The sequence below is a fragment of the Pseudomonas sp. AD21 genome (assembly GCF_002878485.1).
Lineage (GTDB): Bacteria > Pseudomonadota > Gammaproteobacteria > Pseudomonadales > Pseudomonadaceae > Aquipseudomonas.
Genome location: NZ_NQYG01000042.1, coordinates 1 through 51350, shown reverse-complemented (window position 1 = coordinate 51350; position 51350 = coordinate 1). Strand labels below are relative to the sequence as shown.

Genomic DNA, 51350 nt, shown 5'->3' with positions numbered 1-51350 from the left:
AACCGCGCATCCTCGGCAGCCAGAGCGCCGTGGTCACCGGCCCCAAAGGCGAAGAGATTCACTGCGACCAGTACGGCCGCGTCTGGTGGCGAGTGTGCTTCCAGATGTTGCTCACTGTTCTGCCCAGACACTGACGGCAGCCCTTCGTGAAAATAGATATACACTCAGGCCAATCGATAAAAACAGCCCACCGGGTACCCTCTCATGATGACCCTGCGTCAGATCCGTCACTTCATCGCGGTGGCCGAGACCGGCTCGATTTCCGCCGCCGCACAAACCGCGTTCATTTCCCAATCGACCCTGACTCTGGCGATCCAGCAACTGGAAGAGGAAATCGGCGTCAGCCTGTTCAGCCGCCACGCCAAGGGCATGACCCTGACCCACCAAGGGCATCAATTCCTGCGTCAGGCGCACTTGATTCTGGCCACCGTGGATAACGCCAAGCGCAGCCTGCAACAAAGCACTGATCAGGTAGCCGGGCAGTTGATCGTCGGGGTGACCAGTCTGGTGGCCGGTTATTACCTCGCCGATCTGCTCACCCGATTCCAGCGCGCCTACCCCAACGTGGAAATCCGGGTGATGGAAGACGAACGGCCCTACATCGAGCATCTGTTGGTCAGCGGCGAGATCGATGTCGGCGTGTTGATCCTCTCCAACCTCGAAGACCGTCACGCCTTGCAGACCGAAGTGCTGACCCACTCGCCGCACCGCTTGTGGCTGCCGGCCCAGCATCCGCTGCTGGAACACGACAGCATCAACCTCGCCGATGTCGCTCGCGAACCGCTGATTCAATTGAACGTCGACGAGATGGATCGCAACGCCCAACGCCTGTGGCGCGGCGCCGGGCTGCAACCGAAGATCACTTTGCGCACGGCCTCGACCGAAGCGGTACGTAGCCTGGTCGCGGCGGGGCTGGGCGTGTCGATCCAGCCGGACATGACTTATCGCCCGTGGTCACTGGAGGGCGACATCATCGAAGCGCGGCCAATCGCCGACCTCAACCAGACCCTCGACGTCGGCCTGGCCTGGCGCCGTGGCACTGCGCGGCCCGCTCTGGTCGATCCATTCCTGACCGTGGCCCGCGAGCAGCCTCACGGCGGACGCAAGCCATCTATTTAATCGAATGCCACCTTCAGTATTTAGAATTTGTCGACCCCGGAGCCGCGCACTAGTCTTGCTGCATCTATAAGACGGTCGGCTCCCAGGCACGGGAGCAACAATGACCACACAAGAAAAGAGATCACGGAAAATGGCTGGCGTGCAGACCCCGATGTGTACCGCGTTGCTGATCGACGGCGAACTGGTCGCCGGGCAAGGTTTTGTCGAACCGATCCTCAACCCGGCCACCGGTGAAATCCTCACGCACATCGCCGAGGCCAGCACCGAGCAGGTCGAAACCGCGATCCTCGCCGCCCACCGCGCCTTTGCCGACTGGTCGCGCACCACGCCGCAACAACGCTCCAATCTGCTGCTGGAGATCGCCAATGCTGTCGAAAAACACGCCGACCATCTTGCCCGCCTCGAAGCGCTGAATTGCGGCAAGCCGCTGCACCTCGCGCGGCAGGACGATCTGACCGCCACCGTTGACGTGTTCCGCTTCTTTGCCGGTGCCGTACGCTGCCAGACCGGCCAGCTCAGCGGCGAATACCTGCCGGGTTACACCAGCATGGTGCGTCGTGACCCAATTGGCGTGGTGGCCTCGATTGCGCCGTGGAACTACCCAATCATGATGGCCGCGTGGAAAATCGCCCCGGCCCTCGCCGCCGGCAACACCCTGGTGTTCAAGCCTTCGGAACACACGCCGCTGTCGATCCTCGCACTGGCGCCAGCGCTCGCCGAGATCCTGCCACGCGGGGTGATCAACATCATTTGCGGTGGCGGTGAAGGCGTCGGCAGCCATCTGGTCGGCCACGCAAAAGTGCGCATGGTTTCGCTGACCGGCGATATCGTCACCGGGCAGAAAATCCTTCAAGCCGCGGCGAAAACCCTCAAACGCACACACCTGGAACTCGGCGGCAAAGCCCCGGTAATCGTCTGCAACGATGCCGACATCCAAGTGGTGGTCGACGGTGTGCGCACCTACGGTTACTACAACGCCGGACAGGACTGCACCGCTGCGTGCCGGATCTACGCGCAAGCAGGCATTCACGACAAACTGGTCGCCGAGCTCGGCGCAGCGGTCAGCAGCCTGCGCTTCGCCGGCAAGCGCGACGCCGACAACGAGATCGGCCCGCTGATCAGCACCCGCCAACGCGACCGCGTCGCCAGTTTCGTCGAGCGCGCCCTCGGCCAGCCGCACATCGAGCGGGTGACAGGCGCGGCGGTGCATTCCGGCGCCGGGTTCTTCTACCAGCCGACGTTGCTGGCCGGTTGCAAACAGACTGATGAGATCGTCCAGCGCGAAGTATTCGGCCCGGTGGTTACCGTGACCCGTTTCGACGAACTCGCGCAAGCCGTGGACTGGGCCAACGACTCCGAATACGGCCTGGCCTCCTCGGTGTGGACGCAGAATCTGGACAAGGCAATGCAGGTCGCCGCGCGCTTGCAGTACGGCTGCACCTGGATCAACAGCCATTTCATGCTGGTCAGCGAAATGCCTCACGGTGGCCTGAAACGTTCGGGTTACGGCAAAGACTTATCCAGTGATTCGCTGCAGGACTACAGCGTGGTGCGGCACATCATGGCCCGCCACGGCCAGCATCTCTGACTACGCTAATAACAAGCCGCCAACGGCATGCTTCACCGCGTTCACAACTGCCCCGACCATAATTTAAAGAAGAGGGTTCAACCATGTTCGTGCACAAGACCGCACTGTTCAGTGCAATCACCACGGCCCTGCTGGCCAGCGCCAGCCTGCAAGCAGCCGAGCCGCTGAAGGCTGTCGGCGCCGGCGAAGGTCAGCTGGATATCGTGGCCTGGCCGGGTTACATCGAACGTGGCGAGAGCGACAAGGCTTACGACTGGGTGACCGGTTTCGAGCAGGAAACCGGCTGCAAGGTCAACGTGAAGACAGCCGCCACCTCGGACGAAATGGTCAGCCTGATGGCCAAGGGCGGTTACGACCTGGTCACCGCTTCGGGCGATGCGTCGTTGCGGTTGATCGTCGGCAAGCGCGTGCAACCGATCAACACCGCGTTGATCCCGAACTGGAACACCCTCGACCCGCGCCTGAAAGACGCGCCGTGGTACGTGGTCAACAAGCAGACCTACGGCACCCCGTACCAGTGGGGCCCGAACGTGTTGATGTACAACACCAACGTGTTCAAGACGCCGCCGACCAGCTGGAACGTGCTGTTCGACGCGCAGAACTTCCCCGACGGCAAGCCGAACAAGGGCCGCGTGCAGGCCTATGACGGGCCGATCTACATCGCCGATGCGGCGCTGTACCTGAAGACTGCCAAGCCTGAACTGGGGATCAAGGATCCGTATCAACTGACTGAAGCCCAGTACAACGCCGTGCTTGATCTGTTGCGCGCGCAGCAGCCGCTGATCCACCGCTACTGGCACGACACCACGGTACAGATGAGCGACTTCAAGAACGAAGGCGTGGTCGCCTCCAGCGCCTGGCCGTATCAGGTCAACGGTTTGATCAACGAGAAGCAGCCGATTGCCTCGACCATTCCGAAAGAAGGCGCCACTGGCTGGGCCGACACCACCATGCTGCACGCCGAGGCCAAGCACCCGAACTGCGCCTACAAGTGGATGGACTGGTCGCTGAAACCGAAAGTCCAGGGCGATGTGGCGGCGTGGTTTGGTTCGTTGCCAGCAGTGCCGGCAGCGTGCAAGGCGAGCGAACTGCTCGGCGCCGAGGGCTGCAAGACCAACGGTTTCGACCAGTTCGACAAGATCGCCTTCTGGAAAACCCCGCAGGCTGAAGGCGGCAAGTTCGTGCCGTACAGCCGCTGGACCCAGGATTACATCGCGATCATGGGCGGCCGTTAAGCCCGGGAGCAACTCGGTCGAGCTCCCTTTCCCCCTCGCCCCCCTGGGGGAGAGGGAGCTAAAAGCGGATCGCATTCACCGTTAGATGCCGATCGTTCCCACGCTCCGTGTGGGAATGCATCACCGGACGCTCCGCGTCCATTTGCACGAGGTGACGCAGAGCGTCACAGGCTGCATTCCCACGCAGAGCGTGGGAACGATCATTCGAAAGAAGTCCAGGCAGGGCCGCTGCGACGGCCCGCGCCTTTTTGGAGCACCGCACCATGACGCTTGCAGTCCAGTTCACCAACGTTTCCCGGCAGTTCGGCGAGGTGAAGGCCGTTGACCGGGTTTCCATCGATATCCAGGACGGCGAGTTCTTTTCCATGCTCGGCCCTTCCGGCTCGGGCAAAACCACCTGCCTGCGTCTGATTGCCGGTTTCGAACAACCGAGCGCCGGCTCGATCCGAATTCACGGCGCCGAAGCGGCCGGTTTGCCGCCGTATCAACGTGACGTCAACACGGTGTTTCAGGACTACGCGCTATTCCCGCACATGAACGTCCTCGACAACGTCGCCTACGGTTTGAAGGTCAAGGGCATCGGCAAAACCGAGCGTCACAAGCGTGCCGAAGAGGCGTTGGACATGGTCGCCCTCGGCGGCTACGGCGCCCGCAAACCGGTGCAGTTGTCCGGCGGTCAGCGCCAGCGTGTCGCCCTCGCCCGTGCGCTGGTCAATCGCCCACGGGTGCTGCTGCTCGACGAGCCGCTCGGCGCCCTCGACCTGAAACTGCGCGAGCAAATGCAAAGCGAACTGAAGAAGCTGCAACGCCAGCTCGGCATCACCTTCATCTTCGTCACCCACGATCAGACCGAAGCGCTGTCGATGTCGGATCGCGTGGCGGTGTTCAACAAGGGCCGTATCGAACAGGTCGACACCCCGCGCAATCTGTACATGAAACCGACCACCACGTTCGTCGCTGAATTCGTCGGCACCTCGAACGTAATTCGCGGCGATCTGGCCCGCCAAATCAGCGGTCACCCGCAGCCATTTTCGATCCGCCCGGAACACGTGCGTTTCGCCGAAGGCCCGCTGGCCAGCCACGAAATCGAAGTCAGCGGCCTGCTCCACGACATTCAATATCAGGGCAGCGCCACGCGCTATGAATTGAAGCTGGAAAACGGCCAGACCCTGAGCATCAGCCACGCCAACAGTCAGTGGATCGACAGCAGCGCACAGCACCAGACCGGCCAGCGTCTGAGCGCGCGTTGGGCACGGGAAGCGATGATCCCGCTGCACGACACTGTGGCGAGCGGGGTGTGACATGAACACGCTCGCGATGACGCCTTCGCCGCCCTTGCGCCGGTTTTCCAACCTGCTCTATCGCAAGCCGAACCTTTATCTATCGATGCTGCTGGTGCCGCCACTGCTGTGGTTCGGCGCGATCTATCTCGGCTCGCTGCTGGTGCTGTTGTGGCAGGGCTTCTACACCTTTGACGACTTCACCATGGCGGTCACCCCGGACCTGACCCTGGCGAATTTTGCCGCGCTGTTTCAGCCGTCGAACTTCGACATCATCCTGCGCACGCTGAGCATGGCCATCGTCGTGTCGCTCGCCAGCGCCATCGTCGCCTTCCCGATCGCCTACTACATGGCGCGCTACACCACCGGCAAAACCAAGGCGTTTTTCTACATCGCAGTGATGATGCCGATGTGGGCCAGTTACATCGTCAAGGCGTATGCGTGGACGTTGCTGTTGGCCAAGGGCGGCGTGGCGCAATGGTTTGTGCAGCATCTGGGGCTGGAGCCGGTGCTGCAGTTCATTCTGGGGATTCCCGGCGTGGGTGGCAGCACCTTGTCGACCTCGCACTTGGGGCGCTTCATGGTGTTTGTCTACATCTGGCTGCCGTTCATGATCCTGCCGATTCAGGCGTCGCTGGAACGTCTGCCGCCATCGCTGTTGCAGGCCTCTGCCGACCTCGGCGCCAAGCCGCGCCAGACCTTCATGCAGGTGATTCTGCCGCTGTCGATTCCCGGGATTGCGGCAGGGTCGATTTTCACTTTTTCGCTGACCCTGGGCGACTTCATCGTGCCGCAACTGGTCGGGCCGCCGGGCTACTTCGTCGGCAGCATGGTTTATGCGCAGCAAGGGGCGATTGGCAACATGCCGATGGCGGCGGCGTTCACGCTGGTGCCGATTGTGCTGATCGCGGTTTACCTGTCCATCGTCAAACGTCTGGGGGCTTTCGATGCGCTCTGACTCTTCATCACAAGGGCAGGCCTCACTGGGCTTAAAAATCGCAGCCTGGGGCGGGTTGGTATTTTTGCACTTCCCGATCCTGATCATCTTCCTTTACGCCTTCAACACTGAAGAAGCCGCGTTCAGCTTTCCGCCGAAGGGCTTCACGTTGCACTGGTTCAGCGTGGCGTTTTCGCGGCCGGATGTGCTGGAGGCGATCAAGCTGTCACTGCAGATCGCAGCCATCGCTACATTGATTGCGATGGTGCTCGGCACGCTGGCTTCGGCAGCGCTGTACCGCCGGGATTTCTTCGGTAAACAGGGCATTTCGCTGATGCTGATCTTGCCGATTGCGTTGCCGGGGATCATCACCGGGATCGCCCTGCTGGCGACGTTCAAGACGCTGGGGATCGAGCCGGGGATGTTCACCATCATCGTCGGCCACGCGACCTTCTGCGTGGTGATCGTCTACAACAACGTCATCGCCCGCCTGCGCCGCACTTCGCACAGTTTGATCGAGGCCTCGATGGACCTCGGCGCCGATGGCTGGCAGACCTTCCGCTACATCATCTTGCCGAACCTCGGCTCGGCGTTGCTGGCCGGCGGCATGTTGGCGTTTGCGCTGTCGTTCGACGAAATCATCGTCACCACGTTTACCGCCGGCCACGAACGCACGTTGCCGCTGTGGCTGCTAAACCAGCTCAGCCGCCCACGGGATGTGCCGGTGACTAACGTCGTCGCCATGCTGGTGATGATGGTGACGATGCTGCCGATCCTTGGCGCGTATTACCTGACGCGCGGCGGCGAGAGCGTCGCCGGCAGTGGCGGTAAATAGATTACGGGAGGAACCGGATCGAAATGTGGGAGCGGGCTTGTTCGCGAAGAGGCCATGACATTCGACGTTGATGTCGGCTGACCCACCGCTTTCGCGAGCAAGCCCGCTCCCACAGTTTCAATCCGGTTTCGGCAGAACAATAAAAGTGTTAGTGAGGACAAAACCATGCAAACCAGACTCTTGATCAACGGCCACCTGGTCAACGGCGAAGGCCCCGCCCAACCGGTGCTCAACCCTTCGCTCGGTGAAGTGTTGGTGGAAATCAACGAAGCCAGCGAAGCCCAGGTCGATGCCGCCGTGCGTGCCGCCGACAATGCTTTTGCCGAGTGGTCGCAAACCACACCGAAAGACCGCTCGCTGCTGCTGCTCAAACTCGCCGACGCCATCGAAGCTCATGGCGAGGAACTGGCGAAACTCGAATCCGCCAACTGCGGCAAACCCTACAGCGCCGCGTTGAATGACGAGATCCCGGCGATTGCCGACGTGTTCCGTTTCTTCGCCGGCGCCAGCCGTTGCATGAGCGGTTCGGCCGCTGGCGAATACCTGCCCGGCCACACCTCGATGATCCGTCGCGACCCGGTGGGCGTGATCGCCTCCATCGCGCCGTGGAACTACCCACTGATGATGGTCGCCTGGAAAATCGCCCCGGCGCTGGCTGCCGGTAATACCGTGGTGCTCAAGCCGTCGGAACAAACCCCGCTGACCGCGTTGCGTCTGGCCGAACTGGCGTCGGAAATTTTCCCGGCAGGTGTGCTCAATCTGGTGTTCGGTCGGGGTCTTACCGTTGGCAGCCCATTGGTGACCCACCCGAAAGTGCGCATGGTTTCACTGACCGGCTCGATTGCCACCGGTTCGAACATCATTTCCAGCACTGCCGACAGCGTCAAACGCATGCACATGGAACTGGGCGGCAAGGCGCCGGTGATCATCTTCGATGACGCCGATATCGACGCGGCGGTTGAAGGCATTCGCACCTTTGGTTTCTACAACGCCGGCCAGGACTGCACCGCTGCCTGCCGGATCTATGCGCAGCAAGGCATCTACGACACGTTCGTCGAGAAGCTCGGCGCGGCGGTCAGCAGCATCAAGTACGGCTTGCAGGATGATCCGTCCACCGAGTTGGGGCCACTGATCACCGCGCAGCATCGCGACCGTGTTGCCGGGTTTGTCGAGCGCGCCGTGGCGCAGCCGCATATTCGTTTGATCACCGGTGGCAAGGCTGTTGACGGTAACGGCTTCTTCTTTGAACCGACCGTGCTGGCCGATGCCCAGCAGGACGACGAGATCGTTCGTCGCGAAGTGTTTGGGCCGGTGGTTTCGGTGACCAGGTTCACCGATGAAGCGCAGGCGCTGGAATGGGCCAACGATTCGGACTACGGCCTCGCGTCCTCTGTGTGGACGGCAGATGTAGGACGCGCGCATCGCATGTCGGCACGTCTGCAGTACGGCTGCACATGGGTGAATACGCACTTCATGCTTGTCAGCGAAATGCCCCATGGCGGTCAGAAATTGTCCGGTTACGGGAAGGACATGTCCATGTATGGGCTGGAGGACTACACCACGGTTCGGCATGTGATGTTCAAGCATTAAAAAGCATCGCGAGCAGGCTCACTCCTACAAGGGATCGCATTTCAACCTGTAGGAGTGAGCCTGCTCGCGATGGCGTCAACTCCGGCTTCAAGGCAGAAACCGGCATTACGCACCACCAGGATCCCAAAACAATAACCACCGAACCGGGCGGCGCCCGCAAAGCCCCGCCACGGCCTCGGCCATCCGAAATCTGCCGATTTCACGGAGCAAACACACATGAGTTCCTCACCCGATCTCGCCGCAGCCGTTGCCGACAGCGATGCCGAACAACTGCGCAAACTGGGCTACACCTCCAACTTCAACCGCAGCATGAGCCTGTGGGAAAACTTCGCCCTCGGCTTCACTTATCTGTCACCGGTCGTAGGGGTTTATACCCTGTTCGGCCTGTGCCTGGCTGCCGGCGGGCCACCGATGTTCTGGGCGTACTTGCTGGTCGGTTGCGGCCAATTGCTGGTGTGCCTGATCTTCGGTGAAGTGGTCTCGCAGTTTCCGATTTCCGGCGGCGTTTATCCGTGGGCGCGGCGTCTGGTGGGCAAGAAATGGGCGTGGATGGTCGGCTGGATCTACTCCATCGCCCTGTGCGTGACCATCGCTGCTGTCGCAGTGGGCGCCGGCCCGTATCTGGCCGCCATGATGGGCTTTGAGCCGAGCAACAACACCAACATCGTCATCGCCCTGGTGCTGACGCTGTTCGCCACGCTGGTCAATCTGAGCGGCACCAAAGTGCTGGCGCGCATTGCCATGTTCGGTTTTCTCTGCGAGTTGGTCGGCGCGGTGATCGTCGGTGTGTACCTGCTGATCTTCGAACGTCACCAGCCACTGAGCGTGCTGTTCAACACCTTCGACATCAGCGTTGACGGCTCGTACCTGCCGGCCTTCCTCACCGCCTCGCTGGCGGGGATGTTCCTCTACTACGGCTTCGAGGCCTGCGGCGACGTCGCCGAAGAAACCCCGAACCCCAGCGCAAAAATCCCGGTGGCCATGCGCATGACCATCTACATCGGCGGCATCGCGGCAATGTTCGCCTGCCTGGCACTGATCCTCGCCGTGCCGGACATGCAAGCCGTAATCAACGGCACCGACAAAGACCCGGTCACCACCATCCTCAACAACGCCTTCGGCCCGGTCGGTTCGAAAATGGTGATGGGCGTGGTGATGATTTCCTTCATCTCCTGCGTCATCAGCCTGCAGGCCGCAGCGAGCCGTCTGCTGTATTCCTACGCTCGCGACGAAATGGTCATCGGCAGCCGACTGCTGAAAAAGATTTCTCCTACAACCCAAGTGCCGGTTGCTGCGCTGTTCGTCTCCGGCGTCCTGCCTGCGCTGATCATCGCCCTTGGCTTCTTCCTGCAAGACGCGGTGGCGACCATCGTCAGCTTCGCCGCCATCGGCATCTACCTCGCGTTCCAGATGATCGTGCTGGCCGCGCTGTACGCCCGCAGCAAAGGCTGGAAGCCGAGCGGCAAATTCACCCTCGGCGCGTGGGGCTGGCCGGTGAACATCGGCGCGCTGGTGTACGGTGTTGGCGCAATCATCAACATGGCCTGGCCACGCACGCCGGATGCGGCGTGGTATGTGAACTATGCGATGGTGTTGAGCACGGCGATCGTGATTGGCTTGGGGCTGGTTTACATGTGGATTGGCAAGCCGTATGACCATGGCAATGCGCCGGCTGGGGATGCTTGGAAGGTGAGTCGCTAAGAAGAATCACCCCGGAATCGAGATTTGATTCCGGGGTCTCCTCGAAGCACTGCCATCAATTCATCAGTACGCCATTTGATATCGGCTTTACCTCTAACAGCTTCGAAGCGATCCAGATCGATCACCTTTCTCTTTTTACCCTTCGCTTCATCTTTGCTCACAGAATTGCTTCTCCCTTTTCCCGATTGCTAACTCATAAAGGAAAATCTTCGGTGCAGGGATGGTTTAGCAGCGGAAGCTAAAAAAACAGGCATTTCCTACAGACACAGCCTGCCTGAAAAAGCCCAATTTCCTACGATGTGCGGCGAAAGGGTAGACTTGTCGCCGCAAGCGACTGACCGATAGGCTTTATCCCGTCGCTGTTAATTCAGCGATCCGGGGTCGAAGCCGGAAACTGTCAAAACGGTGCTTGCATGCCCTCCATTGAACTGCGGCTTTTTCACAACTTCAGTTCTGCTTTATGGCGGGCCGTGTGGCGCGGGCCTTCCGGCTTTACCGTTTCGACAGGAAGTAACCCGACTTCGAACGCCACTCGGCTCGCCACCCAATTTTTCGAAGAATTGGTGGCGACTTTCCAACTCGAAACGGAAGTCACTACATGTCTACGCAAATCCAGAATCCACCGTCAACGCACTTCACCCCCACCATCTTCACTCGCCACAACCGCTTCCTCCACGCCTTCATGCAAGACCACGAAGCCTGGTTCTGCGTTCAGGATCTCGGTCGCTTGATGGGCTATCCGCTGAACGAACGCCTCACCCTGAAACTCGATCCCGACCAGCGTCGCCAAGTCCTTCTGCGTCGGGACGGCGAAATCATCGATTGCGCGATGGTCAGCGAATCTGGCCTGTTCGCGCTGCTCGTCCATCACGTCGTCCCGGAAAACCGCTACCTGCGCCAATGGCTGAGTCATGAAGTCATCCCGATGCTGCGCGAAACTTATTCAAGCCCAATGGAAAACCACCCGAGCCTGAGTTCGATGCATTGGGCAGGCGTCACCGTGCCGTTGCTGCACTGGCAACAGCAGGCGTGGGTCAAATGGCGGGATGTGCCGGAGTTGATGCACGGCCAGCGGCCGTATCCGGTTCAGGGGACTTGTCGCTAAACCCCAGTGAACAAAAAACCTGTGGCGAGGAAGCTAGCTCCCTCGCCACAGGTTTAGCGTGTCCCCTCTAGCGAGTTGAATTCAGATGAGTAGAACTGTTCTCAAATTTCCTCAGATTGAGGAAGTCATTCCCTGTGATGAAAGCTTTGCGATCTATTACCTGAAACTAAACGACGATACCGAGCTTCAGAAAGCCATTCACGTCGGCATCGCCGATGCCGACGCAGGCAAGTTGATTGATCTGGCTACCGTAAAAGCCAAATGGCTTTCACGGTGCCCACCCCAGCGTTAAAACCGCGAAACACTCCGCATCGCATCCACCAGATACCGCATCGCAATCCGGTCACTCTCAGAAAGCTCCCGATAACGCTCCACCAGTTTCAGTTCGTCGGAGCTGAGCCGGCGCCTTCTACGGCCGCTGCCCAGGCACGGAAAGATGCCCAGCATGTCGGTAATGCCTTGGATTTTTGCCATGGACGATGTCCTTCTCTAATACTGCAAAGAATTGCTTAAACACCACATCGCCCTGCCCCTTACAGCAGCGCCGTGTGCCCTACCGGTCAGATGGGTCGCACCGGTCATGCCCATAGAATAGAAATTAAATCGGCGCTGAAAAGCAGTTTTTAGAGTAATTAGTCGAGAAAAGCAGATATGCCATGTAAATCAGAAGGCCCTGTCAGACTTTTAACCGACATGTCTTGTTTCATTGACACACTGGCGCAGTGAATCAACGAATTTTGCAATGCGAGCGAACGGTTTAAGCTAGCCGGCATCTGTTTATAGTCCGTTGCGTTTGGCCGAAGGCTTGTCCGAACCGTTATTTCTGATCCAGCACGTGCCAGGAAAGGCGCGGGATTGCACACGACAGGTTGTATTTATGCACCGCAGGAATTTGCTCAAAGCGTCCATGGCCATTGCGGCTTACACCGGTCTTTCGGCCACTGGCCTGCTGGCCACCCGCGCGTGGGCGGCCAATGGTGGCGCCGCCGATGGCGAGGCGCAGGCGTTTGACTTCGAAGCGCTGAAGCGCCAGGCCAAGCAACTGGCTGGCTCAGCCTATCAGGATACTAAACAGGTGCTGCCGCCGACGCTGGCGACCATGACCCCGCAAAACTTCAACGCGATCCGCTACGACGGCGAGCATTCGCTGTGGAAGGAAAATAAGGGCCAACTGGACGTGCAGTTTTTCCACGTCGGCATGGGCTTCCGTCAGCCGGTGCGCATGTACAGCGTCGATCCCAAGACCCGCACTGCGCGCGAGGTGCATTTCCGCCCGGCGTTGTTCAACTATGAAAACACCTCGGTCGACACTCAACAGTTGAAAGGCGACCTGGGTTTTGCAGGCTTCAAGCTGTTCAAAGCCCCGGAACTGGATCGCCATGACGTAGTGTCTTTCCTCGGTGCCAGTTATTTCCGTGCAGTGGATGCGACTGGCCAATATGGCCTCTCCGCGCGCGGTCTGGCGATCGACACTTACGCCAGGAAACGCGAAGAATTCCCTGACTTCACCAAGTTCTGGTTCGAGACACCGGACAAGAACGCCACGCGTTTTGTGGTCTACGCCCTGCTCGACTCGCCGAGCGCGACTGGCGCCTACCGTTTCGACATCGACTGCCAGGCCGAGCGCGTGGTGATGGAAGTCGACGCACACATCAACGCGCGCACCGCCATCGAGCAACTGGGCATCTCGCCGATGACCAGCATGTTCAGCTGCGGCACCCACGAACGTCGCATGTGCGACACCATTCACCCGCAAATCCACGATTCCGATCGCCTGGCGATGTGGCGTGGCAACGGCGAGTGGATCTGCCGTCCGCTGAACAACCCGGCGACCCTGCAGTTCAACGCGTTCGCCGACACCGATCCGAAGGGCTTCGGTCTGGTGCAGACCGACCACGAGTTTGCCAACTATCAGGACACCGTCGACTGGTACAGCAAGCGCCCGAGCCTGTGGGTCGAACCGACCACCGCGTGGGGCGAGGGCTCCATCGATCTGCTGGAAATTCCAACCACCGGCGAGACCCTCGACAACATCGTCGCGTTCTGGACGCCGAAAAAACCAGTGGCCGCCGGCGACTCGCTGAACTACGGCTACAAGCTCTACTGGAGTGCCCTGCCGCCGGTCGGCACGCCGCTGGCGCGGGTGCACGCGACTCGTTCGGGCATGGGTGGATTCGTCGAAGGCTGGGCACCGGGCGAACATTACCCGCCGGTCTGGGCCCGTCGCTTCGCCGTGGACTTCACCGGTGGCGGTCTGGATCGCCTGCCGCAGGGCACCGGGATTGAACCGGTGGTGACGTGCTCGAACGGCAAGGTGCAGGATTTCAGCGTGCTGGTGCTGGATGACATCAAGGGTTACCGGATCCTGTTCGACTGGTATCCGACCAATGACAGCGTCGAGCCGGTGGAGCTGCGGTTGTTCATCCGCACCAATGACCGCACGCTGAGCGAGACCTGGTTGTACCAGTACTTCCCGCCGGCGCCGGACAAGCGCAAATACCCTTGAGGGTTATGTAGCGCCTGATTGAGCCTCATTGCGAGCAGGCTCACTCCTACAGTTGATCGGCGTCGAACACTGTTTTTGTGTACGACACATAACCCTGGAGTGAGCCTGCTCGCGATAGCGTCCGCCCAGGCAGCGCAACGACAACCAGATAAAACAAAGCCCCGGCCATCACTGACCGGGGCTTTTTGCTTTACCGCAACCGATTCAATCGCGCAAATCAGACTCATGAATCGGCTGATCCCGATGAGTCGCGCGCTGATACTGCGCCGGCCACACCGCTTTGCGCCCGCCCAGATCATCGTCGGCGTGCAGCGGCCAGTACGGGTCGCGTAGCAGTTCACGGGCGAGGAAGATGATGTCGGCCTGGCAGGTGCGCAGAATGTGCTCGGCCTGCGCCGGCTCGGTAATCATGCCGACGGTGCCGGTGGCGATGCCTGATTCCTTGCGCACCCGTTCGGCGAAGCGCGTCTGATAACCCGGCCCCACAGGAATCTCGGCGTTGGCGGCGGTACCACCGGACGAGACGTCGATCAGATCCACCCCCAACGCCTTCAGGCGGCGCGCCAGCTCCACGGTTTCATCCGGGTTCCAGCCGTCTTCCACCCAGTCGGTGGCCGAAACCCGGACAAACACCGGCAACTCTTGAGGCCAGACCTCGCGCACGGCCTCGGTGACTTGCAAGACCAGCCGAATACGGTTTTCGAACGAACCACCGTATTGATCGCGGCGCTGATTGCTCAATGGCGACAGAAACTGATGCAGCAGATAACCGTGGGCGGCATGCACTTCGACCACGCTGAAACCTGCGGTCAACGCACGTTTGGCCGCAGCAACGAACGCCTGGATGACTTCGGCGATCTGAGCTTCATCGAGCTGCTTGGGTTGCGTGTGTTGCGGGTCGAAAGCAATCGGCGACGGCCCGACCGGGGTCCAGCCACCATCGCCCAACTTGACGCTGCCATGTTTGCCGAGCCAAGGCCGATGGGTGCTGGCCTTGCGCCCGGCGTGGGCCAGTTGAATGCCGGCGACAGCGCCCTGGGCGGTGATGAAACGGGTGATGCGTTGCAGCGGTTCGATCTGTTCGTCATTCCATAAACCGAGGTCTTCGGCGGTGATCCGCCCGTCGGCCGTGACCGCCGTAGCCTCGGTGAAAACCAGGCCGGCGCCGCCCACCGCACGGCTGCCCAGGTGCACCAGATGCCAGTCGTTGGCCAGACCGTCGACGCTGGAGTACTGGCACATCGGCGAGACGGCGATGCGATTGGGCAGGGTCAATTGGCGAAGGGTAAAGGGTTCGAGCAGCAGACTCATGGGGCACCTCTCAAATCAGTGGGCAGGCTCCAGGGTTCTGTTTGAAAAGTCGACGAGTGACAGGAAAAGGCGCAGCACCCGCCCCCGCGGGCAAAACATTCGACAAGACGTCACAAGGCCAATCAAGCAGTGCTTAGAGCCTAGTCGACAACTGGGGATGAGGCAGGGTTCAGAGTAATTCTGTGTGTGAAAGACCGCCTTCGCGAGCAAGCCCCACACAAGGGCAACACCGTACCTGTGGGAGCGGGCTTGCTCGCGAATGGCGTCAACGCGGTTCGATGTGGGCAATCATCAGTTGTACCGTCTCGTTGCCCCGAAACTCGTTGACGTCGAGTTTGTAGGCCAGTTCAACCCATTGAATCGTCGGATTCGGCCAGACATCGCGGTCGATACCGAAGGCAATTCCGTCGAGTTTCACCGAACCGCACTCGCTTTTCAGCACCACTTTCAGGTGCCGCTCGCCGACCACCCGCTGCTCGACCAACTGGAACACGCCATGGAACAGCGGCTCCGGAAAGTGCTGGCCCCAAGGCCCGGCGTGACGCAGGGCGCGGGCCAGTTCGAGGTGGAATTCCTCGACCGCCAAGGTGCCATCCGACAGCATGCGCCCGGTCAGGTCTTCTTCACGAAGCTGGCGACGCACTTCGGCATCAAAAGCCTCGGCGAACAGCGGAAAATTCTCTTGCGCCAAGGTCAGGCCGGCCGCCATGGCGTGACCACCGTATTTGGCAATCAGGTTCGGATGCTGCGCCGCCACCACGCTCAGGGCATCGCGAATGTGGAAACCCTGCACCGAGCGCCCCGAGCCTTTGAGCAGGCCGTCACCGGCATCGGCGAACGCGATGGTCGGGCGGAAATAACGCTCTTTCATCCGTGACGCGAGAATGCCGATGACACCCTGGTGCCACTCGGGATCGAACAGACACAGGCCGAACGGCATCGATTCCACTGGCAAGTCCTTGAGCTGGGCCAACGCTTCGCGCTGCATGCCCTGCTCGATGGATTTGCGATCCTGGTTCATGCCGTCCAGTTGCGCGGCCATTTCCCGCGCCAGATTGGCGTCGGCGGTGAGCAGGCATTCGATCCCCAGGCTCATGTCGTCGAGGCGCCCCGCCGCATTCAGGCGCGGGCCGACGATAAAGCCCAGATCCGTGGAAGTGATACGCGCCGCGTCACGCTTGGCGACTTCGAGAATCGCCTTGATCCCCGGCCGTGCACGCCCGGCGCGGATCCGCTCCAGGCCCTGATGCACCAGGATCCGGTTGTTGGCGTCCAGCGGCACCACGTCAGCGACGCTGCCCAGCGCCACCAGGTCGAGCAGCTCGCCAATGTTCGGTTGCGGTTTGCTCTCGTACCAGCCAAGGCTGCGCAGGCGGGCGCGCAAGGCCATCAGCACGTAGAAAATCACCCCGACCCCGGCCAACGCCTTGCTCGGGAAGTCGCAGCCAGGCTGGTTCGGGTTGACCAGCGCATCGGCCAGCGGCAGCTCATCGCCGGGCAAGTGGTGGTCGGTGATCAACACCTTGAGCCCGGCCTTTTTCGCCGCAGCCACGCCTTCAACGCTGGAGATGCCGTTGTCGACGGTGATCAACAACTGCGGCTCGCGGGTCAGCGCCACCTCGACGATTTCCGGGGTCAGGCCGTAGCCATATTCGAAGCGGTTCGGCACCAGATAGTCGACATGCGCCGCACCGAGCAAACGTAGACCGAGCATACCCACCGTACTGGCCGTCGCGCCGTCCGCATCGAAGTCGCCGACGATCAGAATCCGCTGACGCTGCTCCAGCGCCGTCACCAGCAGATCCACCGCCGCATCGATGCCCTTGAGCTGCTGGAACGGAATCAACCGCGCCAGGCTTTTATCCAGCTCCGCCTCGGACTGCACGCCCCGCGCCGCGTACAAACGGGTCAACAGCGGTGGCAGGTCACCGAGAAACGGCAGAGTGGCAGGCAACGGTCGAGGATCAATACGCATGGGGTAACGGAAACTTCTCTTGAATACGTGGGATTAATCAGTGGCGATGCGGGATCAGCCGCGTTCGCCTTGCAGCCATTGCAACTGGACTTCGTGCTGACCACGGTCGTCGGTCACGAAAATCGTCCCTTCGCTGATCATCACGTCCCACTTGATAACGCGGGGCATGTCCTTGGCCAGGGTCTCCAGCACTTCTTGCGGGACCGCAGCGATGTTGACGTTTTTCAGGTTCTTGATCGCCGGGATCACTTTGGTTTCCCAGACGCGCAGGCTGCCGTAGGCCAGCAGGCTGGTGCGCTCGGTACGGCGCGAGCACCAGGTCAGGCGATCGGCGTCTGGCTGGCCGACTTCGATCCAGTGCAGAACACGGTCATCCAGGCTCTTTTCCCACAGCGCAGGCTCATCCACGTCTGACAGACCACGGCCAAACGACAACTGCTCGTTGTACCAGAGCGCGTAGGCCAGCAGGCGCACGGTCATGCGCTCTTCGGTTTCCGAAGGGTGACGGGCGATGGTCTGCTTGACGCTCTCGTAGACACTGCGGTCGAGGTCGGTGAGGTTCAGTTCAAACTTGTAGGTAGTGGACGGCTGGGCCATGAACGGGCTTCTTGATACGAGGAAAGTCGGCAAGTCTAACCGAAGCGGTAGGCAATCATCGAATTGATGGTGATCAACCTGCGGCGCCTGACAGCCGGCTATGTTAAAACGCTGTATCCGCTCAGCCTTGTCCTACAGGATTCAGTATGCCGTTCGCCAACAAACCGCTCAGCGGTGTGAAAGTCATTGAATTGGGTACGTTGATTGCCGGGCCGTTTGCGTCGCGCATTTGCGGCGAGTTCGGCGCTGAAGTGATCAAGATCGAATCGCCCGACGGCGGCGATCCGCTGCGCAAGTGGCGCAAATTGTATGAAGGCACCTCGCTGTGGTGGTTCGTTCAGGCGCGCAACAAAAAGTCGCTGACGCTGAACCTCAAGCACCCCGATGGTCTGGCGATCCTGAAAAAGCTGCTCGGCGAAGCCGACATCCTGATCGAGAACTTTCGTCCCGGCGTGCTGGAAAAACTCGGGCTGAGCTGGGAAACCCTGCACGCGCTGAACCCGAAACTGGTGATGGTGCGCCTCTCGGGTTTCGGCCAGACCGGGCCGATGAAGGATCAACCGGGCTTCGGCGCGGTTGGCGAGTCCATGGGCGGCTTGCGCTACATCACCGGTTTCGAAGACCGGCCACCGGTACGTACCGGGATTTCCATCGGCGACTCGATAGCAGCGCTTTGGGGTGTGATCGGTGCGCTGATGGCCTTGCGTCATCGCGAGGTGAATGGCGGTCTCGGCCAGGTCGTCGATGTGGCGCTGTACGAGGCGATTTTCGCCATGATGGAAAGCATGGTGCCGGAGTTCGACGTGTTCGGTTTCATCCGCGAGCGCACCGGCAATATCATGCCGGGGATCACGCCGTCATCGATCCACACCAGCGCCGACGGCAAGCATGTGCAGATTGGCGCCAATGGCGACGCGATTTTCAAGCGCTTCATGCTGATCATCGGCCGCGAGGATCTGGCCAACGACCCGGCGCTGGCGAGCAACGACGGGCGCGATACCCGCCGTGACGAGTTGTATGGGGTGATCGACCGCTGGGTCAATTCGCTGCCGCTGCAAAGCGTGCTCGACCTGCTCAATCAGGCTCAGGTGCCGGCCAGCCGGATCTTCAGCGCCGAGGACATGTTCAGCGATCCGCAGTACCTGGCGCGGGAGATGTTCCTGCAGGCCAAACTGCCGGACGGCAAGCCTTTCAAGATGCCGGGCATTGTGCCGAAACTCTCTGATACACCGGGTACTTCCGAATGGGTCGGGCCGCAACTCGGTGAACACAATGCGCAGGTACTCCACGATCTTGGCTATGACGAACAGCAGATCGCCCGCTTGCGCGCAGACGGAGCCATTTAAGCTGAAACATCGGCAGACATCGGACGCCAACCGCGCCCACCACTGGTGGACGTGGCGGCTGTTCGGCTTGTTGTTTCTGCTGGCCCTGCCGGCCTGGGCCCAGGCCAAACCCACGCTGGTCTGGTTAATGCGCGATCTGCCGCCCCTGACCATCTTCGAAGGCCCGAAAAAGGGTCTGGGCGTGATCGATCAACTGTTGCCGATGCTGATCGCCGGCATGCCGCAATACGAACACACGCTGATGCGAGTCAACCGCGCCCGGGGCATGCAGATGATGCATGACACCTCGTTCACCTGCGACCCGTCACTGATCTGGAGCAAAGAGCGCACACAATGGATCGTTTTTTCCATTCCGGCGTTCCGCGCCGTCAGCAATGGACTGGTGGTGCGTCAGAAAGATCGCGCAGTGCTGGAGCCCTACGTGGTCGACGGCGAGGTCGATCTGGCGGCCTTTTTGGCCAACGCCGAGCAAAAGGTCGGGGTCGTGGCCGAGCGCAGTTACGGTGAGTTTGTCGATGGTCTGCTGCAACAGGCACCCGACGGTGCGCTGACGCCGCATTACGGCAACGATGCACTCAGCAGCCTGCTGTCGATGCAGCGCCTGGGCCGTCTTCAGGTGGTTTTGGGGTATTGGCCAGAGATTCGCTACCAGGCCCACCAGGCGCAAATTGCCGAAGATGAATTGGTGTTCTTTCCGATTCAAGGCACGGGCAAATACCTGTCGGGATACATCGGGTGCTCCGATACGCCTCAAGGTAGACAGGCCATCAGCGAGATCAACCAACTGCTGCGCACCCTGCCCCACGAGCACCTGAACGAGCTCTACGCCAACTGGCTGGACCCGGCCAGGCGCAACGATTATCTCGAACAGGCGCGGACATTCTTCGAACAACAGACCGCGCAGTAAAGAACTGCGGGCAAAAAGAAACCCCGAGAAGTGGGGAGACGACTCGGGGTTAAACGCGGTCTACATAAAGACCCGTAGCAGCAAGCGACAAGCACCGGAGCACAATGCTTGATCCTGCTGTTATGGGGTCTGACTGACGGGGATGTAGGAAGGTTCCCACAAAAAATATTTCATCTTTACAGGGCCGCGCGCTTATCCAGCGCCGCATTGCGCAAGGCCGCGATCACACAGGGTTCCAGTCGCCCTTCGGCGATCAGGACGTCGCGGTGCAAACCGTCGACCACATCTGTCAGCAGACGTTTGTCGGTCAACTGCGCTTGATTGAATTCGCGCTCCACCACGATGGCACCGTTGCCGTTTCTCAAGGTCACCAGGCATTCGCCATGGGAGCCACGAGGAGTCAACGTCACCTGATACGGGCTCAGAGCCTCACCGAGCAATAGACTGATACTTTCCATCTCGATCTCCACTCAACAGTCCGAAAACATTGCGCCTGGGGCGTGTCCACAATAAATGACCACCGGCCCGAGAAGAAAGTTCTGAATACCGGGCTCCTCCCTGAGCAGTGACCGGTCTGTCAGAGCATGCACGCTGAAGATGACAGAAAAACATCGGTGCTGTTCAGGCGATGACCGGCGCACGCATCGTAGCCAGATAGGCGTCCAGCAGACCTCTCATCAGTACTGCCGAGACCGGTGTATGCAGGCGTCCCAGCAACATCGGCGCATGTCCCAGCAGCAGATGCTCAAGATCGGTCAGCAGGCCTGCCGCCACCGGTCCCAGCAGAATCAGCCCGCGCGCCTGACGCTGAGCCCTAAGGTGGCGAATCAGTGCCATGCCGTCGCCACCTTTGAGCTGCGGATCGCAGATCGCAATATCCACGGCGCCGCGATGGCCCAGGGAAACCAGCGCCGAGGACAGCGTCGGCGCGGTGAGCACATCGTAGATGCCGATGGCGTTGAGCATCTGATGCAACGCCATCAGCTGGAACGGATTGGGTTCAAGAATCAGGACTTTTAGCGAGCGCATCGGCGACCTCGGAAACTGCAGTGGCGGACTCTTGCCGCAGGGTCCGTTCACTCTAGGGGAGCCGTCCTCAGCCTCCCATCGGAAAAGGCGCCGCGTCCTATAGGAAACTTCCCATCTTCAGTGCAGACATTGGCAGCCGTTTTCCGTGCGGCGCTGGCTGATGTCGGTCCAGCCACCGAGCAGACCGCGCAATTGGCCATCGGCGCTGTAAAACGGCACGGTCCACTGATAGATCGCCTTGGAGCCGCTCTTGAACGCCAGCTGACGATTGCTGAAACGGACCTTGCGCGTATGCATCTGCACCATGAACTCATCGTGCAGCATCCGTGCTGTAGCTTCGGGCAGTGCATCGACTTCGAACAGCATCCTTCCCTTCACCTGCTCGAGTCGGACCGAGAGTGCCTCTTCATAGCTTCGATTGCACATTACCAGGCGACCTTGCAGGTCGCGGACGAAGACCGGATCGGGCATCGCATCGATCAACGCGTGCTGAAAGGCCAATTGGTCACCCAAGTGCTTTTCCGCTTCGCGGCGTTGTCGGATGACCGCCGCCAGCCGCCGATTCCAGACCAGTGACAACAACCCGAAGCCCCCCAGCCCAGCCATGCCCCAGCAGCCCCAATCGACGAACTCGTCCCACAGCGAAAGCCGTGCCGGCGGAGAGACACCGTCCAGCCACTTCACCCGGATGGCGCGCAACTCTGTGGCGGGAAAGGCGCCCAGCGCCTTGTTGAGGATACTCGCCAGTTCGGGCAACCCCTTGCGCACGGCCAGGTGATCGGCCTCCCAGCGCCCTTCCACCAGCCCGCCGACCTTGAGCAACCCTGAAGGGTACAACTGCGCACCGATTTCATTTTCGATGGTGGCGTAGGCCTCACCGCTTTCGACCAGCGCCCGCGCTTCGGCATACGTCTTGACCGAAAGAATCTCGATTGACGGATATTCGCGCCGCACAACCTCCTCCAGCGCATGCCGAGCGGGCAATACCAGCACCCGCTTCACCAGTTGTTCCAGCGACTGGATGGCCGGCTCGTCCTTGTGACCGACGAACACCCAGCCTGCACCGCCAAAGGCGTGACTGAAGTTCAGGAAAGTTTTGCGCTCATCGTTCATGGCCAGGGTGGTACTCAGATCCGCTGTCCCGGTTTGCAGGTGCTCCAGCATCTGATCAGTGGAAAACGATTCCACGTGAACAAACTGCAAACCGGTCATCGCACTGATGCGCTTGAGCACATCGTTGTTCAAGCCAGCCCAGTGCCCGTGTTCGTCCAGAAACAGGTACAAGGGGTATTGCACTGAAGCGACGGTCACGCTGGGGTTGTCTCGTATCCAGCGTCGCTCCCGCTCGTCCAGCTCAATGAGTTCGATCTTCTGCGCCTGCCCCCCTTCGTGCAGCACCATTTGTGCTGCCATCCCCCCGCGGACGAATCCACTCAGGCACAACAACAGTAGCCAGCCCAGGGCCGGTTTAATTGCTCGTTCATACAGCATTGCCACTTCCTTCGTGATCGACTCACCCGTCCTTCATGGGCGAAAACCCGAGCAGTGTGGCAGCAGAAACAAAAAAGCCCGTCAGGAGACGGGCTTCAAAATGTGACAGCTTTTTCGGTTTACAACGGCTTGCCGCGGTTGCCATGCTGGCTGACAAAGGCCTGTACGGCTTTCAGCTCGTTTGGCAAAACGGTGCAACGCTCGTTTCGCTCAAACAAATCAGAAAGATGTGCAGGCAGTTCGAGAGCTTTTCCTACACCGGCTTTCTCCACGGCATCCGGGAATTTCACCGGATGCGCAGTGCCCAGAATCACCATCGGGATGTCCAGGCTGCGACGGCATTCGCGTGCGGCTTTCACGCCGATAGCGGTGTGCGGGTCCAGCACTTCGCCGCACTGCTCGTAGACTTCGGCAATGGTTTCGCAGGTTTGCGCATCGTCAACGGCCAGCGAGTCGAACAGCTTGCGGGCTTCGGTCCAACGCTCTTGCTCGACGCTGAAACCGCCGCCCTGCTTGAACGAGTCCATCAACCCGGCGATCGCCGCACCGTTGCGACCGTGCAGGTCGAACAACAGGCGTTCGAAGTTCGACGAGACCATGATGTCCATCGACGGCGACAGCGTGGCGTGCAGGGTTTCCTTGACGTACTGGTTGCCGCTCATGAAGCGGTGCAGGATGTCGTTGCGGTTGGTGGCGACGATCAACTGATTGATCGGCAGGCCCATGTTGCGCGCCAGGTAACCGGCGAAGATGTCGCCGAAGTTGCCGGTCGGCACCGAGAACGATACCGAACGCGCCGGGCCGCCCAATTGCAGGGCTGCGTGGAAGTAGTAGACGATCTGGGCCATGATCCGCGCCCAGTTGATCGAGTTCACCGCCACCAGACGCGTGCCTTTGAGGAAGCTCTGGTCGGCGAAGCTGTTCTTGACCATTTCCTGGCAGTCATCGAAGTTGCCTTCGATGGCGATGTTGTGGATGTTCTCGCCGAGAATGGTGGTCATCTGCCGACGCTGCACTTCGGACACACGGTTGTGCGGGTGCAGGATGAAGATGTCGACGTTTTCGCAATGCTTGCAGCCTTCGATGGCAGCCGAACCGGTGTCGCCGGAGGTGGCGCCGACGATCACCACGCGCTCGCCGCGCTTTTCCAGCACGTAGTCGAGCAGACGACCGAGCAGTTGCAGGGCGAAGTCCTTGAACGCCAGAGTCGGGCCGTGGAATAGCTCCATGACCCATTCGTTGCCGTTGAGCTGACGCAGCGGGGCAACGGCGCTGTGCGAGAACACACCGTAGGTTTCTTCGAGAATCTTTTTGAAATCGGCGTCAGGAATGCTGCCGGTGACAAACGGGCGCATCACCCGGAAAGCCAGTTCGTGATACGGCAGGCCGGCCCACGAAGCGATTTCTTCCTGGGTGAAACGTGGCAGGTTTTCCGGGACGTACAGACCGCCGTCGGTGGCGAGACCGGCCAGCAGGACGTCTTCGAAATTCAGGGCCGGTGCCTGGCCGCGGGTGCTGATGTAACGCATGACTGACTCCAATGCAGAGTGTTCGCAATGCCGGGCCCGCGCACGGGCCCGGTCAATGATGGCGACTTAGTTCAGGTGCTCGACGCGGATCCGCACAACCGGACCGTTGACGCCGGCCAATGCTTCCAGGGCGGCAATCGCATCGTTCATGTGCTGTTCCAGCACGCGATGGGTCAGCAGGATCATCGGCACCAGACCGTCGTGCTCTTCGACTTCCTTCTGCATGATCGACTCGATGTTGATGCCGCGTTCCGAGAGGATGCTCGCCACCTGAGCCAACACACCCGGATGGTCCTTGGCCTGAATGCGCAGGTAGTAGGCGCTTTCGCAGGCTTCGATCGGCAGGATCGGATGCGCCGACAGCGAGTCCGGCTGGAAGGCCAGGTGCGGTACGCGGTTTTCCGGATCGGAGGTCATCGCGCGAACCACATCGACCAGATCGGCGATCACCGACGAAGCGGTTGGCTCCATGCCAGCGCCAGCGCCGTAGAACAGCGTCGAACCCGCCGCGTCACCATTGACCATCACTGCGTTCATCACGCCGTTGACGTTGGCGATCAGGCGATCGGCCGGGATCAGCGTCGGATGTACGCGCAGCTCGATACCGGCAGCGGTGCTGCGAGCCACACCGAGGTGCTTGATGCGGTAGCCCAGCGCTTCGGCATAGTTCACGTCAGCGGTGGTCAGCTTGGTGATGCCTTCGGTGTAGGCCTTGTCGAATTGCAGCGGAATGCCGAACGCGATCGAAGCCAGAATCGTCAGCTTGTGCGCGGCGTCGATGCCTTCGACGTCGAAGGTCGGATCGGCTTCGGCGTAGCCCAGCGCTTGCGCTTCGGCCAGCACGTCCTCGAAGGTACGACCCTTCTCGCGCATTTCGGTGAGAATGAAGTTACCGGTGCCGTTGATGATCCCGGCGACCCAGTTGATGCGGTTGGCGGACAGGCCTTCACGGATCGCCTTGATCACCGGAATGCCACCGGCCACAGCCGCTTCGAACGCCACGATCACGCCTTTCTCGCGTGCCTTGGCGAAAATCTCATTACCGTGAACGGCGATCAGTGCCTTGTTCGCGGTGACCACATGCTTGCCATTCTCGATGGCCTTGAGTACCAGCTCGCGGGCAACGGTGTAGCCGCCCATCAGCTCTATGACGATGTCGATCTCAGGGTTCGTGGCCACTTCGAAGACATCGTTGGTAATCGCAATACCGGTCGTCTGGAACTGAGGCTTTGGCGTGCGCATGGCAATTTGTGCCACTTCGATCCCACGCCCGGCACGACGAGCAATTTCCTCGGCGTTGCGCTGAAGTACGTTGAAGGTACCGCCACCGACGGTCCCTAACCCACAGATGCCTACTTTGACCGGATTCACTGTGAACTCCCCATGAAACGGCCGACGCAAGGTCGGCCGGAAAACAACCGCGTACTCGCGGCTCTCTATTAATGGCCCGGCGATGTTACCGCCGGACCATGATCGTCACGGCTGACCGTGACGATGCGAATTACTTGGCGCCCAATGCCAGTTTGGCGACTTGTGGCGCCGGCTGGTAGCCCGGAATGACTTGTCCGTCGGCCAAAACGATGGCCGGTGTGCCATTCACACCGATCGACTGACCGAGGGCGAACTGTTTGGAAACCGGGTTCGCGCATTTGGCGGCCTTGATTTCCTTGCCATCGACCATTTTGTCCATGGCGGCTTTCTTGTCGGTCGAGCACCACACGGCTTGCAGTTGCTCGTCACCCGGCGAACCCAGGCCCTGGCGCGGGAACGCAACATAACGCACTTCGATGCCGCGCTTGTTCAGCTCAGGCACTTCGGCGTGCAGCTTGTGGCAGTACGGGCAGGTGGTGTCGGTGAACACGGTGATGTGCGATTTGGTCTCGCCCACGGCCGGATACACCACGGTTTCGGCCACCGGAATGGCGTTGATCAATTTGGAAATGCCCAGGCGTTCGGTCTTCTCGGTCAGGTTGACCGGTTTACCGTCCTTGAGCTGGAACAGGTTGCCCTGAACGATGTACTGGCCATCGGCGCTGGCGTACAGCACGCGGCTGCCCTTGAGCTTGACTTCATACATGCCCGGCAACGGGCTGGCGCTGATGCTTTCTACCGGAACCTCGAGTTCGAGTTTTTCCAGGCTTTGACGAATGGCTTTGTCGGCCGCGTCATCGGCGACGGCAAAGGTGCTGACCAACGCAATGGCTGCGGCGGCGAAAATCTGGGTCAAACGCATGAGAACTCCTGAAGGCGGACAAATGAAACGGTCAGAACGCCCGTGCCGGAACACCGGGTCATAACCGTCCATCGTGCAAACCGGCAAAGCCTAACACATAAGGCTCGCAGGGCCGAATGCGCCTGACACAAGACACTCAAGGCCTAATGACACACAGTATTGTGGCGAGGGGATTTATCCCCGATGGGTTGCGAAGCAGCCCTGAAACCATCCACCGCCATCTATCAGGCAAAACGGAGCACGCCGGGCTTGGGGCTGCTGCGCAGCCATCGGAGATAAATCCCCTCACCACGGGTACACATTCCACCATTGGAGATTTCATCAGCCGCGCGGATGGTGTTTGGCGTGCAGGTCTTGCAGGCGAGCGCGGGCGACGTGGGTGTAAATCTGCGTGGTCGACAAATCGCTGTGCCCAAGCAGCATCTGCACCACGCGCAAATCCGCGCCATGGTTAAGCAGGTGCGTGGCAAACGCATGCCGAAGAGTATGCGGCGACAGCGACTTGCCGATCCCGGCAACCTTGGCCTGATGCTTGATGCGGTGCCAGAAGGTCTGGCGGGTCATCTGCTCGCCGCGCTGACTGGGGAACAACACATCGCTGGGGCGCCCGCCCAGCAGCTCGCTGCGGCCATCGCGCATGTAGCGCTCGATCCAGACAATCGCCTCCTCGCCCATCGGCACCAGCCGCTCCTTGCTGCCCTTGCCCATCACCCGCAATACGCCCTGTCGCAGGTTGACCTGCTCGAGGGTCAGGCTCACCAGCTCGGTCACCCGCAGACCGCAGGCGTACAGCACTTCAAGCATGGCGCGATCGCGCTGGCCGATGGCTTCGCTCAGGTCCGGTGCCTTGAGCAACGCCTCAACGTCGGCCTCCGAAAGAGACTTGGGCAGCGGTCGACCCAATTGCGGCATGTCGACGCGTAAGGTCGGATCGACGCTGATCATTTTTTCCCGCAGCAGATAGCGATAAAAGCCACGCACCCCCGAGAGAAATCGGGCGGTGGAACGCGGTTTGTAATTCTGCTCCAGACGCCAGGCCAGATGATCGAGGATCAACTCGCGACCGGCATTGATCAGCTCCAGGTTCTTCTCCTGCAGCCAGCCATTGAACAGGGCCAGATCGCTACGGTAGGCGCCACGGGTGTTGTCGGACAGGCCTTTTTCCAGCCACAGGGCGTCGAGGAATTGGTCAATCAGTGGATGGTCGATGGCAGGCATGGGCGCTCAAGACACGCAACCTCAGGGACTGCGCGCAAATGTAGAGTGAACTGTAGGAATGGACGCTAGTCTTTCATAGCCCGCAATTTCAAGGAACAGGGAGCATCAATGAACGAGCAGCAAATTCTATTGGCATTTGGCGGGATTGGCGCGGCGGCGCTGGGTTGCCAATGGCTGGCGTGGCGCCTGAAGCTGCCGGCGATTCTGTTTCTGTTACTGACGGGTATTCTGGTTGGCCCGATTCTGGGCTGGCTCGATCCGCAGGAAATGTTCGGGCCGCTGCTGATGCCGTTGGTGTCGCTGGCGGTGGCGCTGATTCTGTTTGAGGGCAGCCTGACGCTGCACCTGTCGGAATGGAAGGAGATCGGCAGCGTCGTCCATCGTCTGGTGACCATTGGCGCGATCTCGACCTGGATCGTCATCGCGGTCGCCACGCATTTCCTGCTCGGTTTCGACTGGATGCTGGCCATCCTGTTCGGCAGCCTGACACTGGTCACCGGCCCGACCGTGATCGTGCCGATGCTGCGCGTGGTGCGACCGAAAGCTTCGATCGCCAACATTCTGCGCTGGGAAGGCATTGTCATCGACCCGATCGGCGCCCTCCTCGCCGTGGTGGTCTACAGCTTCATCATCGCCAGCGCTGAAGGTCATGGCTTCAAGCAGAGTCTGTTCACCTTTGGCGGCGTGATTCTGTGCGGCGCGGTGTTCGGCATTGTCGGTGGCTGGCTGCTCGGTACGGTGATCCGCCGGCAATGGCTGCCGGAATACCTGCACAACCTCGCCTCGCTGGCCGCGGTGCTGGGGATTTTCATTGTCTCCAACGAGGTGATGCACGAGTCCGGCCTGCTGGCGGTGACATTGATGGGCATGTGGCTGGCGAATATGAAGGGCGTGGACGTGCGGCACATTCTGCACTTCAAGGAAAACCTCAGCGTGTTGCTGATTTCCGGGTTGTTCATTCTGCTGGCGGCACGCCTGGACCTGTACGCACTGATTGGACTGGGGCCGCTGGTACTGATTCTGCTGCTGGTTATTCAGTTGATCGCCCGTCCGCTGAACGTACTGCTCAGTACCGCCGGTTCCAGTCTGAGCTGGCGCGAACGCGCATTGCTGTGCTGGATCGCCCCGCGCGGGATAGTGGCGGCGGCGGTGTCGGCGATTTTCGCGATTCGTCTGCATGAAGCCGGACATGAAGGCGCCCTGCTGTTGGTGCCACTGACCTTTGCCGTGATCATCGGCACCGTGGTCCTGCAAAGCGCCACCGCACGACCACTGGCACGACTGCTGAAGGTCGCCGAACCGGCGCCAAGCGGCTTCCTGATCGTGGGTGCGAACGGCCCGGCGCGGGAGCTGGGCAAATCACTGCAGCAACTGGGCAGCCGCGTGCTGCTGACCGATTCGAGCTGGGAGAACATTCGCACGGCGCGTATGGAAGGTTTGCCGACGTATTTTGGCAATCCGGCCTCGCAGCACGCCGATGCGCATCTGGATCTGGTCGGGCTTGGGCATCTGCTGGCGCTGTCGCCGTCGGGTGAACTCAATACCTTGGCGGCGATGCGCTTTCGTCATGACTTCGGTCATCAGCGCTTGTTTGGCCTCGCCAGTGGTCACGAGAGCCGTCGCAGCGACAAACACCGGGCGAGCCTTGAGCATCGCGGCAATCAGCTGGGCAGCGAAGCATTTACCTACGCGAAGCTGGCGAGCCAGATGGGTCAGGGTGCCGAGCTTTACAGCACGACGCTGACCGATGGTTTCGGCTGGGAGGATTACCGCGCACTGCACGGCAATCGCGCGACCTTGCTGTTCATGCGCGATGACAGCGGCTGGGTGCATGTGGTGACGCCGGAGACGGCGGTGAAGCCTGGGGCGGGGTGGACGTTGCTGGCGTTGATTCAGCCGGAGGCCAGCGGCGCCTGATCTGACGCCTTCGCGAGCAAGCCCGCTCCCACAGGTGCTGTGCCGGACACAAATGTTGTGTTCGCCCCGATCACTGTGGGAGCGAGCTTGCTCGCGAAGGCTGCGGCGCGGCTTCAGATCAGGCCGCAAAACCCGGAAGCACCGGTACCGGTCGCTTGTCGTCATCAATGGCGACAAAGCTGAACTGCCCATGAATCGCTTTCTCACGACCATCACAGCTCATGCTTTCGACAAACACTTCCACCTCGACCTTGAGGCTGGTATTGCCAACCTTGATCACCCTTCCGACCAGCTCGACGATGGAGCCAGCCGGGATCGCGTGATTGAAGTCGATACGGTCGGTGGACACGGTTACCAGTGGCAAACGACAGAATCGCGTAGCGGTAATGAACGACACCTCATCCATCCACGCCAGCGCGGTACCACCGAACAGAGTGTTGTGATGGTTAGTGGTCGGAGGAAAGACAGCTTTGGTCACGCGAGTCACCGAGAGCTCGGTGCGGCGTTGAATTTCCTGGTCACGGATAGACATGTGAGATGACTCGTAAAAAGTAGACTGCAAATCGAAAACAAGATCAAAAGATCGACCGAACGCGGCCCGAGCCTTCGGCAGCTCCTAAAGGATGAGGGCAATTTATTGCAGGCAACAAAAAAGCAGCCCGTAGGCTGCTTTTTTCTGCATCGGAAGCTGGACTTAAGCCAGTTTTTCCTTGATGCGAGCTGCTTTACCCGACAGGTCGCGCAGGTAGTACAGCTTGGCTTTACGTACGTCACCGCGACGTTTAACAGCCATGCTGTCGATCTGCGGGGAGTAGGTCTGGAAAGTACGTTCTACGCCAACACCGTTGGAGATTTTACGAACGGTGAACGCACTGTTCACGCCGCGGTTACGCTTGGCGATTACAACGCCTTCGAACGCTTGCAGACGGGAACGATCGCCTTCCTTCACTTTCACCTGAACGACAATGGTGTCGCCCGGGGCAAAGGTAGGGATTTCTTTGGTCATCTGCTCTGCTTCGAGTGCAAGGATGATTTTGTTGGTCATGCTGTGCTCCTAAGGTAAATCAACTGATCTACCATCGATACGTTGTTAACTATCGTCCCGCTCGCGGATGTATTCCTCGAGCAGCTTCTTCTCTTCTCCAGAAAGCGAGCGGCTTTCCAGAAGATCGGCGCGTCGTTCATAAGTCCTGATAAGGGACTGCTGTAAACGCCAACGCCGGATATGCGCGTGATTGCCACTTAGCAACACGTCGGGAACACGCTGATCCGCATACACCTCAGGTCGGGTGTAGTGCGGGCAATCCAGCAGACCATCCGTAAAGGAATCTTCCTCAGCGGAATCCGCATGCCCTAAAGCTCCAGGCAGCAGTCGTGTAACCGCATCGATCATGACCATGGCCGGCAGCTCGCCGCCAGACAGTACATAGTCACCAATCGACCACTCTTCATCGACATGAGCCTCAATAAAGCGCTCGTCAATGCCTTCATAGCGGCCGGCAATCAGGATCAATGCATCCGATTGTGCCAACTCGCGTACCGCCGACTGAGTCAGTTGACGGCCTTGGGGGGACAGGTAAATCACCTTCGCCGCCTCCCCGGCTGCTGCCTTGGCCTGAACCAGAGCATCTTCCAGGGGCTTGATCTTCATCACCATGCCCGGACCACCGCCAAACGGGCGATCGTCCACAGTGTGATGCCGATCCGTCGTGTAATCCCGCGGGTTCCAACAGGTCAGCTGCAACAGCCCCTGTTTCACCGCTCGACTGGTAATGCCGTATTCACTGATGGCCGAGAACATCTCGGGGAACAACGTTATGACGTCTACGCGCAGGCTGGCCATTGCTTAGAAGTCCGCGTCCCATTCCACCCTCATCACGCCTGCATCCAGGTCGATTGTCAGCACGCATTGCTCTGTGTAGGGCAACAACCGCTCACGATCATCCAGGCTGCCCGCGCAGGGCTTGACCACCAATACATCGTTCGCGCCGGTCTCCAACAGGTGATCAACCTTGCCGAACAATTGCTCGTCCTGGTTGATGACGCTCAGACCCTGCAACTGGTACCAGTAGTACTCGTCGCCTGTCAGGTTGGGCAAAAGGCTTCGCGAGATGCAAATCTCATAACCGCTCAGAAGACGGGCTTCATCACGATCGTCGAGGCCTTTGAGCTTGGCAACCAGATCCTTTTGAGTGGATCGGCCGCTGACCAGCTCGACCTGCTTGACCACGCCTTCGCGCCGAAGCGTCCAGTTGCGGTAATCCAACAGGTTTTCAATCGGATCGGTAAAGGAAAAGACCTTCACCTCGCCGCGAACGCCGTGAACCGAAAAAATCTTGCCGACAACGATCAGGTCATCAGCTTTTTCTGGCGTCGCGCTCATACTGCTCAGGCTGCAGCCTTGGCAGATTCCTTCAGCAACTGAGCAACACGCTCAGAAGGCTGTGCACCAACGCTCAGCCAGTAGGCAACGCGCTCCTGGTTCACGGACAGACGGATTTCCTGACCACGGGCAACAGGGTTGAAGAAACCAACCTGTTCTTTGTGGGAGCCGTCACGCGGGTTACGCGAGTCGGTTACGGTCAGGTGGTAAAACGGGCGCTTTTTGGAGCCGCCAAGGGCAAGACGGATTGTTAGCATGTGAACATCGTTCCTGTAGTCGGTGCTGCAAATCTAAATGCACAGCGGGCATGGGTGCCCGAAAGGCCGCATATTCTAAGGAATATCCGGACTTTTGCAAATGACTTTTTCCGGCGCCTATGGCATGCCGTGCGGATTTGCATATAGAGCCGTCGATGAAAACGGCCAGTCAGCTCCCGCCGAGTGCGGGTTTGCTGTTGATCCCGCGTCCTTGCGGGGTCTGCGCCGGTGCGACGACCGGCGCAAATTCTTTACATCTTGGGCATGCCGCCGCCGGGCAACATTCCGCCCATGCCGCGCATCATTTTCGCCATTCCGCCCTTGGCGGAGAATTTCTTCATCATCTTTTGCATCTGCTTGTGCTGCTTGATCAAGCGACCGATGTCCTGCACCTGGGTACCGGAACCCATGGCGATCCGGCGTTTGCGCGAACCGCTGATCAGCTCAGGGTCGCGGCGCTCGGCCGGGGTCATGGAATTGATGATGGCTTCCATCTGTTTGAACTGCTTCTCTGCAGCGTTCTGGGCATTGCCCATCTGCGACAGGTTGACGCCGCCGATGCTCGGCAGCTTGTCCATGAGCCCACCGAGGCCGCCCATGTTCTTCATTTGTTGCAGCTGATCGCGGAAGTCTTCGAGGTCGAAGCCCTTGCCCTTCTTCAGCTTTTTAGCAAGCTTGTCGGCCTTGTCCTTGTCGAGGGTCGCTTCGGCCTGTTCGATCAGGCTGAGCACGTCGCCCATGCCGAGGATTCGCGAAGCGATACGCTCAGGATGGAACGGATCGAGCGCTTCGCTCTTCTCGCCCATACCGATGAACTTGATCGGCTTGCCGGTGATCGCGCGTACCGACAGTGCGGCACCGCCACGGGCGTCGCCGTCGACCTTGGTCAGGATCACACCGGTCAGTGGCAGCGCATCGCCGAAGGCCTTGGCCGTGTTGGCGGCGTCCTGACCGGTCATGGCGTCGACCACGAACAGGGTTTCGACCGGGTTGATCGCAGCGTGCAGCGCCTTGATCTCGCCCATCATCTCTTCGTCGATGTGCAGACGACCGGCGGTGTCGACGATGACCACGTCGATGAATTTCAGTTTTGCTTCTTTAATAGCCGCGTTGGCGATGTCGACCGGCTTCTGGCTCAGATCGGACGGAAAGAACGTCACGCCGATGTCGTTGGCCAGGGTTTCCAGCTGTTTGATCGCAGCCGGACGGTAGATGTCCGCCGACACCACCATCACCGACTTCTTCTTGCGCTCTTTAAGGAAGCGCGCGAGTTTGCCGGCGGTGGTGGTTTTACCGGCACCCTGCAGACCGGCCATCAGAATGACGGCAGGCGGCACGGCGCTCAGGTTCAGGTCTTCGTTGGCCGCGCCCATCAGGCTTTCGAGTTCGGCCTGGACGATCTTCACGAATGCCTGGCCCGGCGTCAGGCTGCGCGACACCTCGGTGCCGACAGCGCGCTCCTTGACCGAATTGACGAAGTCCTTGACCACCGGCAGCGCGACGTCGGCTTCGAGCAACGCCATGCGCACTTCGCGCAGGGTGTCTTTGATATTGTCTTCAGTCAGCTTCGCCTTGCCGGTGACATGGCGCAGCGTCTGCGAGAGACGGTCGGTTAAGTTTTCAAACATTGCGCGATCCTTTCAGGCCCTGTGTAGACCGGGATAATGGCGGCCCAGACCGGATTCAACATGTGCTCGGCGAGCCTGCGGCGTGGGCAGGTCGCGGATTATAGCGAAGACTGCGTCGGGCGGACACCTCGCACTTTCGTGGTGTGGCGGTTCTATGCCAAACTCAGCGCCTTTCGGGCCTGCCTAACAGGATTTATGCTCCCCTTGTCACCCAGTTTGCTGACTACCATCGCCGCCGCGCTTCTTTATGCCGCTGCGACCCTTTATCAGGGCACCCGCCTGGCCTCCGGCGCCAAGGCGAACAAGCGCCTGCTGGTTACGCTCGGCGTCCTTGCCGTGCTGGCCCACAGCGCCAGCCTGCTCACCCACCTGCTGACGCCGATCGGCCTGGGCCTGGATTTCTTCAGCGCCGCCAGCCTGATTGCCGCCGCGGTCATCGCCTTGACGCTGCTGGCCTGCTCGCGGATCCCGGTGGAAAACCTGCTGGTGCTGTTGTTCCCGCTGGGCGCGGCGACGGTGCTGCTGGCGCAGTTCGCGCCTGCCGGCACGGTGCAGATCATCGACGAAGAGCCGGGCATCCTCGCCCACATCCTGCTGTCGATCCTGGCTTACGGAATGTTCACCATCGCGGTATTCCAGGCCTTGCTGCTGCTGGTCCAGGATCACCAACTCAAGCACAAGCACCCGTCGGGCCTGATCAAGAACTTCCCGCCGCTGCAAACCATGGAAAGCCTGCTGTTCGGTTTCCTCTGGGCCGGCTGGACGCTGCTGTCGCTGTCGCTGATCTCCGGCTGGCTGTTCGTCGAAAACCTGTTCGCCCAGCATCTGGTGCACAAGACCCTGCTGGCATGCCTGGCCTGGGTCGTGTTCAGCGTGCTGTTGTGGGGTCGCAACCGCCTCGGCTGGCGCGGCCACAAGGCGATTCGCTGGACCCTCGCCGGTTTCTGCCTGCTGATGTTGGCGTATTTCGGCAGCAAACTGGTTCGTGAATACATCCTGCACATCTGACGGGCGGCATAAATGGACGGTTTGCCCATAGGGCCGATGCTCGCGGTATTTGTCCTGCTGATTTTATGGTCGGGGCTGTTTACCGCCGTCGAAATCGCGCAGCAGCACTTGCTCGCGCAACGCACCGCCTCGCGCGCCAGCGATAAACCGCTGGCGAAGCTGAGCTTCCCGCTCGACAGTCTGATCCTGTGCAACACCCTGTGCCGCGCCCTCGCGGTGGTCATTGCCACACTGCTGGCAATCTTCCTTTGCGAAGAAAACGGCCCGTGGGCCGCCTGCCTCGGCGCCGGTGCCGTGTTGCTGGTGTTTGCCGACTACTTTCCGCGCACCGTGGCCCAGCGCTATCCGGATGCAGTGCTGTCGTTCGGCAATACCCTGCTGGCCGTTCCGCTGAAGATTCTTTATCCGCTGGCCTGGCTGCTGAGCCGCATCAGCGGTTTGCTGCTGCGTCCCTTCGCCCGCAAGCCGCAAGTGGTGCAGCAAAGCGAAGACGAAGAACCTGCCGACCCGAACGACGACCCGGAGCATCCGTCTCGCACCCACCCGGTTTCCGGGATCCACGCGCTGGACAACATCACGGTCAACGACATTCTGGTGCCGCGCAGCGATGTCGACGGCATCAACCTCGACGACTCGATCGAAGAGATCGTCGAACAACTGCGCCACAACAAGCGCACGCGCCTGCCGGTGTTCCACAGCGACATCAACCAGGTCGAAGCGGTACTCAACACCCGGCAGATCCGCCATCTGCTCAACGATGGCCAACTGACCCGCGAAGCGCTGCTGGCCGCCAGCTACGAACCGTACTTCGTCCCGGAAAGCACGCCGCTGCAACTGCAACTGCTGAATTTCCACAAGCAGCAACGCCGCTTGGGCATGGTGGTGGACGAGTACGGCGAAGTGCTGGGCATCGTCACCCTGGAAGACATTCTCGAAGAAATCGTCGGCGAATTCGAAAGCGAGCACAGCCTCGACAACCCGCACATCCATCCGCAGGCCGACGGGCGTATGGTGATCGACGGCACCGCGTCAATTCGCGAACTGAACAAATGCCTGGGCTGGCATTTGCCGAGCGACGGGCCGAAAACCCTCAACGGCCTGGTGACCGAGGCGCTGGAGACCATTCCGGACAGCGCGGTGTGTCTGAAGATCGGGCGTTACCGACTGGAGATTCTCGAGACCGAGGACAACCGGGTGAGCAAGGTGTTGATCTGGCATACGAGCGCGGTGCCCGCCAAGGTTTAAGCGCTTTTGTGGCGAGGGAGCTTGCTCCCGCTGGGTTGCGAAGCAGCCCTGGCTTTTGATTTACCCATAGATTCATGCGGCCGCTGCGCGCCCGAGCGGGAGCAAGCTCCCTCGCCACAGAAAGCCCGACAGCAGCGATCTTTGCTCTTGTTCATTCGTTAGCCCCCTTCCTATAATCCAGACGCTTACCCAAGCGCCGCCGAGCCCTGTGCTTACCCCGCACGCCAACGGTTTCGGTAATTTTCCGCATCACCCCGACGACTGTTCCTACTCGAAACAGCGCTCGCGTCTCATCCCACATCCCTGGGTGCTCGACCATAATAATTCGCTCCAACGGAGCCATGACTGTCAGGGATCACCGCATGACGACCAGTACCGCTTACAGCGCCACCGCGCCTGCCCAGCCGACCAACTCCGCCACCCGCGTGGCAACGGCGAGTTTCATCGGCACCGCCATCGAGTTCTACGACTTCTACGTTTACGCCACGGCCGCCGCACTGGTGATCGGGCCGGTGTTCTTTCCGCAGACCTCTGGCACGGCGCAGATGCTCTCGGCATTTCTCACCTTCGGCATCGCCTTCCTCGCCCGACCGCTGGGGTCGGCATTGTTCGGCCACTTCGGTGACCGCATCGGGCGCAAATCGACGCTGGTGGCCTCGCTGTTGCTGATGGGCGTGTGCACCACGCTGATCGGCGTGCTGCCGGGTTACGACAGCATTGGCGCCTGGGCACCGATTCTATTGTGCGTATTACGCTTTGGTCAGGGGCTGGGCTTGGGCGGCGAATGGGGTGGCGCGGCGTTGCTGGCGACGGAGAATGCGCCCAAGGGCAAGCGGGCGTGGTTCGGCATGTTTCCGCAGCTTGGCCCGTCGATCGGCTTTCTTGCAGCCAACGGCCTGTTCCTGACCCTGGCCATGACCCTCAACGACGAGCAGTTCCGCAGTTGGGGCTGGCGGATTCCGTTTCTGCTCAGCGCGGCACTGGTGATGGTTGGCCTGTATGTACGTTTGAAACTTCACGAAACGCCGGTATTTGCCAACGCCATCGCCCGTCAGGAGCGAGTGAAGGTGCCGCTGGTCGAGCTGTTCAGCCAGTACTGGGCGCCCACCCTGCTCGGCGCAGCGTCGATGGTGGTGTGCTATGCGCTGTTTTATATCTCAACGGTGTTTTCCCTGAGCTACGGCGTGTCCACCCTCGGCTACAGCCGTGAGACGTTTCTTGGACTGCTGTGTTTTGCCGTGCTGTTCATGGCCGCGGCAACGCCGTTGTCCGCCTGGGCCAGCGACCGTTACGGGCGCAAACCGGTGCTGGTCGTTGGCGGCGTGCTGGCGATTCTGTCCGGTTTCCTGATGGAGCCGTTGCTGACACAGGGCTCGACCTGGGGCGTGGCGCTGTTCCTGTGCATCGAGCTGTTCCTGATGGGTGTGACGTTTGCCCCGATGGGCGCGCTGCTGCCGGAACTGTTTCCGACCCACGTGCGCTATACCGGCGCATCGGCCGCTTACAACCTGGGCGGGATCGTCGGCGCCTCGGCGGCTCCGTTCTTCGCGCAGAAACTGGTGGCGATGGGTGGTTTGAGTTATGTCGGCGGGGATGTGTCGGCGGCAGCGGTGCTCAGCCTGATTGCTGTGCTGTGCCTGAAGGAAACGCGCAATAACGATCTGAATCAGGTTGCCTGATAGATCGCTATCGCGGGCAAGCCCGCTCCCACAGGGTTCTCTGTTGATCACAAATTTTGTGCACAACCAAAAAATCTGTGGGAGCGGGCTTGCCCGCGATGGACGCGACTCGGTTTAGAGTTCTACGACAACAGCCTGAGACGCACGGGTCGCTTTCGCACGCGCTGCCTCAATCGACTCATCCCGCGCCAACGCCACGCCCATCCGGCGCTGACCATTGACTTCAGGCTTGCCGAACAGACGCAATGCCGTATCCGGCTCGCTCAACGCAGCGCCAAGGTTGGCGAACGCGGTCTGGGTCGACTGCCCTTCCACCAGAATCACTGCCGAAGCCGAAGGGCCGAACTGACGGATCAGCGGCACCGGCAGACCGAGAATGGCGCGCGCGTGCAAGGCGAACTGCGACAGGTCCTGGGAAATCAGGGTCACCAGACCGGTGTCATGCGGGCGCGGCGAGACTTCGCTGAACCACACCTGATCACCCTTGATGAACAGCTCGACGCCGAACAGCCCGCGACCACCCAAGGCCTCGGTCACGGCTTTGGCCACGCGCTCGGACTCAGCCAGAGCAATCGGGCTCATGGCTTGCGGCTGCCAGGATTCCTGATAGTCGCCCTTCTCCTGACGGTGACCGACCGGTGCGCAGAACGTGGTGCCGCCGATGTGGCGCACGGTCAGCAGAGTGATTTCGTAGTCGAAATCGATGAAGCCTTCGATGATCACCCGACCTTTGCCGGCGCGACCGCCCTCTTGCGCGTAATCCCAGGCTTTCTGCACGTCATCGGCGCTGCGCAGCAGGCTCTGGCCTTTGCCCGACGAGCTCATGACCGGCTTGACCACGCACGGGAAACCCAGATCCTGCACGGCTTTGCTGTAGTCCTCGAAGGTGTCGGCAAAGTGGTACGGCGAGGTCGGCAGGTCCAGCTCTTCAGCGGCCAGACGACGGATGCCTTCACGGTTCATGGTCAGCTGTGCGGCGCGCGCGGTCGGGATCACGGTGAAGCCTTCGGCTTCCAGCTCGACCAGCGTGGCGGTGGCGATGGCTTCGATTTCCGGCACGATGAAGTGCGGCTTCTCGGCTTCGATTACCGCACGCAGCGCGGCGCCGTCGAGCATGTTGATCACGTGGCTGCGATGGGCAACCTGCATGGCCGGCGCCTTGGCGTAACGGTCGACGGCAATCACTTCAACGCCCAGGCGTTGCAGCTCGATCACCACTTCCTTGCCCAGCTCACCACAGCCACACAGCAATACGCGGGTCGCGGTCGGCGACAATGGAGTTCCGATACGGGTCATCTCAGGTCCTCAAAGAAGCGGATCATCGAGGAAAGCAACGCCAGACGCGCTTTCCATGGGGAGAAAGCGCGGCATTTTACATGAACCGCAGGGTTTGGCTTAGCTGGCGACAGCCTGTTTGCGCTCGCGCCAGGCCATGATCAGCCAAACGGCAGTGACACCAGCGAACTTCGAGACCAGCGCGGTGATGATCACCGGTGGCGTCATCAGGTCGATCATGCCGAAAAAGATGAAGGTATCGAGCGGAATGCTCAGCGCCGAGCTGATCCACAAGCGGTCACGCAGCGGGCGTTTGGTGACGCTGAACACTAGCCAGTCGATGCATTCGGAGATCGCGAACGCCGTGGCGCTGGCCAGGGCGATGGACGGATCGGACGTAACGTAAGACAACACCAGTGCCACCAACATTGCCGCAATGGCACCGTGGCCGAAGCGGGTCTGCACCATGTCGCGCAACACGAACACCAGCCCGCCCCAGGCCGACCAGATGATGTCCAGGTGTGGAGCGGTGGAGAAGGCGAAGTTGATCAGCACGACGCTGCTGATGTAGGCGATGAGGAAAATCATGGAAGCGACCTTTCAGATTGGCGCACAGGTTACTTCAGGCTGGGAGTTGGGCCAATAAGAAGTCGCGACTGTGCCGGCCTCTTCGCGAGCAAGCCCGCTCCCACACTGGATCTTCAGTGAATCCGAATGGCGGGGCAGGCACAGATCAAATGTAGGAGCGGGCTTGCTCGCGAAGGTGTCGTCTCAGACGCCAGATTTCCCGGGGATCATCCACACCAACCCACTCGCCTTCGCTCGCTCATGACACAGGCCAAGCACCACCCGCCGCTCGTCGTTGGTCATGCGGCCCCAACGGGTGATCTCCTCGACCGTGCGCTGGCAGCCGGTGCAAATATCGTCCTCATCCAGTGCGCAGATATTCACGCACGGCGAGGCGACGGGTCTTTCGGGTGCGTTCATTCTTCTTGCTCGACCAGATCACGCGCGTAACGCTGCGAGTTATGCACATAGTGAGCGGCGCTGGCTTCGAGCATTTTCTTCTGCGGCTCGGTCAGTTCACGCACGACCTTGCCCGGCGAGCCCATCACCAGCGAGCCATCAGGGATTTCCTTGCCTTCGCCGATCAGCGAATTGGCGCCGATGATGCAGTTCTTGCCGATCTTTGCACCGTTGAGAATCACCGCGTTGATGCCGATCAGGCTGTAATCGCCGACGGTACAGCCATGCAGCATGGCGTTGTGGCCGATGGTCACACCGGTGCCGATGGTCAACGGGTAGCCCATGTCGGTGTGCATCACCGTGCCGTCCTGGACATTGCTGTTCTTGCCGATCAGGATCAGTTCGTTGTCGCCGCGCAACACGGCGTTGAACCAGACGTTGGCGCCCTCTTCCAGTCTGACCTTGCCCACCAGCACGGCATTGGGGGCGACCCAGCTCTGCGGGTGGGCGTCGACGCGGGCGTCACCCAGGCGGTATTTCATCTTGTTTTCCTCAGGGCTCACGATGACGGGCCATTCGAGCGATGGCTTCAGGTATTGATATAGCTTTTAGGGGGATGGTGCAGGCTGATCTGTTCGTCATAGAGCAGGTTGATCAGCTCGACGATCATGATCGCCGTCAGCCCCCAGATCTTGAATTCACCGTAACGATAACTCGGCACGTACCAACTGCGGCCCTGGTAATCGATACGGTGTGTATGTTCACGCGGGTCTTTGCGGAAGAACTCCAGCGGCACATTGAAGACTGCAGCGATCTCGGCATCGTTGGCCTGGTACTCGACAAAGTCCGGGATCACTCCGACATAAGGCGTGACCTTGATGCCATGCAACGAAATCAGCGGGCTGAGCGGGCCGATGACCTCGACCAGCCCCGGCGGCAGACCGATTTCTTCCTCGGCTTCGCGCAGTGCAGTGAAAATCAGGTCAGGGTCTTCCGGGTCACGGCGCCCGCCGGGGAACGCCACTTCGCCGCCATGGGTCGAGAGGCCGCTGGCGCGCAGGGTCAGCACCAGCTCGGGCTCGTCACTGCGGGTGATCGGCACCAGAACAGCGGCCTCGGGGAAACGTTTATCGGTCTCCAGCGTGCGCGGTGTGTGGTTGCTTACCCTATGCAGTAGCTCGTCCAGCATGAGTGTTCTCGATCTGTGCCTTACCCTGCATCATGCACCAATCATTGCAGCCGCCCAAGCCCTTCGCCAGGCCATGTCGCGAAACGACAACTTGCCGACCGGCACCGCTGCACGCCAAGATAGGCGCAGCATTCAGGAACCCCAGCATGAAATTTTGCAGCCAGTGCGGCAACCCGGTGACCCAGCGCATTCCCGAAGGCGATTCGCGGCTGCGATTTGTCTGTGATAGCTGTCAGACCATTCACTATCAAAACCCCAATATCGTCGCCGGTTGTGTCGCGACCTGGGGCCGTCAGGTGCTGCTCTGCCGCCGCGCCATCGAGCCACGGCTCGGCTACTGGACGCTGCCTGCCGGTTTCATGGAAAACGGCGAGACCATCGAGCAGGCCGCGATTCGCGAAACCGCCGAGGAAGCCTGCGCCCGGGTGCGCAACCTGAGCATCTATACGCTGATCGACGTGCCGCACATCAGCCAGGTGCATGTGTTTTTCCGCGCAGAACTGGCGGACCTGGACTTTGCCGCCGGCCCCGAGAGCCTCGAAGTACAACTATTCGACGAAGCCGACATTCCCTGGGACGAGCTGGCTTTCCGCACGGTGGGGCGTACCTTAGAATGCTTCTTCGCTGACCGCCGCGCCGAAACCTACCCGGTTCGCTCCGAATCGATACCGCCGCTGGCTCAGCCTGCCATCACCTGAAAGCGTCCATAACTAAAATATCTGCGTCACTCCCTGGGGAATCGTTTCAATGCGCTGGTTGCTTGCCCTGCTTTGCCTGTCGTTCGCCACGGTCTCACAAGCGTCCTTCGTGACCACCGTGACGCCCTCGAATACGCCGCTGATCGAAAAAATACTGGTGCTCAAATCGGCGCACCAACTGCAGTTGATTGCCGATGGAAAGCCGATCAAGACCTATCGCATCTCCCTGGGCAAGGGCGCGAAAAAAGGTCCGAAACTGATCGAAGGCGACAAACGCACCCCGGAAGGTTTCTATTGGATCGACTGGCGCAAGGTCAGCGACAAGTTCAATCTGGCGATGCACATCTCCTATCCGAACATCAGCGATTCGGCGCGCGCCCGGCGTGAAGGCGTCGAGCCTGGCGGGATGATCATGATCCACGGCACCCCGGATTCGGAAGAAACGCCTGAAGACCTGTTCCATACCCTGGACTGGACCGACGGCTGCATCGCCATGCGCAACATGGACATGCGTGAGGTCTGGGGCCTGGTGCCGGACGGCACGATGATCGAGATTCGCCCTTAACCTGTGGCAACGTTTCGCTAAATCCCCTCGCCACAAAGTGCTCTTTCAGCCATTACCGTCGGTCGGCGATAAAAAATAAATCAAAAGATCGCAGCCTGTGGCCGCGCCTTCAGGGTTGATACCACTTCCCACTGAAGGCGCGGCCACAGGCTGCGATCTTTTGCGTTCTGCATGCCACCTCTAATACCACTTCAAGACAACCTACCCACAGCCCGCCATTTCATTGGGCTACAGGCCAATTCCTCGCGTTGACATGGTATTCAAGTGGTATTAATTTCCGCCCCACAAGCGAGCCACAACAATCCTATACTCGCGTCGGAAATGACCTACATGAACGACCTCCAGGCCCTACGCCCAGATGACTCCCAGCCGACGCCGCTGTACCTGCAGCTGGCGCGCAACCTGGAATCGGCGATCCATGCCGGGCAGTGGAAGGCCGAGCAGGCGATGCCGTCCGAGCGCAACCTCAGCGAGCAGCTCGGTATCTCCCGGGTCACCGCCCGCAAGGCCCTGGAAGTGCTGCTCGATCAAGGTCTGATCCGCCGCCTGCAAGGTTCCGGCACATTCATCACGCCACGCCTGGAACAACCACTGTCGCGCCTCTCCGGTTTCAGCGAAATGCTCCGCCTCAAGGGTTTCGTCCCCAGCTCGCAGTGGCTGGAGCGCGAAGTCACCCTGCCGACTCACGAAGAACTGATCCGCCTCAGCCTGTCGCCGAACGACAAGGTCGCGCGCATGAAGCGTCTGCGCAAAGCCGATGACACCGTCATGGCCATCGAGATGAGTACCCTGCCCGCCTCGATCATGCCCAAGCCGCAATTGGTCGGCGATTCACTCTACGAATACCTCGACGGCATCGGTAAACCGATCGTCCGCGCCCTGCAGCACATCCAGGCGATCAACGCCTCGGACGAGTTCGCCGCGCTGGTCGGCATCGCTCCCGGCACCGCCATGCTGCTGATGACCCGAGTCGGCTATCTGGAAGACAACACGCCGATCGAAGTCACCGACACCTATTGCCGCAACGACTACTACGACTTTGTTGCAGAGCTTCGTAGATAAAAACTTCGTAGATAACGAGCTGCGCCGCTGAGGCGGCCCAAAGCGAGAACCGAAATGTCTGAAGACAACATCCTCACCGCCAGCGGCTGGGTTCGCGGCCGGCTGATCCACGAACACGGCAAAATCGTGTCGATCGAAGGCGTGCCTTGCGATCCGGCCGACAATGACCTGCCCTATCTGCTGCCGGGTTTCATCGACCTGCACGTCCACGGCGGTGGCGGCAAAGACATCATGGAAGGCGCGAGCGCCTTCGAGACCATCACCAGGACCCACGTGCGTTTCGGCACCACCTCGCTGCTGGCCACCACCATGACCGCACCGAGCGCCGAGATCTCCAGCGTGTTGAGGGCGGTCGGAGAATTCTGCGAACAGCGTCCGAAAGGTACCGCGCGCGTCCTCGGCGTGCACCTCGAAGGCCCGTACATCAATCCTGGCAAACTCGGTGCGCAACCGAACTTCGCTCACACCGCGTTGATGGCCGAAGTCGAAGGATACCTGGCGCTGGCGCCGATCCGGGTGATCACCATCGCCCCGGAAATCGCCGGTCACGACGCCTTGATCCGCGAGTTGAGCAACCGTGGCGTGCGCATGCAGATCGGCCACACCCTTGGCAGTTACGAAGAAGGTGTCGCTGCACTCGATGCCGGCGCGACCAGTTTCACCCACCTCTACAACGCCATGAGCCCGCTGCATCACCGCGAGCCGGGGATCGTTGGCGCCGCACTGGCCCACGCCAAATTCGCCGAGCTGATCCCCGACTTGCTGCACGTGCACCCCGGCGCCATTCGTGTGGCCCTGCGCTCGATCCCGTGCCTGTATTGCGTCACCGATTCGACCGCTGCCGCCGGCATGCCCGACGGTGAATACAAGCTTGGTAGCCACACCGTGACCAAATGCCTGGGCGGCGTGCGCCTGCCCGACGGCACCTTGGCCGGCAGCACCCTGACCATGGATCAGGCCCTGCGCAACCTGGTGAAGATCGGTTTGCCGATCGCCGAAGCCTCGCAACGTCTTTCGCAATTTCCCGCCGATTACCTCGGCATCACCGAACGCGGGCGCCTTGCAGCTGGCGCCTGGGCCGACTGCGTGCGGCTGGATCGCTCACTCACACTGACCGCCGTCATGGTCGAAGGAGAAGACATTGACTTCAAAAATGCTTGAAGAGGCGCTGTCCTCGTTCGAGGCCGTGCAAGCCCAACTGCAACAGCTCGACCCGCAAATGATCGAGATCGCCGGGCGCCTGTGCCGTCAGCCACCGCAAGTGGCGATGACCGTCGCCCGCGGCAGCTCCGACCACGCGGCGAGCTACTTCGCCTACCTGACCATGCAGCAACTGGGTGTACCGGTGGCGTCGTTGCCGATGTCGGTGGTGACCATGCAGCAGGCGCCGTTGAAGGTCAGCGGTCAGGTGGCGTTTGCGTTTTCGCAATCGGGTCAGAGCCCGGATCTGGTCAACAGCCTGCGTCTGTTGCGCAAGCGCGGCGCGCTGAGTGTTTCGATGGTCAACGCGGCTGATTCGCCACTGGAAGCCGCGTGTGAATTCAGCCTGCCGTTGCTGGCCGGCACCGAAAGCAGCGTCGCCGCGACCAAAAGTTTTATCGCCACCCTCAGCGCCAGCGCCCGCCTGATCGCGCACTGGAAAGAAGACAGCGAACTGCTGCAAGCACACAACGCCCTGCCCGAAGGCCTGCGCGAAGCCGCGCAACAGGACTGGAGCGTGGCCATCGAAGCCCTGCGCGATTGCGAACGCCTGATGGTTATCGGCCGTGGCGCCGGTTTTGCAATCGCCCAAGAGGCTGCACTGAAATTCAAGGAAACCTCGGCGATTCAGGCTGAAGCGTTCAGCAGCGCCGAAGTCCGTCACGGCCCGATGGCCCTGATCGACGAGCACTACCCGCTGCTGGTGTTCGCGCCACGCGGTGCCGAGCAGGCCGGACTGATCAGCCTCGCGGCGGAAATGCGTCAACGCGGCGCCCGCGTGTTGCTGGCCGCACCGGACGATGTGACTGAACGCGACCTGACCCTGAGCCGCGCCGAACACCCGGCCCTCGACCCGATTCTGGCGATCCAGAGTTTCTACGTGATGGCCGCAGGCCTGGCCGTGGCCCGGGGCATGGACCCGGATCAGCCGCGCCACCTGAGCAAAGTGACCCGCACGCACTAAGTCCGAATGATTGCAGACCTGATGAGACCGAGCCATGCACAACAACAATAAAGAGCTGACCCTCAGCGCCCCGCTCAGCGGCCCGGTGCTCACGCTCGCCAAAGTCCCGGACGCGGTGTTCGCCAGCGGCGCCATGGGCGACGGCATTGCCATCGATCCGATCAACGACACACTGTACTCGCCGTGCGCCGGAGTGATCATTCACGTCGCGCGCACCGGCCACGCGCTCACTGTACGCGCCGACAACGGCGCGGAAATCCTCCTGCATCTGGGCCTCGACACCGTTGAGTTGAACGGTGAGGGCTTCTCGATGCTGGTCAAGGAAGGTGGTCGAGTAACCAAGGGTCAGCCGCTGTTGCGCTATGACCTGGACAAGGTCGGCCAGCAATGCAAAAGCCTCGTCAGCCTGTTGATCCTGACCAACAGTCAGGATTTTCAGGTGCGGCCGATCACGCTTAAAGCGGTGAAGGTTGGCGAGCCGTTGCTGCACATCATCGCACGCACCGGTTTGGCGGCGAATGCTGAAGCCGTCGACGGGCCGCAGGTTCATGGTCATGTGTTGGTGGCTCATCGTGGCGGTCTGCATGCGCGCCCCGCTGCGCTGATTCGCCAGACCGCACAAGGCTTCAAGAGCCGGTCGCAGTTGTACTTCGCCGGTAAATCGGCACCGTGCAACAGCCTGATCGGGCTGATGGGGTTGGCCGTCGGTGAGCGGGACGAAGTGCAGGTCAGCTGTCAGGGACCGGATGCCGAAGCCGCGCTGCAAGCGTTGCTCAGCGCGTTGGCCACCGCCCTGCCCGAGGACCATCACGCCGCCGCCCCGGTCAGCGCTGCACCGCGCAAACGTCCGACCGAGGCTGGCGTGTTGCAGGGTGTGTGCGCCGCGCCGGGACTGGTCGGCGGGCCGCTGTTTCGCCTGAACGCGATCCACCTGCCAGCCGATGCGGGCAATCACGATCCGCTGGTGCAAGAGCAGGTTCTTGAGTCGGCGTTGAATCAGGTTCGCAACGAAATCCACGCCACACTCGTCCAAGCGAAAAAGCACAAGAACACCGACGAAGAAGCGATCTTCGCTGCGCATCTGGCACTGCTCGAAGACCCGGCCCTGCTCGACGCCGCGCAGCAGTCCATCGAGCAAGGCACGGCGGCGACTCACGCCTGGAGTCAGTCGATCGATGTGCAGTGCGAAGTGCTGCAACACACCGGCAGTGCACTGTTGGCCGAACGCGCCAACGACCTGCGCGACCTCAAGCAACGCGTGCTGCGCGCATTGCTTGGCGAAGCCTGGCATTACGACGTGCCGGCCGGCGCCATCGTTGCTGCGCATGAACTGACGCCGTCGGATCTGCTGCAACTCAGCGCCCAGGGTGTCGCCGGGCTGTGCATGGCCGAGGGCGGCGCGACGTCGCACGTAGCGATTCTGGCGCGGGGCAAGGGTCTGCCGTGCATGGTTGCGTTGGGTTCGGCTTTGCTCGATCAGCCGCAAGGGCAGTCGGTGGTGCTGGATGCTGACGGCGGTCGCCTTGAACTGACCCCGAGCGCCGAACGTCTGGCCGAAGTTCAGCAGGCACAAATCGACCGCCAGCAACGCCGCGATGCACAACAAGCCAAGGCGCACCTGCCCGCCGAAACGCGCAATGGCGTGGCGATCGAAGTGGTTGCCAACGTCGCTTCAAGTGCTGAAGCAGCCGACGCGTTTGCCAACGGTGCCGACGGTGTCGGTCTGCTGCGCACCGAGTTTTTGTTCGTTGATCGCCAAACGGCGCCGGACGTTGAAGAACAGCGCGTCGCCTATCAAGCCGTGCTCGATGCGATGGGCGACAAATCGGTGATCATCCGCACCATCGACGTCGGTGGCGATAAACAACTCGACTACCTGCCGCTGCCCGCCGAAGCCAACCCGGTACTCGGCCTGCGTGGTATTCGCCTGGCCCAGGCCCGTCCGGAAATCCTCGATCAGCAACTGCGCGCGCTGCTGCAAGTCAGCCCGTTGCAGCGTTGCCGGATCCTGCTGCCAATGGTCACCGAGGTCGATGAACTGCGGCACATCCGTCAGCGCGTCGATGCGCTGTGCCTGGAACTGAACATCAGCCAGCGCCCGGAAATCGGCGTGATGATCGAAGTCCCGGCCGCCGCGCTACAAGCCGAGCAACTGGCTGAACACGCCGACTTCCTGTCGATCGGCACCAACGACCTGTCGCAATACACCTTGGCCATGGATCGCGATCACGCAGGCCTCGCCGCCCGGGTCGATGCCCTGCACCCAGCGCTGCTGCGCCTGATCGCCATGACCTGTGCAGGCGCGGCGGTGCACAAGCGCTGGGTCGGCGTCTGCGGCGCGCTCGCCTCCGATCCGCTGGCAACACCAGTGCTGATCGGCCTGGGCGTGACTGAACTGTCGGTCAGCCCGGTGCAGATCGGTGAAATCAAGGATCGCGTGCGCCAGTTGCACGAGGCCGAATGCCAACGCCTCAGTCATGACCTGCTCAAACTGAACAGCGCCGCTGCGGTTCGTCACGCCTGCCACCAGCATTGGCCTCTGCACTAACAACAAGCTCTCTATAAAGAGCAGGGAGAAGCACCATGTACCAACTCTTCATCGAAGGCCTGCAACGCCTCGGCCGCGCGCTGATGCTGCCGATCGCGATCCTGCCGATTGCCGGTCTGCTGCTGCGTCTGGGTGACACCGACCTGCTGAACATCGCGATCATTCACGATGCCGGCCAGGTGATCTTCGCCAACCTGGCGATGATCTTCGCCATCGGTATCGCCGTCGGCTTCGCCAAGGACAACAACGGCACCGCTGGTCTGGCCGGGGTGATCGGTTATCTGGTGATGATCTCCACGCTCAAGGTGCTCGACGCGAGCATCAACATGGGCATGCTCGCCGGGATCGTCAGCGGCCTCATGGCTGGCGCGCTGTACAACCGTTTCAAGGACATCAAACTGCCGGAGTATCTGGCATTCTTTGGTGGCCGGCGGTTTGTACCGATCGTCACCGGGTTTGCAGCGGTCGGTCTGGGCGTGGTGTTCGGCTACATCTGGCCGCCGATCCAGCACGGCATCAATAGCTTCGGCACCCTGATGATGGAAAGCGGCAGCTTCGGCGCCTTCGTCTTCGGCGTGTTCAACCGCTTGCTGATCGTCACCGGCCTGCACCACATCCTCAACAACATGGCGTGGTTCGTCTTCGGCAACTTCACTGATCCAACGACCGGCGCTCTGGTGACGGGTGACCTGTCGCGCTACTTCGCTGGCGATCCAAAGGGCGGCCAGTTCATGACCGGCATGTTCCCGATGATGATCTTCGGCCTGCCCGCCGCGTGCCTGGCGATGTACCGCAACGCCCTGCCGGAACGCCGCAAAGTCATGGGCGGGATTTTCCTGTCGATGGCCCTGACTTCGTTTTTGACCGGGGTGACTGAACCGATCGAGTTCGCCTTCATGTTTTTGGCGCCCTTGCTGTATCTGCTGCATGCGCTGCTGACCGGGTTGTCGATGGCGATTACCAATGCGCTGAACATCCACTTGGGCTTTACCTTCTCTGGCGGCTTCATCGACATGGTGTTGGGTTGGGGACGCTCGACCAATGGCTGGCTGGTGATTCCGGTGGGACTGGCCTATGCCGTGGTGTATTACGCGGTGTTTGATTTCTGCATTCGTCGCTTCAATCTGAAAACGCCGGGGCGTGAAGATGTTGCGACGGCCGACAAGGCTGTTCTCACCGAGAACGAGCGCGCTGCGGCCTACATCAAGGCACTCGGTGGCGCAGAGAATCTGGTGACGGTGGGTGCGTGCACCACCCGTCTGCGCCTGGAAATGGTTGATCGCAACAAGGCTTCCGACGCTGACTTGAAGGCACTGGGCGCGATGGCCGTGGTACGCCCGGGCAAGGGCGGCAGCTTGCAGGTGGTGGTTGGGCCATTGGCCGACAGCATCGCCGACGAAATCCGCCTCGCCATGCCGGCGCTGGGGCGTGCGTTGGTGGCTGCGCCTGCGGTGGTGGTCGAGGAATCGAAAGCTGCGGTGGTCGCTGCACCGGAAGCCCAACAATGGCTGACTGCCCTGGGCGGTAGCGAGAATGTGCTGCAGTTGGACTGCATCGCCCTGACCCGCATTCGCCTGCAACTGGCCGATGGTAAAGCGTTGTCCGAAGCTCAGTTGAAAGAGCTGGGTTGCCAGGGTGTCAGCCCGTTGGAAGGTGGGGTGTGGCATTTGTTGGTGGGTGACAAGGCTGCAAGTTTGAGTGGGGCACTAGAAGCGCTGGTCAATCGCAGTGAGGTCAGCGCCAAGGTTTAATCAACACAAAAACCCGGCTTAGGCCGGGTTTTTATCGCCGACAAATTCAGCTCAGGATGAATGCTGTTCCGCTTGGTAATGGCGGGTCTGAAACGGCATCAGCGTTTGAACCTTCAATCCAAGGCTTTCTGCTAATCCCCAGGAGACGGCCAATTCGTCTTTGCGATTGCGTAATGAAACCTTGGTTGGAGGCGCGACATACTGCTTCGGCGTCGAGTGCGCGAAAAGCTCCAACGCATGAAGCGTTTCCAGCACGCGGGTATCCGAGACACACGAGAAACGCGTAAAGCGCTCCAGCAGATAGGCGGCGCGGCGACGTTCAATGTCATCGCTATGATGTTTCAGAAAGGCCTTCACCTCGCTTTCAACATTTGAATCCGAGTACCAGACTTCTTTCGCAGCACTCACCAGTGCTACGTCGTCGGCCTGATTCAGAGGGCTTCTGACGAGAGTGTCTAACGCGGATGAGAGGACGTGAGCGTCATTCACCTTCGGCATCTGCTTTCTCCAGATAGTCTTGCAGCTTAGATAGAAGAGCTTCGCGAGCAGGCTCGCTCCCACAGTTTTAGTTGTGTTGAGGCTTCGAGAATCGGTTGACTTTCAGGCCGTCATCGCTGGCAAGCCAGGCTCCCACTGGTTCTTCACTGATCTCAAAATCGTGCACGACTTTGTGGGAGCCAGCCTGCTGGCGATGAACGATGACGCGGTCGTCAGGTTTGTGGATCGACTCGATCCAGTGCGCGGTTTACTGCGAGTTCGGCGAGCATGATGATTTGCTGGATGGCCAGTGCCGTGCTGCGTTGCAAGCCGCCGAGTTCGGTTGCGAAGTTGCTGGCCATGGCGTTGGCTGAGGCCAACGATTCACAGGCGTGGGCGAGCAGGCTTTCGGTGTCGACGCTGGGGTGGACGAGGAACATCGTGCTCGGTTGTCGGGGTTTGGCGGGTTCAGGGCTGAGGTAGAAATCGAGGGCGCGTTTGATGGCTTCGCGGTTTTTTGCCAAGTCTTCGGCGCGGATGGCGGCTTCGAGTGGGGTGGTGGTTTCGGGGGGTGGATCGGGGATCAGTTTGTCCATCGAACAAGTCCTTAAAGTTTGCAGCCACTTGCTCCCGATCTCACTCGAAGAAGAGGTGGCAGCCATGTACGGAGTGAGATCACCGATAGAACCCCAAAACCGGCCGGACCGAAGTCCGCCCGCACATAGCCGCCATAAGGAATTGCTGACAGCGTTAGCTGGCCGCAATTATGGGGGCACTTGTCTGGGGATCCAAATCGGGTATCTCACCTCCCGGTCGCTGAATTGGCAGCGACAGGCAAAGACTAGAGAGCGGGCGTCCGACGGACAACCTGAAAACCTTGTGGGAAGGTTCTGCTATTTCTACACATATCTAAACAGACCAAAGCAAACCCTCACCCTAGCCCTCTCCCAGAGGGAGAGGGGACTGACCGAGGTGTTTGGTGGATGTACGCCGACGTGAAATACCG

49 protein-coding genes and 1 pseudogene are annotated in these 51350 nt (G+C 60.5%); 25 read left to right on the top strand and 25 right to left on the bottom strand.

Translation table 11 applies throughout. From position 1 onward, the window contains the following. The 9 genes and pseudogenes from PseAD21_RS30350 to PseAD21_RS21250 all read left to right on the top strand — a co-directional run. Window positions 1-83: pseudogene (locus tag PseAD21_RS30350) on the top strand (hypothetical protein); the annotation flags it as partial. 121 nt (window positions 84-204) lie between these two features. Further along, window positions 205-1119 (top strand): LysR family transcriptional regulator, encoded by a 915-nt coding sequence (locus PseAD21_RS21285; RefSeq protein WP_007967749.1) that lies wholly within the window; start codon window positions 205-207, stop codon window positions 1117-1119. A gap of 100 nt (window positions 1120-1219) precedes the next feature. Then, window positions 1220-2707: a gamma-aminobutyraldehyde dehydrogenase gene (locus PseAD21_RS21280; RefSeq protein ID WP_102357627.1), complete on the top strand. Its 1488-nt coding sequence runs from the start codon at window positions 1220-1222 to the stop codon at window positions 2705-2707. Window positions 2708-2790: 83 nt separating this feature from the next. Continuing rightward, window positions 2791-3942, top strand: coding sequence for a putative ABC transporter substrate-binding protein YdcS (ydcS, locus tag PseAD21_RS21275; RefSeq protein ID WP_102357626.1), 1152 nt, complete (start codon window positions 2791-2793; stop codon window positions 3940-3942). Window positions 3943-4205: 263 nt separating this feature from the next. Beyond that, window positions 4206-5243: an ABC transporter ATP-binding protein gene (locus PseAD21_RS21270; RefSeq protein ID WP_102357624.1), complete on the top strand. Its 1038-nt coding sequence runs from the start codon at window positions 4206-4208 to the stop codon at window positions 5241-5243. A gap of 1 nt (window position 5244) precedes the next feature. Next, window positions 5245-6180: an ABC transporter permease gene (locus tag PseAD21_RS21265; RefSeq protein ID WP_102357623.1), complete on the top strand. Its 936-nt coding sequence runs from the start codon at window positions 5245-5247 to the stop codon at window positions 6178-6180. Then, a complete protein-coding gene (locus PseAD21_RS21260; RefSeq protein WP_093436751.1) occupies window positions 6170-6994 on the top strand; it encodes an ABC transporter permease in 825 nt (274 codons plus the stop codon). The genes PseAD21_RS21265 and PseAD21_RS21260 overlap by 11 nt, the downstream gene beginning before the upstream one ends. Window positions 6995-7159: 165 nt before the next feature. Continuing rightward, window positions 7160-8584 (top strand): gamma-aminobutyraldehyde dehydrogenase, encoded by a 1425-nt coding sequence (locus PseAD21_RS21255; RefSeq protein WP_102357622.1) that lies wholly within the window; start codon window positions 7160-7162, stop codon window positions 8582-8584. Window positions 8585-8800: 216 nt separating this feature from the next. Beyond that, window positions 8801-10285: an APC family permease gene (locus PseAD21_RS21250; protein WP_102357621.1), complete on the top strand. Its 1485-nt coding sequence runs from the start codon at window positions 8801-8803 to the stop codon at window positions 10283-10285. Here the strand turns inward: PseAD21_RS21250 and PseAD21_RS29670 are convergent. Next, on the bottom strand, window positions 10282-10446 hold the full coding sequence (locus tag PseAD21_RS29670) for a hypothetical protein (RefSeq protein ID WP_158242603.1): 165 nt from the start codon (window positions 10444-10446) through the stop codon (window positions 10282-10284). The genes PseAD21_RS21250 and PseAD21_RS29670 overlap by 4 nt on opposite strands. A 437-nt stretch (window positions 10447-10883) precedes the next feature. Here PseAD21_RS29670 and PseAD21_RS21245 point away from each other — a divergent pair, with 437 nt between their 5' ends. Together PseAD21_RS21245 and PseAD21_RS21240 are read left to right on the top strand one after the other, a co-directional pair. Continuing rightward, a complete protein-coding gene (locus PseAD21_RS21245; RefSeq protein ID WP_102357619.1) occupies window positions 10884-11390 on the top strand; it encodes a Bro-N domain-containing protein in 507 nt (168 codons plus the stop codon). 85 nt (window positions 11391-11475) lie between these two features. After that, the gene (locus PseAD21_RS21240) at window positions 11476-11682 is read left to right on the top strand and encodes a hypothetical protein (protein WP_102357618.1); all 207 of its coding nucleotides are present in this window, start codon (window positions 11476-11478) and stop codon (window positions 11680-11682) included. Here PseAD21_RS21240 and PseAD21_RS21235 read toward each other — a convergent pair. After that, on the bottom strand, window positions 11679-11864 hold the full coding sequence (locus tag PseAD21_RS21235; RefSeq protein WP_102357616.1) for a hypothetical protein: 186 nt from the start codon (window positions 11862-11864) through the stop codon (window positions 11679-11681). The two genes, PseAD21_RS21240 and PseAD21_RS21235, sit on opposite strands and share 4 nt — an antisense overlap. A gap of 403 nt (window positions 11865-12267) precedes the next feature. Here PseAD21_RS21235 and PseAD21_RS21230 point away from each other — a divergent pair, with 403 nt between their 5' ends. Then, window positions 12268-13896: a glucan biosynthesis protein D gene (locus PseAD21_RS21230; RefSeq protein WP_102357615.1), complete on the top strand. Its 1629-nt coding sequence runs from the start codon at window positions 12268-12270 to the stop codon at window positions 13894-13896. A 204-nt stretch (window positions 13897-14100) separates the two neighbouring features. Here PseAD21_RS21230 and PseAD21_RS21225 read toward each other — a convergent pair whose 3' ends face one another. The 3 genes from PseAD21_RS21225 to PseAD21_RS21215 form a co-directional block, all read right to left on the bottom strand. After that, complete coding sequence (locus PseAD21_RS21225; RefSeq protein WP_102357613.1) at window positions 14101-15207, bottom strand: NADH:flavin oxidoreductase/NADH oxidase; 1107 nt, start codon at window positions 15205-15207, stop codon at window positions 14101-14103. Between the two features lie 265 nt (window positions 15208-15472). Further along, window positions 15473-17182, bottom strand: a complete 1710-nt coding sequence (gene recJ / locus PseAD21_RS21220; protein ID WP_102357612.1) for a single-stranded-DNA-specific exonuclease RecJ — start codon at window positions 17180-17182, stop codon at window positions 15473-15475. A 54-nt stretch (window positions 17183-17236) separates the two neighbouring features. Next, a complete protein-coding gene (locus tag PseAD21_RS21215; RefSeq protein ID WP_007908961.1) occupies window positions 17237-17779 on the bottom strand; it encodes a YaeQ family protein in 543 nt (180 codons plus the stop codon). Between the two features lie 146 nt (window positions 17780-17925). Here PseAD21_RS21215 and PseAD21_RS21210 point away from each other — a divergent pair, with 146 nt between their 5' ends. Next, window positions 17926-19125 (top strand): CaiB/BaiF CoA-transferase family protein, encoded by a 1200-nt coding sequence (locus tag PseAD21_RS21210; protein ID WP_102357610.1) that lies wholly within the window; start codon window positions 17926-17928, stop codon window positions 19123-19125. Continuing rightward, window positions 19079-20032 (top strand): TIGR02285 family protein, encoded by a 954-nt coding sequence (locus tag PseAD21_RS21205; protein ID WP_102357608.1) that lies wholly within the window; start codon window positions 19079-19081, stop codon window positions 20030-20032. Before PseAD21_RS21210 ends, PseAD21_RS21205 begins: the two co-directional genes overlap by 47 nt. Before the next feature lie 176 nt (window positions 20033-20208). Here the strand turns inward: PseAD21_RS21205 and PseAD21_RS21200 are convergent, their stop codons facing one another. From PseAD21_RS21200 to xerD, 7 genes are all read right to left on the bottom strand, one after another. Continuing rightward, window positions 20209-20490, bottom strand: coding sequence for a DUF3509 domain-containing protein (locus PseAD21_RS21200; RefSeq protein WP_102357607.1), 282 nt, complete (start codon window positions 20488-20490; stop codon window positions 20209-20211). Between the two features lie 163 nt (window positions 20491-20653). Further along, window positions 20654-21061, bottom strand: coding sequence for a response regulator (locus PseAD21_RS21195; protein ID WP_102357605.1), 408 nt, complete (start codon window positions 21059-21061; stop codon window positions 20654-20656). A gap of 117 nt (window positions 21062-21178) precedes the next feature. Continuing rightward, complete coding sequence (locus PseAD21_RS21190; RefSeq protein WP_102357604.1) at window positions 21179-22552, bottom strand: transporter substrate-binding domain-containing protein; 1374 nt, start codon at window positions 22550-22552, stop codon at window positions 21179-21181. 119 nt (window positions 22553-22671) lie between these two features. Further along, complete coding sequence (thrC, locus tag PseAD21_RS21185; RefSeq protein WP_102357602.1) at window positions 22672-24081, bottom strand: threonine synthase; 1410 nt, start codon at window positions 24079-24081, stop codon at window positions 22672-22674. Window positions 24082-24147: 66 nt separating this feature from the next. Next, window positions 24148-25452 (bottom strand): homoserine dehydrogenase, encoded by a 1305-nt coding sequence (locus PseAD21_RS21180; protein ID WP_102357600.1) that lies wholly within the window; start codon window positions 25450-25452, stop codon window positions 24148-24150. Window positions 25453-25582: 130 nt separating this feature from the next. Continuing rightward, window positions 25583-26314 (bottom strand): bifunctional protein-disulfide isomerase/oxidoreductase DsbC, encoded by a 732-nt coding sequence (dsbC, locus tag PseAD21_RS21175; RefSeq protein ID WP_102357599.1) that lies wholly within the window; start codon window positions 26312-26314, stop codon window positions 25583-25585. A 321-nt stretch (window positions 26315-26635) separates the two neighbouring features. Further along, window positions 26636-27532, bottom strand: a complete 897-nt coding sequence (gene xerD / locus PseAD21_RS21170) for a site-specific tyrosine recombinase XerD (protein ID WP_102357597.1) — start codon at window positions 27530-27532, stop codon at window positions 26636-26638. A 108-nt stretch (window positions 27533-27640) separates the two neighbouring features. Between xerD and PseAD21_RS21165 the strand changes: the two genes are divergently transcribed. Continuing rightward, window positions 27641-29449 carry a sodium:proton antiporter gene (locus tag PseAD21_RS21165; protein ID WP_102357595.1) on the top strand — a complete coding sequence of 603 codons (1809 nt, stop codon included), beginning with the start codon at window positions 27641-27643 and terminating at the stop codon, window positions 29447-29449. A 118-nt stretch (window positions 29450-29567) separates the two neighbouring features. Here the strand turns inward: PseAD21_RS21165 and PseAD21_RS21160 are convergent, their stop codons facing one another. The 6 genes from PseAD21_RS21160 to ffh form a co-directional block, all read right to left on the bottom strand. Then, the gene (locus tag PseAD21_RS21160) at window positions 29568-29981 is read right to left on the bottom strand and encodes an acyl-CoA thioesterase (RefSeq protein ID WP_102357594.1); all 414 of its coding nucleotides are present in this window, start codon (window positions 29979-29981) and stop codon (window positions 29568-29570) included. A gap of 162 nt (window positions 29982-30143) precedes the next feature. After that, window positions 30144-30494, bottom strand: coding sequence for a 50S ribosomal protein L19 (gene rplS, locus PseAD21_RS21155; protein WP_003175895.1), 351 nt, complete (start codon window positions 30492-30494; stop codon window positions 30144-30146). Between the two features lie 45 nt (window positions 30495-30539). Beyond that, window positions 30540-31292: a tRNA (guanosine(37)-N1)-methyltransferase TrmD gene (trmD, locus tag PseAD21_RS21150; RefSeq protein ID WP_025112189.1), complete on the bottom strand. Its 753-nt coding sequence runs from the start codon at window positions 31290-31292 to the stop codon at window positions 30540-30542. A gap of 3 nt (window positions 31293-31295) precedes the next feature. Further along, entirely contained in the window at window positions 31296-31832 is a 537-nt protein-coding gene (gene rimM / locus PseAD21_RS21145; protein WP_047292745.1) for a ribosome maturation factor RimM, read from the bottom strand. Window positions 31833-31837: 5 nt separating this feature from the next. Next, window positions 31838-32089, bottom strand: a complete 252-nt coding sequence (gene rpsP, locus PseAD21_RS21140) for a 30S ribosomal protein S16 (RefSeq protein ID WP_003185073.1) — start codon at window positions 32087-32089, stop codon at window positions 31838-31840. Between the two features lie 251 nt (window positions 32090-32340). Then, window positions 32341-33717: a signal recognition particle protein gene (ffh, locus tag PseAD21_RS21135; RefSeq protein WP_102357592.1), complete on the bottom strand. Its 1377-nt coding sequence runs from the start codon at window positions 33715-33717 to the stop codon at window positions 32341-32343. 195 nt (window positions 33718-33912) lie between these two features. Here ffh and PseAD21_RS21130 point away from each other — a divergent pair, with 195 nt between their 5' ends. The 3 genes from PseAD21_RS21130 to PseAD21_RS21120 all read left to right on the top strand — a co-directional run bounded on the left by PseAD21_RS21130 (window position 33913) and on the right by PseAD21_RS21120 (window position 37649). Continuing rightward, the gene (locus PseAD21_RS21130) at window positions 33913-34725 is read left to right on the top strand and encodes an inner membrane protein YpjD (RefSeq protein WP_102357591.1); all 813 of its coding nucleotides are present in this window, start codon (window positions 33913-33915) and stop codon (window positions 34723-34725) included. Window positions 34726-34737: 12 nt separating this feature from the next. Continuing rightward, window positions 34738-35970 (top strand): HlyC/CorC family transporter, encoded by a 1233-nt coding sequence (locus PseAD21_RS21125; protein ID WP_102357590.1) that lies wholly within the window; start codon window positions 34738-34740, stop codon window positions 35968-35970. Window positions 35971-36332: 362 nt separating this feature from the next. Beyond that, complete coding sequence (locus PseAD21_RS21120) at window positions 36333-37649, top strand: MFS transporter (protein ID WP_102357588.1); 1317 nt, start codon at window positions 36333-36335, stop codon at window positions 37647-37649. 114 nt (window positions 37650-37763) lie between these two features. Here the strand turns inward: PseAD21_RS21120 and purT are convergent, their stop codons facing one another. From purT to PseAD21_RS21095, 5 genes are all read right to left on the bottom strand, one after another. Then, the gene (purT, locus tag PseAD21_RS21115) at window positions 37764-38945 is read right to left on the bottom strand and encodes a formate-dependent phosphoribosylglycinamide formyltransferase (protein ID WP_102357587.1); all 1182 of its coding nucleotides are present in this window, start codon (window positions 38943-38945) and stop codon (window positions 37764-37766) included. A gap of 99 nt (window positions 38946-39044) precedes the next feature. Next, window positions 39045-39512, bottom strand: a complete 468-nt coding sequence (locus PseAD21_RS21110; RefSeq protein ID WP_102357585.1) for a preQ0 transporter — start codon at window positions 39510-39512, stop codon at window positions 39045-39047. 183 nt (window positions 39513-39695) lie between these two features. After that, entirely contained in the window at window positions 39696-39911 is a 216-nt protein-coding gene (locus PseAD21_RS21105) for a DUF1289 domain-containing protein (RefSeq protein ID WP_102357584.1), read from the bottom strand. Beyond that, window positions 39908-40432 (bottom strand): gamma carbonic anhydrase family protein, encoded by a 525-nt coding sequence (locus tag PseAD21_RS21100; protein WP_102357582.1) that lies wholly within the window; start codon window positions 40430-40432, stop codon window positions 39908-39910. Before PseAD21_RS21100 ends, PseAD21_RS21105 begins: the two co-directional genes overlap by 4 nt. 47 nt (window positions 40433-40479) lie before the next feature. Then, window positions 40480-41079 carry a CoA pyrophosphatase gene (locus PseAD21_RS21095; RefSeq protein ID WP_007967803.1) on the bottom strand — a complete coding sequence of 200 codons (600 nt, stop codon included), beginning with the start codon at window positions 41077-41079 and terminating at the stop codon, window positions 40480-40482. Between the two features lie 146 nt (window positions 41080-41225). Between PseAD21_RS21095 and PseAD21_RS21090 the strand changes: the two genes are divergently transcribed. The 7 genes from PseAD21_RS21090 to nagE all read left to right on the top strand — a co-directional run bounded on the left by PseAD21_RS21090 (window position 41226) and on the right by nagE (window position 49867). Then, complete coding sequence (locus tag PseAD21_RS21090) at window positions 41226-41777, top strand: NUDIX hydrolase (RefSeq protein ID WP_025112180.1); 552 nt, start codon at window positions 41226-41228, stop codon at window positions 41775-41777. A 49-nt stretch (window positions 41778-41826) separates the two neighbouring features. Next, the gene (locus tag PseAD21_RS21085; RefSeq protein ID WP_102357581.1) at window positions 41827-42342 is read left to right on the top strand and encodes a murein L,D-transpeptidase family protein; all 516 of its coding nucleotides are present in this window, start codon (window positions 41827-41829) and stop codon (window positions 42340-42342) included. A gap of 330 nt (window positions 42343-42672) precedes the next feature. Next, entirely contained in the window at window positions 42673-43404 is a 732-nt protein-coding gene (locus PseAD21_RS21080; RefSeq protein ID WP_102357580.1) for a GntR family transcriptional regulator, read from the top strand. A 54-nt stretch (window positions 43405-43458) separates the two neighbouring features. Next, complete coding sequence (nagA, locus tag PseAD21_RS21075) at window positions 43459-44565, top strand: N-acetylglucosamine-6-phosphate deacetylase (protein WP_102357578.1); 1107 nt, start codon at window positions 43459-43461, stop codon at window positions 44563-44565. Beyond that, entirely contained in the window at window positions 44558-45568 is a 1011-nt protein-coding gene (locus tag PseAD21_RS21070; RefSeq protein WP_102357577.1) for an SIS domain-containing protein, read from the top strand. Before nagA ends, PseAD21_RS21070 begins: the two co-directional genes overlap by 8 nt. A 34-nt stretch (window positions 45569-45602) precedes the next feature. Further along, window positions 45603-48116, top strand: coding sequence for a phosphoenolpyruvate--protein phosphotransferase (gene ptsP / locus PseAD21_RS21065; protein ID WP_102357575.1), 2514 nt, complete (start codon window positions 45603-45605; stop codon window positions 48114-48116). A gap of 35 nt (window positions 48117-48151) precedes the next feature. After that, the gene (gene nagE, locus PseAD21_RS21060; RefSeq protein WP_102357573.1) at window positions 48152-49867 is read left to right on the top strand and encodes an N-acetylglucosamine-specific PTS transporter subunit IIBC; all 1716 of its coding nucleotides are present in this window, start codon (window positions 48152-48154) and stop codon (window positions 49865-49867) included. 51 nt (window positions 49868-49918) lie between these two features. On the opposite strand, the gene PseAD21_RS21055 is transcribed toward nagE, so the two are convergent. Next, window positions 49919-50365 (bottom strand): hypothetical protein, encoded by a 447-nt coding sequence (locus PseAD21_RS21055; RefSeq protein ID WP_102357572.1) that lies wholly within the window; start codon window positions 50363-50365, stop codon window positions 49919-49921. Between the two features lie 212 nt (window positions 50366-50577). Next, window positions 50578-50940, bottom strand: a complete 363-nt coding sequence (locus tag PseAD21_RS21050; RefSeq protein WP_053117409.1) for a DUF6124 family protein — start codon at window positions 50938-50940, stop codon at window positions 50578-50580. Window positions 50941-51350 lie beyond the last annotated feature (410 nt).

What these genes read in the sequence shown, in the direction of transcription:
- PseAD21_RS21125 (WP_102357590.1), top strand. Translation starts at nt 34,738, where the DNA reads ATGGACGGTTTGCCCATAGGGCCGATGCTCGCGGTATTTGTCCTGCTG.
- PseAD21_RS21165 (WP_102357595.1), top strand. Translation starts at nt 27,641, where the DNA reads ATGAACGAGCAGCAAATTCTATTGGCATTTGGCGGGATTGGCGCGGCG.
- PseAD21_RS21195 (WP_102357605.1), bottom strand. Translation starts at nt 21,061, where the DNA reads ATGCGCTCGCTAAAAGTCCTGATTCTTGAACCCAATCCGTTCCAGCTG.
- PseAD21_RS21265 (WP_102357623.1), top strand. Translation starts at nt 5,245, where the DNA reads ATGAACACGCTCGCGATGACGCCTTCGCCGCCCTTGCGCCGGTTTTCC.
- trmD (WP_025112189.1), bottom strand. Translation starts at nt 31,292, where the DNA reads ATGGCCAGCCTGCGCGTAGACGTCATAACGTTGTTCCCCGAGATGTTC.
- PseAD21_RS21050 (WP_053117409.1), bottom strand. Translation starts at nt 50,940, where the DNA reads ATGGACAAACTGATCCCCGATCCACCCCCCGAAACCACCACCCCACTC.
- PseAD21_RS21100 (WP_102357582.1), bottom strand. Translation starts at nt 40,432, where the DNA reads ATGAAATACCGCCTGGGTGACGCCCGCGTCGACGCCCACCCGCAGAGC.
- PseAD21_RS21285 (WP_007967749.1), top strand. Translation starts at nt 205, where the DNA reads ATGATGACCCTGCGTCAGATCCGTCACTTCATCGCGGTGGCCGAGACC.
- PseAD21_RS21090 (WP_025112180.1), top strand. Translation starts at nt 41,226, where the DNA reads ATGAAATTTTGCAGCCAGTGCGGCAACCCGGTGACCCAGCGCATTCCC.
- nagE (WP_102357573.1), top strand. Translation starts at nt 48,152, where the DNA reads ATGTACCAACTCTTCATCGAAGGCCTGCAACGCCTCGGCCGCGCGCTG.
- purT (WP_102357587.1), bottom strand. Translation starts at nt 38,945, where the DNA reads ATGACCCGTATCGGAACTCCATTGTCGCCGACCGCGACCCGCGTATTG.
- ptsP (WP_102357575.1), top strand. Translation starts at nt 45,603, where the DNA reads ATGCACAACAACAATAAAGAGCTGACCCTCAGCGCCCCGCTCAGCGGC.
- PseAD21_RS21085 (WP_102357581.1), top strand. Translation starts at nt 41,827, where the DNA reads ATGCGCTGGTTGCTTGCCCTGCTTTGCCTGTCGTTCGCCACGGTCTCA.
- PseAD21_RS21120 (WP_102357588.1), top strand. Translation starts at nt 36,333, where the DNA reads ATGACGACCAGTACCGCTTACAGCGCCACCGCGCCTGCCCAGCCGACC.
- ffh (WP_102357592.1), bottom strand. Translation starts at nt 33,717, where the DNA reads ATGTTTGAAAACTTAACCGACCGTCTCTCGCAGACGCTGCGCCATGTC.
- PseAD21_RS21080 (WP_102357580.1), top strand. Translation starts at nt 42,673, where the DNA reads ATGAACGACCTCCAGGCCCTACGCCCAGATGACTCCCAGCCGACGCCG.
- PseAD21_RS21205 (WP_102357608.1), top strand. Translation starts at nt 19,079, where the DNA reads ATGACGAACAGCAGATCGCCCGCTTGCGCGCAGACGGAGCCATTTAAG.
- rplS (WP_003175895.1), bottom strand. Translation starts at nt 30,494, where the DNA reads ATGACCAACAAAATCATCCTTGCACTCGAAGCAGAGCAGATGACCAAA.
- PseAD21_RS21255 (WP_102357622.1), top strand. Translation starts at nt 7,160, where the DNA reads ATGCAAACCAGACTCTTGATCAACGGCCACCTGGTCAACGGCGAAGGC.
- PseAD21_RS21190 (WP_102357604.1), bottom strand. Translation starts at nt 22,552, where the DNA reads ATGCTGTATGAACGAGCAATTAAACCGGCCCTGGGCTGGCTACTGTTG.
- xerD (WP_102357597.1), bottom strand. Translation starts at nt 27,532, where the DNA reads ATGCCTGCCATCGACCATCCACTGATTGACCAATTCCTCGACGCCCTG.
- dsbC (WP_102357599.1), bottom strand. Translation starts at nt 26,314, where the DNA reads ATGCGTTTGACCCAGATTTTCGCCGCCGCAGCCATTGCGTTGGTCAGC.
- PseAD21_RS21280 (WP_102357627.1), top strand. Translation starts at nt 1,220, where the DNA reads ATGACCACACAAGAAAAGAGATCACGGAAAATGGCTGGCGTGCAGACC.
- PseAD21_RS21200 (WP_102357607.1), bottom strand. Translation starts at nt 20,490, where the DNA reads ATGGAAAGTATCAGTCTATTGCTCGGTGAGGCTCTGAGCCCGTATCAG.
- PseAD21_RS21160 (WP_102357594.1), bottom strand. Translation starts at nt 29,981, where the DNA reads ATGTCTATCCGTGACCAGGAAATTCAACGCCGCACCGAGCTCTCGGTG.
- nagA (WP_102357578.1), top strand. Translation starts at nt 43,459, where the DNA reads ATGTCTGAAGACAACATCCTCACCGCCAGCGGCTGGGTTCGCGGCCGG.
- PseAD21_RS21225 (WP_102357613.1), bottom strand. Translation starts at nt 15,207, where the DNA reads ATGAGTCTGCTGCTCGAACCCTTTACCCTTCGCCAATTGACCCTGCCC.
- PseAD21_RS21240 (WP_102357618.1), top strand. Translation starts at nt 11,476, where the DNA reads ATGAGTAGAACTGTTCTCAAATTTCCTCAGATTGAGGAAGTCATTCCC.
- PseAD21_RS21230 (WP_102357615.1), top strand. Translation starts at nt 12,268, where the DNA reads ATGCACCGCAGGAATTTGCTCAAAGCGTCCATGGCCATTGCGGCTTAC.
- rimM (WP_047292745.1), bottom strand. Translation starts at nt 31,832, where the DNA reads ATGAGCGCGACGCCAGAAAAAGCTGATGACCTGATCGTTGTCGGCAAG.
- ydcS (WP_102357626.1), top strand. Translation starts at nt 2,791, where the DNA reads ATGTTCGTGCACAAGACCGCACTGTTCAGTGCAATCACCACGGCCCTG.
- recJ (WP_102357612.1), bottom strand. Translation starts at nt 17,182, where the DNA reads ATGCGTATTGATCCTCGACCGTTGCCTGCCACTCTGCCGTTTCTCGGT.
- PseAD21_RS21130 (WP_102357591.1), top strand. Translation starts at nt 33,913, where the DNA reads ATGCTCCCCTTGTCACCCAGTTTGCTGACTACCATCGCCGCCGCGCTT.
- PseAD21_RS21095 (WP_007967803.1), bottom strand. Translation starts at nt 41,079, where the DNA reads ATGCTGGACGAGCTACTGCATAGGGTAAGCAACCACACACCGCGCACG.
- PseAD21_RS21110 (WP_102357585.1), bottom strand. Translation starts at nt 39,512, where the DNA reads ATGATTTTCCTCATCGCCTACATCAGCAGCGTCGTGCTGATCAACTTC.
- PseAD21_RS21215 (WP_007908961.1), bottom strand. Translation starts at nt 17,779, where the DNA reads ATGGCCCAGCCGTCCACTACCTACAAGTTTGAACTGAACCTCACCGAC.
- PseAD21_RS21260 (WP_093436751.1), top strand. Translation starts at nt 6,170, where the DNA reads ATGCGCTCTGACTCTTCATCACAAGGGCAGGCCTCACTGGGCTTAAAA.
- PseAD21_RS21105 (WP_102357584.1), bottom strand. Translation starts at nt 39,911, where the DNA reads ATGAACGCACCCGAAAGACCCGTCGCCTCGCCGTGCGTGAATATCTGC.
- PseAD21_RS21235 (WP_102357616.1), bottom strand. Translation starts at nt 11,864, where the DNA reads ATGGCAAAAATCCAAGGCATTACCGACATGCTGGGCATCTTTCCGTGC.
- PseAD21_RS21055 (WP_102357572.1), bottom strand. Translation starts at nt 50,365, where the DNA reads ATGCCGAAGGTGAATGACGCTCACGTCCTCTCATCCGCGTTAGACACT.
- PseAD21_RS21245 (WP_102357619.1), top strand. Translation starts at nt 10,884, where the DNA reads ATGTCTACGCAAATCCAGAATCCACCGTCAACGCACTTCACCCCCACC.
- PseAD21_RS21270 (WP_102357624.1), top strand. Translation starts at nt 4,206, where the DNA reads ATGACGCTTGCAGTCCAGTTCACCAACGTTTCCCGGCAGTTCGGCGAG.
- PseAD21_RS21250 (WP_102357621.1), top strand. Translation starts at nt 8,801, where the DNA reads ATGAGTTCCTCACCCGATCTCGCCGCAGCCGTTGCCGACAGCGATGCC.
- thrC (WP_102357602.1), bottom strand. Translation starts at nt 24,081, where the DNA reads ATGCGTTACATCAGCACCCGCGGCCAGGCACCGGCCCTGAATTTCGAA.
- PseAD21_RS21210 (WP_102357610.1), top strand. Translation starts at nt 17,926, where the DNA reads ATGCCGTTCGCCAACAAACCGCTCAGCGGTGTGAAAGTCATTGAATTG.
- rpsP (WP_003185073.1), bottom strand. Translation starts at nt 32,089, where the DNA reads ATGCTAACAATCCGTCTTGCCCTTGGCGGCTCCAAAAAGCGCCCGTTT.
- PseAD21_RS21070 (WP_102357577.1), top strand. Translation starts at nt 44,558, where the DNA reads ATGCTTGAAGAGGCGCTGTCCTCGTTCGAGGCCGTGCAAGCCCAACTG.